This window comes from Duganella qianjiadongensis, assembly GCF_009857915.1.
GTDB lineage: Bacteria > Pseudomonadota > Gammaproteobacteria > Burkholderiales > Burkholderiaceae_D > Rugamonas > Rugamonas qianjiadongensis.
The window spans coordinates 1-57,671 of the sequence record NZ_WWCM01000016.1; the positions used below are offsets into that span (position 1 = coordinate 1).

General features: G+C 58.9%; 52 protein-coding genes, 4 tRNA genes and 1 pseudogene (1 of these 57 running past the window's edge). 12 read left to right on the forward strand and 45 right to left on the reverse strand.

The window, feature by feature from the left end:
* Positions 1-285: 285 nt before the first annotated feature.
* On the forward strand, positions 286-2,715 hold the full coding sequence (locus GTP27_RS18685) for an MBL fold metallo-hydrolase (protein WP_161040668.1): 2,430 nt from the start codon (positions 286-288) through the stop codon (positions 2,713-2,715).
* A 184-nt stretch (positions 2,716-2,899) separates the two neighbouring features.
* On the opposite strand, the gene GTP27_RS18690 is transcribed toward GTP27_RS18685, so the two are convergent.
* From GTP27_RS18690 to GTP27_RS18710, 5 genes are all read right to left on the reverse strand, one after another.
* The gene (locus GTP27_RS18690) at positions 2,900-3,328 is read right to left on the reverse strand and encodes a phage tail protein (RefSeq protein WP_229634208.1); all 429 of its coding nucleotides are present in this window, start codon (positions 3,326-3,328) and stop codon (positions 2,900-2,902) included.
* A 97-nt stretch (positions 3,329-3,425) separates the two neighbouring features.
* Entirely contained in the window at positions 3,426-4,583 is a 1,158-nt protein-coding gene (locus tag GTP27_RS24180) for a GGDEF domain-containing protein (protein ID WP_161040670.1), read from the reverse strand.
* A 161-nt stretch (positions 4,584-4,744) separates the two neighbouring features.
* Positions 4,745-5,335, reverse strand: a complete 591-nt coding sequence (locus GTP27_RS18700) for a DMP19 family protein (RefSeq protein WP_161040671.1) — start codon at positions 5,333-5,335, stop codon at positions 4,745-4,747.
* A 102-nt stretch (positions 5,336-5,437) separates the two neighbouring features.
* Complete coding sequence (locus tag GTP27_RS18705; protein WP_161040672.1) at positions 5,438-6,253, reverse strand: nucleotidyltransferase domain-containing protein; 816 nt, start codon at positions 6,251-6,253, stop codon at positions 5,438-5,440.
* Positions 6,254-6,344: 91 nt separating this feature from the next.
* Complete coding sequence (locus GTP27_RS18710; protein WP_161040673.1) at positions 6,345-6,911, reverse strand: tetratricopeptide repeat protein; 567 nt, start codon at positions 6,909-6,911, stop codon at positions 6,345-6,347.
* An 828-nt stretch (positions 6,912-7,739) separates the two neighbouring features.
* Between GTP27_RS18710 and GTP27_RS18715 the strand changes: the two genes are divergently transcribed.
* The gene (locus GTP27_RS18715; RefSeq protein ID WP_161040674.1) at positions 7,740-8,888 is read left to right on the forward strand and encodes a Fic family protein; all 1,149 of its coding nucleotides are present in this window, start codon (positions 7,740-7,742) and stop codon (positions 8,886-8,888) included.
* Positions 8,889-8,942: 54 nt separating this feature from the next.
* On the opposite strand, the gene GTP27_RS18720 is transcribed toward GTP27_RS18715, so the two are convergent.
* Both GTP27_RS18720 and GTP27_RS18725 read right to left on the reverse strand, forming a co-directional pair.
* Positions 8,943-10,043: a DUF4268 domain-containing protein gene (locus GTP27_RS18720; RefSeq protein WP_161040675.1), complete on the reverse strand. Its 1,101-nt coding sequence runs from the start codon at positions 10,041-10,043 to the stop codon at positions 8,943-8,945.
* Positions 10,044-10,357: 314 nt separating this feature from the next.
* Positions 10,358-11,419 carry a hypothetical protein gene (locus GTP27_RS18725; RefSeq protein ID WP_161040676.1) on the reverse strand — a complete coding sequence of 354 codons (1,062 nt, stop codon included), beginning with the start codon at positions 11,417-11,419 and terminating at the stop codon, positions 10,358-10,360.
* Positions 11,420-11,716: 297 nt separating this feature from the next.
* Here GTP27_RS18725 and GTP27_RS18730 point away from each other — a divergent pair.
* A protein-coding gene (locus GTP27_RS18730; protein WP_229634217.1) for an IS3 family transposase occupies positions 11,717-12,804 on the forward strand; the annotation gives its coding sequence in 2 pieces (ribosomal slippage) (positions 11,717-11,978 and positions 11,978-12,804; 1,089 coding nt in all).
* Positions 12,805-12,832: 28 nt separating this feature from the next.
* Positions 12,833-13,489, forward strand: a pseudogene (locus GTP27_RS18735) (integrase core domain-containing protein); the annotation flags it as partial.
* Positions 13,490-13,913: 424 nt separating this feature from the next.
* Here GTP27_RS18735 and GTP27_RS18740 read toward each other — a convergent pair.
* The 27 genes from GTP27_RS18740 to GTP27_RS18870 form a co-directional block, all read right to left on the reverse strand.
* Positions 13,914-13,987: transfer RNA gene (locus tag GTP27_RS18740), tRNA-Cys, on the reverse strand.
* Between the two features lie 52 nt (positions 13,988-14,039).
* Positions 14,040-14,115, reverse strand: a tRNA-Gly gene (locus GTP27_RS18745).
* 50 nt (positions 14,116-14,165) lie between these two features.
* Positions 14,166-14,241, reverse strand: a tRNA-Gly gene (locus GTP27_RS18750).
* Between the two features lie 62 nt (positions 14,242-14,303).
* Positions 14,304-14,379 (reverse strand) — tRNA-Gly (locus tag GTP27_RS18755).
* Positions 14,380-14,497: 118 nt separating this feature from the next.
* On the reverse strand, positions 14,498-15,079 hold the full coding sequence (gene pgsA, locus GTP27_RS18760; RefSeq protein WP_161040678.1) for a CDP-diacylglycerol--glycerol-3-phosphate 3-phosphatidyltransferase: 582 nt from the start codon (positions 15,077-15,079) through the stop codon (positions 14,498-14,500).
* A 100-nt stretch (positions 15,080-15,179) separates the two neighbouring features.
* Entirely contained in the window at positions 15,180-17,042 is a 1,863-nt protein-coding gene (gene uvrC / locus GTP27_RS18765) for an excinuclease ABC subunit UvrC (protein ID WP_161040679.1), read from the reverse strand.
* Positions 17,043-17,063: 21 nt separating this feature from the next.
* Positions 17,064-17,459, reverse strand: coding sequence for a holo-ACP synthase (gene acpS / locus GTP27_RS18770; RefSeq protein ID WP_161040680.1), 396 nt, complete (start codon positions 17,457-17,459; stop codon positions 17,064-17,066).
* Positions 17,456-18,217: a pyridoxine 5'-phosphate synthase gene (gene pdxJ / locus GTP27_RS18775; protein ID WP_161040681.1), complete on the reverse strand. Its 762-nt coding sequence runs from the start codon at positions 18,215-18,217 to the stop codon at positions 17,456-17,458. The genes acpS and pdxJ overlap by 4 nt, the downstream gene beginning before the upstream one ends.
* An 11-nt stretch (positions 18,218-18,228) precedes the next feature.
* Positions 18,229-19,050: a DNA repair protein RecO gene (gene recO, locus GTP27_RS18780; protein WP_161040682.1), complete on the reverse strand. Its 822-nt coding sequence runs from the start codon at positions 19,048-19,050 to the stop codon at positions 18,229-18,231.
* Between the two features lie 10 nt (positions 19,051-19,060).
* On the reverse strand, positions 19,061-19,960 hold the full coding sequence (gene era, locus GTP27_RS18785; protein WP_161040683.1) for a GTPase Era: 900 nt from the start codon (positions 19,958-19,960) through the stop codon (positions 19,061-19,063).
* 9 nt (positions 19,961-19,969) lie between these two features.
* Positions 19,970-20,776: a ribonuclease III gene (rnc, locus tag GTP27_RS18790; RefSeq protein ID WP_161040684.1), complete on the reverse strand. Its 807-nt coding sequence runs from the start codon at positions 20,774-20,776 to the stop codon at positions 19,970-19,972.
* Positions 20,777-20,817: 41 nt separating this feature from the next.
* Positions 20,818-21,189, reverse strand: a complete 372-nt coding sequence (locus tag GTP27_RS18795) for a DUF4845 domain-containing protein (protein ID WP_161040685.1) — start codon at positions 21,187-21,189, stop codon at positions 20,818-20,820.
* A 21-nt stretch (positions 21,190-21,210) separates the two neighbouring features.
* Complete coding sequence (gene lepB / locus GTP27_RS18800; protein ID WP_161040686.1) at positions 21,211-22,128, reverse strand: signal peptidase I; 918 nt, start codon at positions 22,126-22,128, stop codon at positions 21,211-21,213.
* Positions 22,125-23,918 carry a translation elongation factor 4 gene (gene lepA, locus GTP27_RS18805; RefSeq protein WP_161040687.1) on the reverse strand — a complete coding sequence of 598 codons (1,794 nt, stop codon included), beginning with the start codon at positions 23,916-23,918 and terminating at the stop codon, positions 22,125-22,127. Before lepA ends, lepB begins: the two co-directional genes overlap by 4 nt.
* A 274-nt stretch (positions 23,919-24,192) precedes the next feature.
* Entirely contained in the window at positions 24,193-24,438 is a 246-nt protein-coding gene (locus tag GTP27_RS18810) for a glutaredoxin family protein (protein WP_161040688.1), read from the reverse strand.
* Positions 24,439-24,487: 49 nt separating this feature from the next.
* The gene (locus tag GTP27_RS18815) at positions 24,488-25,993 is read right to left on the reverse strand and encodes a Do family serine endopeptidase (RefSeq protein ID WP_229634227.1); all 1,506 of its coding nucleotides are present in this window, start codon (positions 25,991-25,993) and stop codon (positions 24,488-24,490) included.
* Between the two features lie 202 nt (positions 25,994-26,195).
* Positions 26,196-26,498 carry an RseA family anti-sigma factor gene (locus tag GTP27_RS18820; protein WP_229634228.1) on the reverse strand — a complete coding sequence of 101 codons (303 nt, stop codon included), beginning with the start codon at positions 26,496-26,498 and terminating at the stop codon, positions 26,196-26,198.
* A gap of 98 nt (positions 26,499-26,596) precedes the next feature.
* Entirely contained in the window at positions 26,597-27,199 is a 603-nt protein-coding gene (rpoE, locus tag GTP27_RS18825) for an RNA polymerase sigma factor RpoE (RefSeq protein ID WP_161040690.1), read from the reverse strand.
* 82 nt (positions 27,200-27,281) lie between these two features.
* Positions 27,282-27,779, reverse strand: a complete 498-nt coding sequence (locus GTP27_RS18830) for a protein YgfX (RefSeq protein WP_161040691.1) — start codon at positions 27,777-27,779, stop codon at positions 27,282-27,284.
* A 211-nt stretch (positions 27,780-27,990) separates the two neighbouring features.
* Entirely contained in the window at positions 27,991-29,238 is a 1,248-nt protein-coding gene (gene fabF / locus GTP27_RS18835) for a beta-ketoacyl-ACP synthase II (RefSeq protein WP_161040692.1), read from the reverse strand.
* Between the two features lie 29 nt (positions 29,239-29,267).
* Complete coding sequence (acpP, locus tag GTP27_RS18840) at positions 29,268-29,507, reverse strand: acyl carrier protein (protein WP_055936274.1); 240 nt, start codon at positions 29,505-29,507, stop codon at positions 29,268-29,270.
* A 145-nt stretch (positions 29,508-29,652) separates the two neighbouring features.
* Entirely contained in the window at positions 29,653-30,399 is a 747-nt protein-coding gene (gene fabG, locus GTP27_RS18845) for a 3-oxoacyl-ACP reductase FabG (RefSeq protein ID WP_161040693.1), read from the reverse strand.
* A 45-nt stretch (positions 30,400-30,444) separates the two neighbouring features.
* Entirely contained in the window at positions 30,445-31,380 is a 936-nt protein-coding gene (fabD, locus tag GTP27_RS18850; protein ID WP_161040694.1) for an ACP S-malonyltransferase, read from the reverse strand.
* A gap of 99 nt (positions 31,381-31,479) precedes the next feature.
* The gene (locus GTP27_RS18855) at positions 31,480-32,505 is read right to left on the reverse strand and encodes a beta-ketoacyl-ACP synthase III (protein ID WP_161040695.1); all 1,026 of its coding nucleotides are present in this window, start codon (positions 32,503-32,505) and stop codon (positions 31,480-31,482) included.
* A gap of 23 nt (positions 32,506-32,528) precedes the next feature.
* Positions 32,529-33,587, reverse strand: a complete 1,059-nt coding sequence (gene plsX / locus GTP27_RS18860; protein WP_161040696.1) for a phosphate acyltransferase PlsX — start codon at positions 33,585-33,587, stop codon at positions 32,529-32,531.
* Positions 33,588-33,780: 193 nt separating this feature from the next.
* The gene (gene rpmF / locus GTP27_RS18865) at positions 33,781-33,963 is read right to left on the reverse strand and encodes a 50S ribosomal protein L32 (RefSeq protein WP_008449924.1); all 183 of its coding nucleotides are present in this window, start codon (positions 33,961-33,963) and stop codon (positions 33,781-33,783) included.
* 177 nt (positions 33,964-34,140) lie between these two features.
* Positions 34,141-34,641 carry a YceD family protein gene (locus tag GTP27_RS18870; RefSeq protein ID WP_161040697.1) on the reverse strand — a complete coding sequence of 167 codons (501 nt, stop codon included), beginning with the start codon at positions 34,639-34,641 and terminating at the stop codon, positions 34,141-34,143.
* A gap of 128 nt (positions 34,642-34,769) precedes the next feature.
* Here GTP27_RS18870 and GTP27_RS18875 point away from each other — a divergent pair, with 128 nt between their 5' ends.
* The gene (locus GTP27_RS18875) at positions 34,770-35,390 is read left to right on the forward strand and encodes a Maf-like protein (RefSeq protein WP_161040698.1); all 621 of its coding nucleotides are present in this window, start codon (positions 34,770-34,772) and stop codon (positions 35,388-35,390) included.
* Positions 35,391-35,432: 42 nt separating this feature from the next.
* Complete coding sequence (locus tag GTP27_RS18880; RefSeq protein WP_161040699.1) at positions 35,433-36,158, forward strand: SAM-dependent methyltransferase; 726 nt, start codon at positions 35,433-35,435, stop codon at positions 36,156-36,158.
* Positions 36,159-36,200: 42 nt separating this feature from the next.
* On the opposite strand, the gene GTP27_RS18885 is transcribed toward GTP27_RS18880, so the two are convergent.
* Together GTP27_RS18885 and GTP27_RS18890 are read right to left on the reverse strand one after the other, a co-directional pair.
* Positions 36,201-37,466 (reverse strand): EAL and HDOD domain-containing protein, encoded by a 1,266-nt coding sequence (locus GTP27_RS18885; RefSeq protein WP_161040700.1) that lies wholly within the window; start codon positions 37,464-37,466, stop codon positions 36,201-36,203.
* 90 nt (positions 37,467-37,556) lie between these two features.
* Positions 37,557-38,726 (reverse strand): 23S rRNA (adenine(2030)-N(6))-methyltransferase RlmJ, encoded by a 1,170-nt coding sequence (locus GTP27_RS18890; protein ID WP_161040701.1) that lies wholly within the window; start codon positions 38,724-38,726, stop codon positions 37,557-37,559.
* A gap of 206 nt (positions 38,727-38,932) precedes the next feature.
* On the opposite strand from GTP27_RS18890, the gene GTP27_RS18895 reads away from it, so the two are divergent.
* Both GTP27_RS18895 and GTP27_RS18900 read left to right on the forward strand, forming a co-directional pair.
* Entirely contained in the window at positions 38,933-39,190 is a 258-nt protein-coding gene (locus tag GTP27_RS18895; protein ID WP_161040702.1) for a hypothetical protein, read from the forward strand.
* Positions 39,187-39,411, forward strand: coding sequence for a hypothetical protein (locus tag GTP27_RS18900; RefSeq protein WP_161040703.1), 225 nt, complete (start codon positions 39,187-39,189; stop codon positions 39,409-39,411). Before GTP27_RS18895 ends, GTP27_RS18900 begins: the two co-directional genes overlap by 4 nt.
* Before the next feature lie 50 nt (positions 39,412-39,461).
* On the opposite strand, the gene aceA is transcribed toward GTP27_RS18900, so the two are convergent.
* From aceA to rraA, 3 genes are all read right to left on the reverse strand, one after another.
* Positions 39,462-40,757, reverse strand: coding sequence for an isocitrate lyase (gene aceA / locus GTP27_RS18905; protein WP_161040704.1), 1,296 nt, complete (start codon positions 40,755-40,757; stop codon positions 39,462-39,464).
* 305 nt (positions 40,758-41,062) lie between these two features.
* The gene (locus GTP27_RS18910; protein ID WP_161040705.1) at positions 41,063-41,665 is read right to left on the reverse strand and encodes a PEPxxWA-CTERM sorting domain-containing protein; all 603 of its coding nucleotides are present in this window, start codon (positions 41,663-41,665) and stop codon (positions 41,063-41,065) included.
* 47 nt (positions 41,666-41,712) lie between these two features.
* A complete protein-coding gene (gene rraA, locus GTP27_RS18915; protein WP_161040706.1) occupies positions 41,713-42,210 on the reverse strand; it encodes a ribonuclease E activity regulator RraA in 498 nt (165 codons plus the stop codon).
* A 157-nt stretch (positions 42,211-42,367) separates the two neighbouring features.
* Between rraA and GTP27_RS18920 the strand changes: the two genes are divergently transcribed.
* Complete coding sequence (locus GTP27_RS18920; protein ID WP_161040707.1) at positions 42,368-43,312, forward strand: GGDEF domain-containing protein; 945 nt, start codon at positions 42,368-42,370, stop codon at positions 43,310-43,312.
* Between the two features lie 53 nt (positions 43,313-43,365).
* Here GTP27_RS18920 and clpB read toward each other — a convergent pair whose 3' ends face one another.
* From clpB to GTP27_RS18950, 6 genes are all read right to left on the reverse strand, one after another.
* Positions 43,366-45,948, reverse strand: a complete 2,583-nt coding sequence (gene clpB, locus GTP27_RS18925; protein WP_161040708.1) for an ATP-dependent chaperone ClpB — start codon at positions 45,946-45,948, stop codon at positions 43,366-43,368.
* A gap of 119 nt (positions 45,949-46,067) precedes the next feature.
* The gene (locus GTP27_RS18930) at positions 46,068-46,544 is read right to left on the reverse strand and encodes a molybdenum cofactor biosynthesis protein MoaE (protein ID WP_161040709.1); all 477 of its coding nucleotides are present in this window, start codon (positions 46,542-46,544) and stop codon (positions 46,068-46,070) included.
* Positions 46,544-49,081, reverse strand: coding sequence for a DUF349 domain-containing protein (locus GTP27_RS18935; protein WP_161040710.1), 2,538 nt, complete (start codon positions 49,079-49,081; stop codon positions 46,544-46,546). Before GTP27_RS18935 ends, GTP27_RS18930 begins: the two co-directional genes overlap by 1 nt.
* Before the next feature lie 68 nt (positions 49,082-49,149).
* Positions 49,150-49,821, reverse strand: a complete 672-nt coding sequence (locus tag GTP27_RS18940) for a hemerythrin domain-containing protein (protein WP_161040711.1) — start codon at positions 49,819-49,821, stop codon at positions 49,150-49,152.
* Positions 49,822-49,962: 141 nt separating this feature from the next.
* Positions 49,963-52,377 carry a bifunctional acetate--CoA ligase family protein/GNAT family N-acetyltransferase gene (locus tag GTP27_RS18945; protein WP_161040712.1) on the reverse strand — a complete coding sequence of 805 codons (2,415 nt, stop codon included), beginning with the start codon at positions 52,375-52,377 and terminating at the stop codon, positions 49,963-49,965.
* A gap of 18 nt (positions 52,378-52,395) precedes the next feature.
* Positions 52,396-53,394 carry a DUF2804 domain-containing protein gene (locus tag GTP27_RS18950; protein ID WP_229634229.1) on the reverse strand — a complete coding sequence of 333 codons (999 nt, stop codon included), beginning with the start codon at positions 53,392-53,394 and terminating at the stop codon, positions 52,396-52,398.
* 216 nt (positions 53,395-53,610) lie between these two features.
* Here GTP27_RS18950 and GTP27_RS18955 point away from each other — a divergent pair, with 216 nt between their 5' ends.
* The 3 genes from GTP27_RS18955 to GTP27_RS18965 all read left to right on the forward strand — a co-directional run.
* The gene (locus GTP27_RS18955; protein ID WP_161040713.1) at positions 53,611-56,274 is read left to right on the forward strand and encodes a sensor domain-containing diguanylate cyclase; all 2,664 of its coding nucleotides are present in this window, start codon (positions 53,611-53,613) and stop codon (positions 56,272-56,274) included.
* An 86-nt stretch (positions 56,275-56,360) separates the two neighbouring features.
* The gene (locus tag GTP27_RS18960; protein WP_161040714.1) at positions 56,361-57,599 is read left to right on the forward strand and encodes an exonuclease SbcCD subunit D C-terminal domain-containing protein; all 1,239 of its coding nucleotides are present in this window, start codon (positions 56,361-56,363) and stop codon (positions 57,597-57,599) included.
* Positions 57,596-57,671, forward strand: partial view of an AAA family ATPase gene (locus GTP27_RS18965; RefSeq protein ID WP_161040715.1) — the 5' end (the start) only. Its footprint extends 3,815 nt past the window's final position; 76 of the gene's 3,891 nt are visible here — the first part of the coding sequence; it begins with the start codon at positions 57,596-57,598; its stop codon lies beyond the right edge, outside the window. Before GTP27_RS18960 ends, GTP27_RS18965 begins: the two co-directional genes overlap by 4 nt.

The following is a 57,671-nucleotide window of genomic DNA, read 5'->3' on the forward strand; positions in this document are numbered from 1 at the left end:
AAAGGAGATGGCGAGCCAGGTGTGAAAGCGATCTGGAAGGGGCTGACCAAGATACGACTCGTCGCTGAAGCGCTACGAGAAATGAACTCGGCCTACGACTGAAGCCGAGTTGTGTATAAAGGCATGACCTATCAGTGCATCACCAATATCCAGTTTTTTCAGACCAGCTGGCATTTGCCGGCGGCCCCTATCCAGGGTAAAGAAAAAATCATCCGATGTGGGTGAACAGCCAGTGGAAGAAAGTTATTGAGATAACTACCGTATAAATTTACAGTGGATTAAGAAATGCACATAGACGTCAGCGTCCCCTACATAGCACGCCCCGCACTCAACGAAATCAGCCAGCCTCAAGCGAAAGCAGACGCCCTGCTCTTATCTTGGGCCGCGCAAGGGCCAGCTTCGGCGGAACACAGCGCGGCAGAGAATATAATCGCCGCTCTCCTCAAATATAAATTTGTCAAACAGGACATCAATTCCTCCCGCAAACGAGAACGCCTGATTAGCGAGATAGAGCATGCATGCCGCGGAATTGATCACGTACCACACAATTTTGGAGAAATGGTCGCTGACTACCTTTCCGGCCCTGCCTTTAAAAACGGGAAGTCTGCCGCCGCGCAGGCTTTCCTAAGCAACCCGCATATAGATCGGATTGTGCGTCGACATTTGGCGACTTCGCAGTGCGACGCTATGGCCGTCAACGGGAAAACCGAAACCAGACATGCCCGGGAAATCGCCAGAAAAATAAAAGCCGCCTTCCGAATCGATTACTCCAACGAAATTAAACAAAGAGAGTTAAGCACACGATTCCGCTCGCTGGCACCAAGAATCGAATTAATGAGTAAGACTGCCGGAATTAGCGGAACGCGTAAGGCGGTATTGCAGCAAATGGCTGCATCTTTGGCAAATTTCGAAATCAGTGCGCAACGGATCGATTTCGCGCAAGAATTCAACCGCCAACGCTGGGCCTTGCCTGAAGCTCTGCAAATCGAAATCTCTCAAATGGTAGGCGATTTAAAAGATTTGGCGCCTATTCATGAGGGCATTATCGGACACCGTGCAACGGAGAATGTTCATTCGCTGACCGCGCTTTGGGATGCAGCCTGGCTCGGACTAGCGAAATTTAAAATGAAAGCCATCTGCGCAACCTATGGCAGCTACCTCGACATGAGGATATCCCGCTACCAGGGGAAACTTAACCGTCTCACCACTGCCAGCAGCGAGCATAAAGACTATGCGCGGGAAATTAATGAATATAAATCAAAAATTGACGGATATATAAAAAAGTACAACCAGTACAGCTACTTCAACTATGGCATAGGTAAATATGCCAAGCTGGAACGGCAGATAAATCAGCTTGCTATACAGATTCCGCAACTAACTTTAAAAGACGAAAAGAAGAAGAATTTGTTGCTGGCAAATCTGCAAGCGTTACAGGGTAAATTATCACGGCTGAATGCAAGATCGCAATATGGTGTTGCGTCTGCTCCCATTGCCTACACACAGGATCTGATCCGGTTCGTCAAGGACAACCCGGCCACCATCACCGAAACGGCCATTTTCAACATCGGACATGCGGGCAACGTAATTGCCGTGCCCGGACAAGACAATAAGCCCATCGTGATCATTACTGATCCGATGCTCGATGATGCACACAAGGCGTATCCTGCAGAAACCCAAATTCCGATCATGTCGGATGGTGAGTTATATGTCCCGCGGGCAGATTACATATTTATTTCACATAACCATATGGATCATGTGCATCCTCACAGCATAAAAATGCTGATTGAGAAGAATCCGGCTGCACACATTATCGTGCCAGCAGGTTGCACCGAAGAGTTCGTTCAATACGGTGTTAGCGCTGACCGGATAATTGCCGCCTGCCAATGGGGAATGAGCATTCCCCTTGATTCTGCCACCACGCTGCAAATTACTCCGGCAGTACATTGGTCAGGTAGTCCGCGTGAAAATGCTGGTATCAACATGAGCGGAGTAATGAGTTGCATCATCTCGTCATTCAGTTCGAAGCAGGACGTGTTTTATGCAGGCGATACCGCAAATTTTCCTTCCACTATGCAGCAGGAAATCGATAATACTTTTAACGGAGAGCATAGCAAAATTTTCCTACTGCCTTCCGGTCCGAATTATCCGAATAAGCATATGAAGTCCACGCACCAGAATACCGCAGCGCAGAGCTATTTCGGTTTGCCTTTGAATGCAGGTGCGTCCGAGATGCGCCTGGAACATTTGTCGGAGGCGCTGGATATCAATGCGTTCATTGATCAAGCCGCTGCCCAAGCGCCACTAGCACTGCCGTTTAGAACCGTACTAACCCACCACAACCAGATCCACTTCGGCGAGGATCGCTATAATGAAACACTGTACATCCACTGCAAGCAGATGATTTTGTTAAAAGACCATTTGCCGCCAACCCAGTTAAGGGAGATGGCGAAACGGGATCGTCGTAACAGTTTTATTTACACAGAAACGGCAATCCTGCTGGAGAGGATGCAGCAGCTTTATAACGCATCCGGACTAGCGACCGAGAATATTTATCTTGCGACAGCAAATCATCTGCTGAACCACATACAGAGTCCGGCCATCGGCGGCCAGATGCTGACCGGTTCCGCCGACATTTGCGCCACCAATGTCGCTGCATTAAAGAAAAATATGAATCAGGCCGCCTATGAATTCTCCCCCCGTGCCAGCACACGGTAATCTCCCCCATTGGTAAATACGCATGGCGCGATAGCCCACGCTTGATAGGCATAAAACATTAAGCACCATGTCTGCATTGGTAAACCGGCGGGATGAGGGACGCTTCAGCTAATTTGATTGCGGCTCTCCCTTGTTCCCCAGTCGCAGTCCCATAGGTTCGGGATAGCCTCGCAAGAACGGCTGCTCAGAACTCGCCGTTAGTGATGATCAACTGCTCGTAAGCGATTTCAATTGTGTCCACGGCGACCTCGTTGCCGTCGGACTTCAGGTCGGTGCCCATGATCTTGGTGGGCCAGGCATTATTCAGCTGCCACTGCATGCTCACCCTGCCCCCCTCATCGAGCAGCTTGATCAACACCGTGCAGCGCGAGATGGTATTCATCTTCATCTCGTCCATCCATTTCCAGAATTTATTGTTGTTAACAAAAATTCCCCGCTTCATGGTGACGTTGCCGTACTTGGCGATGCCGGGCATCCTAATGGTGGAGAACAAGACATTATTGCTGTGCCGGTATTCAATCACTTGCACTTCCTGGTCCATGCCCGACACTTCCTGAAACGATATCTTGGTCAGCTGAGTGCCGAAATCCACTTCAAAACGAAACTTCGGCATGGGCCATAGGTTCCCTTGTTTGCTTCCATCGTCCGACATAATTGAATCCCTCTTTACGATGAGTTGGCACTCAAAGACCTAGGCGCCGAATGATATCTTACGCATGGACACCGTCGCAATCAGCATACCGGGCTAGCTCCACCCGATTGCGGCCCAATGACTTAGCCCGGTATAGCGCGTCATCGGCACGTCCGATCAGAGTATCCGCAGTATCTCCCCTGCGCCAAATTGCAACGCCAAAGCTGGCAGTTTGAGCTGGATGTCCATTCTGTTCTGCAAGCGCCACCTTGGCGCACAAGCGCCCAGCCACGACCGCCGCCTCGGTAGCATCAGTGTTAGGCAGTAGTACACAAAATTCCTCTCCGCCATAACGGAACGCATCATCCTGTAGACGTAGACCTGTGCGCAACCTTTGTCCAAAAGCAACCAGCGCGGCATCCCCTGCAAGGTGGCCAAAACAATCATTTAGCGCTTTGAAATGATCGAGGTCGACCAGCACAACAGAAAATGGTCGGCCATCGCGAGCTGCGCTGTTCAGGGCTATCTGCAACGCATTATCAAATGCGCGGCGATTGGCCAGGCCAGTCAAGCCGTCCGTAAGCGACTGTTGAGCTATCATCGATTCAGCCTTAATTTTGCACATCTGTACGAATCCCAATTTGGTCACCACGATGTACACAAATCCGAAGATGAAAATCGCCTGATGCCATACGGGTGCCGCGCTCAGATAGTCAGTATTCATCTGGGAAAGAATTAAGGCACAAGCGCGCAAAGGCAGCACGATACCCATCAGAAAATAGGCAAGCGCAACTGTACGTTGGACCGGCTTGCTCTCGGTCTGCGAAGCTCGCCAGAGTGTCAGGGCATTGAGTAGTTCTAATGTGCCATAGACAAAACTATTAAAGATCGTGGCTAATTGATACTTTTGTCCAGCAACAGCACCTACCACGACTATGCTCCCCACCATCAGCGCCAGCCAGGGTTTGCTGTAGGGTCGGCCGACAAACTGGCGGATGGCCACGAAGTACAGCGATACCGACAACGCACCTAAACCATTGCCGAGCATGGGGCTAAGCAGGGTCGTATCGCGCCCGCCCTGAGCCAGCAGCAGATAAGCCATGCTTTGGCAGGAAACGCCGAACATCCAGGTACGCAGTCCATTTTTCCGATCAGCGTCCGTTCGTGCTATCCATAGCATGGCCGCCATAGCGCTCAGCATGCAGGTTTGCGCGATCATCAGAGTAGGAATATCCACAAAACCCAATTTTCTAGTCCTCTACCAGACTGGTACGTTGCCATTCAAACACCTGACCATACTAACAGTTCAGCCCTGACAAAGTGAATAGCTGAGCTGTCCGACACGCTGCTTCCGCACACATTCCCGCACTGAATTCCCTTTAGTGAGTTCACAATAAACTAGCCAGACAGCTGGAAGAAGCCATGCTGAAGGCCGAACTCATACCACAGCGCTGCAAGATCTTCCTCATCCGAACAGAACGCTTGGCGCAATCTATCGAGCTGCTGTTGTGCATCGGGATTCCGTTTCGCCGCCAGAAAAACTCTTCGTGCCTCAGCATCGTCAGGCAAATCGACACATCCTGTAATGATAGGATGGGCTTTGCCTAGTAGTCTAAAGCCGATCCACGCCCCCATAGCATCGAGCCCACGAAGCGCCTCGAGATAGGTATTGAACGTGTACCGGTGAAAAAACAGCTCGAAACCGCCATCATGGACTGCCTCATACAGACATCCTACCGCCCAGAATTGTCGCTCGATATCCGACAGTGTCTCGACACTATCGGGTGACCCAGCGCCTCTCTCGCTTAGTTCGCGTCTCAGGGCATGTGCATGCTGCAGCGCTACCTGTCGCTCAGCTGCACTCACTGTTGTCAGCCACGGCTCGCGGGTAGCAGGAAGCCCGAATTCACACAGCAGACATCGTAGATTCACTTGATTGGGCGGCACATCCCGCCGCTCTGCGCCACAATCACGACATTGATAAATCATCTCACTTCCAATTTGCCTTGTTAACCACCTAGAGATACACACAGACCGTCACAACGAATTCCCTGTATCCCACCACAGCAATATACGTCCCGGATGCCACAGTTATGCCATCTGTTCAGGGCATAAAGCGCTACGCCACGTCTGTTCCAGCACCTGCAGAAACAGCACATTCAGCAGCGGCAGCGCTTGCGGATTGTGGGACGGATCGGGTACGAATGACGCAAGCCGCGCAAGTTCCGCTTCAATGAAAGCATCAATGCGCGCTACCCGCCTATCCAGCCCCATTTCGGGTGCCGCGCTTTTCTTGACCAGTAAGGCCTGTATCTCGCGCACAAGTTCGGACTCGCCTTCGATCAGAGGCAATAGCTGGTCGAATTCTATCGGCGCCGCAGTACGGTATTTTTCCAGCCAGCGCACCGACAGCAACGGCCGCAGCGCATAAAAGTATTTTTTTAGCGGTATCAGATCGCCCTTCATATAATGACGGAAGGTCGTTACCGCGGCACTACGATAATGATGGATGCCGCGTTCACACGAATACACGGCAGGCAGCAACTGACGGGCTTGATCGGCAAAGCTGCCCCGCTCGCTATAGATGATCGGAGACCGTATCCATTCGACAAACGCCGGATTCGACTTCGCAAAGAGGCGCAGGGCTTTACGCAGATCCCAGCCATTGATGTCGATCTCATCCACGATAGGGTATTCGATCACATCACGCTGTTCTTCGAGTGCGATCGAAAGATACCAGTCGCGCGGACGAACGTAGATAAAGCGGACATCGTAGTCGCTATTCGGCGAAGGAAAACCCCAGGCCCTGCTACCAGATTCCACCGCAAGCAGAATCTGTATGCCATGCTCGACTTCAGCATCGTGCAGTCGTTGAAGAATCTGCTCTCGTATGTCAGTAGGAATCATCAAATTTTCGAGTTGTCCCAGTCAGGTGGTTGGGCATACCAAGCGACACATAGAACGCATCGCCGTCGAGCTTCGGAAGAAGCTAGTCGCACTACTTCTTACATTGCTCAAGCTTAGGACGCGCGCGCGCGATGGCTGGTAATACCTCCGGATTGCGCTGATCAGCTATGGTCCTCTCGAATTCCATAAATTCGGCGTGACTGAGTTCGTTTGCCAGTACATCAAAGGAGCAACTGCAAAAGCTGGCTGCGCTCGCGGCGTCTTCATTGCGCTGAATCGCGCGACTCACGCAGCCGTTGACAAACTGCTTGCGTTGCGACTGAGCAGAGGACAGGCCGACATCGCGATTACCATGATCCGTCGCGCTCGCCAGCAGGCGCTTTAGCTTGGCCAGTGCTTGCGGATCCACTTTAGACAGACCTGGGGCTAACTCTTCAGCCTTGTTGAGTGCTTGTTGCGATGCTAAAAACTTATCCTGTTTGGCGAGTAGTTCAGCCAGAACAAAATGCGCTGTGGCACTGCTTGGGTGTGCTTGCAAAACCTGATTCATCATCGTCTCGGCTTCAGCAAATTTGCCGGCCTCGACGACCAGATAGACCTCATGTATCGTCGGCTCCGCCGCAAACACGGACGTACTGAGCATCAGTACACCAGCCATTAAAACGTATCGAACGCGTGCAAAGTGCATTAACAAATGTTCCTAAAATAGATGTTTAAGCGCGATAAACCGGCAATCAAAACCAATAAATCTTTCCAGAATAACATTCATTCCAAGCGAAAAAAATCACACAATGTCACACCACCACAGCGAGCGTAGATCTAGATTATCCGCACCCTCCCTCACTAGCCGCTTTTCGAATCACCAGCCACCACCGAACACATATTCCTGCGCAGCGATAACGGCACTGGGGATGTTTTTCCGGAATTGCTTGATACCGTCATCGTCTTTGCAGAGGATGGCGTATTAACGGTGCGGGGACAGGAGCGCGATCCGGTGTCACGCAAGTTGTCGGGGATGGCATGGTGGTGTCAGATCATCAGCGCCGGCCGGCATGGCCCTTCTGATGGCGGTATTGGACCGAGGCTCATCTAGGAACGCCGCAACCCAGACGCCAATTCGTGACCAGCCCCACCACTAGCGGCGATAACGGGCAGATACATTCATTATGGCACTTGTTAAATATCCCAACGTGCGTTGGCCTTATACAGAACGATGCCCGCAATACGTTTACCACTAAAGCTTTGGCTCGCACGGATCTGCTGGTAATTCGTCCGGCATCGCTCGTTCCTCTTCACACCTTATTGTCACAGCAGCCCGTACAAGCTAAGCGCCCCCGCGTCACAACCAAACCCGACTGATGTGAAAACGATGCAAATGGCGCGAAAACATGATGTATCGCAAACGGACAATAAAGAATTCTTGAATAGGTCATCCGCAAATTAAAGAATGCTTTAATATGGGAAAGCATATTAAAGGAATCTTTAGATGACCCGTCAAACTGGCACGCTGAGCACGACCACAACGCTAGGCGAACATGTCGACGCCTTCGTTCCTCACCCACTACCACCCAGCGATCCGGTACTGGATGTCCAGTCCTATGCATCGACCAATCATAAGGCCGAACTAGCGTTAGCGCGCCTCAACGGTGTGGCCGGTCTGGTACCGTCCGAGGACTGGCTACTGTACGGAGCCATCCGCAAGGAAGCACTACTGACCTCACAGATAGAGGGTACCCAAGCCACCCTCGATGATCTGTTTGAAGGGGAAGCGGGCATGGAACTGGATAATCCCGATGACGTCGAAGAAGTCACCAACTATCTACGCGCCTTCCGTCATGTCAGAGACAACTTGCAGTCAGCGAGTGGCCTACCGGTCAGCATACGCCTCATCTGCGAAGCCCACCGCCTGCTGTTAGCTGGCGTACGTGGAGCCGGCAAGCAGCCCGGGGAACTACGCCGGTCGCAGAACTGGATAGGCGGCACCCGCCCGGGTAACGCCATCTTTGTGCCACCACCACCGGAGCGGGTCAACGCACTCCTATCAGATCTGGAACGCTTTATTCACACGGATAACGGCGAGTTGCCACCACTGGTCAAGATTGCGCTCATCCACGCCCAGTTTGAAACCATCCACCCCTTCCTTGATGGAAACGGTCGCATAGGTCGCTTGCTGATCTCAGCCTTACTAGAACACTGGCAATTGATGCAAGCACCTCTGCTCTACATTAGCGGCTACCTGAAACAGCATCAATCCGAGTACTATCGCCTGCTCTCCCATATCCGCACAGACGGCGACTGGGAAGCCTGGGTCGCATTCTTCCTCGAGGGTGTAATCAGTGCCGCGACCCACGCTGAACGCACCATCGTCGCGCTTGCGACGCTGATCGCCAGCGACCGTCGCCGCTTACTGGCGTCGCCCAAAGCCGGGGCCATCGCCTATCGCCTGTTTGAGTCATTGCCGATGATGCCGCGCTTTACAGTCGAGCAAGTCAAGCTACGACTTGAAACGACCTATCCGACCGCCAATGCCGCAGTGAAGGCGCTATCTGATCTAGGCATCGTGCATGAGATGACGGGACAGCGCAAGAACCGAAGCTTCGGGTATGCAGAGTACATAGAGTTGCTATCTGACTGACGATCAACGTCGCGTTATCGCATCGCTTCTCATTGCTAAGCAGCAGGTAACAAATTAGCCCGGAATGGAGGTAAAGAAAGGCCGCACGGCTCTTTCTAAGCGCACCATCGCATCCACCATCTCCTCGTGCAATGACTTCCAATCTTCTTTCGCAGAGCGCCATCCGCCGGGGATCAATGCACGAATACGGCAGCCACGGCTTTGAGGAAGATCCTGCCAATCTAGCGCACTGCCAAAGGCGGCCTCGATCTCTGCATCATGACTTTGAAAATGTCGAAAGACGATCAGATTTTTCTCTTTGTCGCCGACATCAATATACAGCTCGACTTGCGAATCACTACGCCTCGCCGAGTAGGTAAACGATAGGCCTGCCCTACCACTTCCTCCACTAATCCAGCCATCCGTGGTCGGCCGACGCCCTGCATGAAGAGTACTTTTCGTCTTCGCATGTTCTAACAGCTTAGCCCAGAACTGGTACATGCCATTGCTCTGTTCCGCGCGATGTTCCCGGCCAGCTTGCTCCTTTGCGCGTATTTGCGTCTGAAAATCCGAGGCCTCAGGTAGCGGAATAATTTGCTGCACGTCCAACAACAACCGCTTGTCCGGCAGACGATATGGCTTGAGTCTGATGCATCGAATATCAAGACCATGCTGGTTAAGCCACATGACCGACATCGTGACTTCCTTAGAAAAATCCGCAGACACGAGGATGATCCGAACTTCTGTGGCAAACGCATCCTCATCGGCGCTTTCCCAGCGAAGGAATGAAAGAATGATCGCTTCAGCTTGTTCTGGAGTTTGACCGGTCGGAGCAAGAAACGCTGCATGGGCCTCCACCAGTTGCCTGAAGGTCATAGTCGACAGCATGGCAGCATACCGAATCGCCTGCAATTCCATATGACCACCGTCCTCGGTACGCTTAACTTCAATTACGACAAGATTCGCATCGCGATCTATACAAAGTAGATCAATCCTGCGATTACTGTCTAGCCATTCGCCATACTCTTCCGCGATAACGTACAGGTCCGCAGAAATGACACCAATGTTTTGCCGAAGGTGGCGCTGGAGGTCCTTGCGCTCGTAGATACCTTCTGCACCGAAACTCGTCTCAACAAGTGCAGTCAATGAATTCTGAGTAATCTCGTAAATGGCCATATCATCTAATAGTTAGTAAATTTACCGGAGGCTTCCCAAGTTCTAGTACAAGCAGGGAACATAATCAATAATTAATGCATTTTCATACTGACATTAGCGGCGATAACAGCCCCGCAGTAGCGCTGCAAGCCTAGTTACCACAGGCACGCTATGCCAGAGAATCTAGCCCAAATAGACGATATAACTAAACATTGAGCCCACTAGTCAGACGCCGCTGCGCCGTGCAATACGCATAGTGGAAGACGCTATCCATTTATATCGAGCCTTACTGGAAACGGCAAAGCTTGGGACAGTGGCACGACGCTGATCTCCGGCTATTGACGGCATCGCACCGATGCCTGCGTCTCACGTACAATCTCCTCGCCTTGGCGCATACGAACGTTGGCCTCCGCTAAGTGTGCATCGTTTCGACCTTGAAAATCCTCTAGGCTGCTCCGGGCATACTCAAGGAGTTCCCGATAATGCCTCAGCGCTTCATCGGCCTCCGCGGGTTGAAGCGAAACTTTCGTAGCAAATCGTCGTCCCTTAATTGCCTCATCTAGAGCCCGAGCATGCTCTTGGGTATTGCCAATTACTGCAGGCGACTCGGACAGCAAAGTTTGAAGTGCCTTCATATTGCGCTCAAAATTCTTAACCTCGTATCCCAGCGTAGTCTTGAAGGTATATCCCATCGTTTGATGAAATGCATAGCCAACTGTCTGAAATGCTTGATAACAGGTCATCGGTCTGACCTCAGCCTCTCGTATTAGATTCCCCAGATCTTTGCTGAGCTCATTGAGCACTTTGCGCTCTCCATCCAAATCACCCTGGATATCCTTCACCTTAATCTCGATGTCCTTAGAGCGAATCGTTCGCAAGTCATGCGCAAATTTATCAGCAAGCGCATTCAAGGCACGTGCTTCAGTCTCACGAGCCTTTTGCTCGCGCTGTTGTTCCGTAAAGCGGGCTTGTAGGCCTTCCTTCCATGTCGCCAACAACTTGTTGAAACTTTCTTCTGAACCCCTGACGAAAGTGATTGTCCCTAAGGCTCCACCCTGAGTAGGAAATGACAAGATGATGCGACCGTTTTGCGTCTTGCCACTGAACACTTGCCCAGACCACCATCGATCTGCACGCAATGTGAATAGATCATCACTAATACCTCCTGATAACGCAATGGAATCCGTCTTAGTCTCTCCACTTCCGGCTGGGCTCACATCAATCAACGACGCCGTTACAGCATCACGGGTCTGAACCAGGGTCAAGAAATACAGTGCCTGCGGTCTAGAATCTCCTATGTATGTTCCCGACAAAGAAGCCGCGCTGACCGGACCAAGGATCAACAACAGCAGTCCTAATACGAAGAAGAACTGAATCCGAGTATTACCGAACTTCATGGATGCGCGCATTCTATTATCGAAAAAATATCAACCTACAACTATGGCGCATTTCTGTAACGATCGCAAGAATTAATAATGATCCACCTGAACGAATCAGTGTCCATCACAACGATGGATACTCGATGAAAAATATATGCCTGCATTGAAAGGCAATTGAAACGAAAACAGTGACCAAGAAGGACCTAAAATTTCCCGAATGATTGCAACCGACCTCACACTATAATGGTAATCCCCCCGCCAAATGATCGCCATCAGAAGTAGAATTTTCTCAATTAGCTTTTTGAAAGTTCTGCAATGAAGACTTCCCGATTTACCGACAGCCAGATCATAGCCATCCTAAAGCAAGCCGAAGCGGGCTCCCCGATCCCCGAGCTATGCCGCGAGCATGGCATGAGCACGGCGACGTTTTACAAGTGGCGCGCCAAATTCGGCGGTATGGATGCCTCCCTGATGGCCCGCATGAAGGAGCTTGAAGAGGAAAATCGCCGCCTCAAGAAGATGTATGCTGACGAGCGCATTAAGGCCGAGATCGTCGCCGAGGCTTTAGCAAAAAAGTGGTAGCGCCATCTCGTCGCCGTGAGATGGCGCGCTGGTACGTCGATGCTGGTCGCGCGACGATCCAAAACGCTTGCCTAGCTTTCGGGATCAGCCAGACCTGTTTTCGCTACCAGGCCAAGCGCAATTCTGAAAATGAAATCATCGCCGACTGGCTGGTGCGTCTGACAAATAATCAGCGCAACTGGGGCTTCGGTCTGTGCTTTCTTTACTTGCGCAACGTAAAAGGCTTCACATGGAACCACAAGCGCGTCTACCGCATCTATCGAGAGTTAGAGCTAAACCTACGCATCAAACCACGTCAGCGCCTGATACGTGAGAAGCCACTGCCACTCGTGGTACCCACTTCGATCAATCAGACCTGGTCGATGGATTTCATGCACGACCAACTCGCAGATGGACGCGGCATCCGCCTGTTCAACGTCATCGACGATTTCAACCGCGAAGGCTTGATCATTGATGTCGATTTCTCACTGCCGTCGGAACGCATCGTCCGGTCACTAGACCAACTGATCGAATGGCGCGGCAATCCCTGCGTGATCCGGTGTGACAACGGTCCAGAATATATCAGCGAGACCACTAAAACCTGGGCTGCCAAACACGATATCGAGATCGCGTTCATCCAGCCGGGCCAACCGCAGCAGAACGCCTATGTCGAGCGCTTTAACCGCACCGTACGCTATGACTGGTTAGCGCATCACCTATTCGATTTCTTGGGCCAGATCCAAGACTTTGCTACACGCTGGTTATGGACATACAATCATGAGCGGCCACACATGGCCCTTGGCGGCATCACGCCAATTCAGAAATTGGCCATTGCCGCATAGCCTCTACTTTTGGTGCGCATCATTAATGGGGGGATTACCGATCAACCACAAACGATTTTATCGGGTGATGAAGGAGCACCGCCTGTTGCTGCCGAAGGCGCCAAAACGCCGCGTCAGCAGTCGCGTTCATGATGGCGTTGTTGCGGTGGCTGAGCCGAATCAGCGCTGGTGTTCGGACGGTTTTGAGATCTCTTGTAACAACGGCGAGGTCGTGACCGGTGTGTTTATGAAGGACTGCTGTGACCGGGAAATCATCGCATGGCGCGCATGGGCCGACCGTGGTCTGCCGGGAGAGCCCGTACGCGACATGCTGGTCGAAGTAGTCGAAGCCCGCTTTGGCGGGACTGACATCGGCTCGACGAAATTGGAGTTCTTGAGCGACAATGGCGGCGCCTATCGAGCCCATGAAACGCATGCTTTGGCACGCGAGATGGGACTGGAGCAGATTCATACGCCGGTGTGCAGCCCGCAGTCGAACGGGATCGCGGAAAGCTTCGTGAACACCTTTAAACGGGACTACGTGAGCATGATGGACCGCAGCAGCGCCGAAATCGTGCTCGCCCAACTGCCAGACGCGTTTACGCATTTCAATGAGGTTCATCCGCACTCATCGTTAAAATTGAAATCACCTCGAATGTTCAGGAGGGAGCTACCGCGCCGAGCTCAGGAAAACGGCGTTAATTAAGCGATAGGATGTGTCCGGTCATACGGGGGCAAGATCACTATCGGACAGGGGAACAGCATTGGCACGGAGGTATTCAGCGATACAGCGCGTGATCAACCAGGCTTTACGTTCCGGAGGCTTGGATTGCGTCAATGATGCCGGAACGATGCCCTGGGCAAGAAGCCCTTCTAGTCGGCCGGCGTAGTCACGCGCCTGCTTTTCGTCGTCAAACGTTGCCCAGAAGGGTTTGGGGAGTAGCCGGTGCTTCACACAAATCTGTGTGGCGCCCGAAGCAAGTTTTTTGAGGTAGGCATGAGCTCACCCCGCGAGTGTGAGCTTTAATACTAACGGCAAGTTGGCCGTTGCATGGTGCGGTTAACCGCCCAACGTGAGCGGTTTACAGCCCATACTGTACAGTCTTGAAAACGCTAAGTGCTTGATTTTATGGAGGCGAGGATGGGAGTCGAACCCATCTACACGGCTTTGCAGGCCGCTGCATAACCGCTTTGCTACCTCGCCTGAGGTATTCTGACAGGAGTAACAGCGGGTTATTGACTGTTATCCGGAATTCTGGAGCGGGAGAAGAGTCTCGAACTCTCGACCTCAACCTTGGCAAGGTTGCGCTCTACCAACTGAGCTACTCCCGCGTAGGAGTTTGTACTGCGATTTTTGTTGCACCATCTGTTTCCGGAGAAACTGGAGCGGGAGAAGAGTCTCGAACTCTCGACCTCAACCTTGGCAAGGTTGCGCTCTACCAACTGAGCTACTCCCGCATTGGAGTCCAACATTCTAGCACTCAGCGTTAAAACTTGCTAGTGCTACGTTATCGATGCTTTGGAGCGGGAGAAGAGTCTCGAACTCTCGACCTCAACCTTGGCAAGGTTGCGCTCTACCAACTGAGCTACTCCCGCGTCGCCGTCATCAACAACAGGCCAGCATTATAGAGGAACTACGCTGGCTGTCAATGGCAATCTTTTGTTAAAGCAAAAATATTGAATACTGTTTAGCCCATTAAGGGCTACCCTGCCCTTACAGCTGGCCGGATTTTTCCTTGATCAGCGGCCAGGCCAGACGCAGGTAGTAGAACATCGACCATACCGTCAGCACGGCTGCCACCTCCAGCAGGCGCGCGCCCCAGAACTGGCTATCGATGGCGCCCCACAGCACGTCATGGAACAGCAGCAGCGGGATCGCCGTCATCTGCGCCGTGGTCTTGATTTTGCCGATAGAACTCACTGCCACCGATTTCGAGGCGCCGATCTGCGCCATCCATTCGCGCAGCGCCGAAATAGCAATTTCACGGCCTATGATGATGAACGACAGCACGGCATTGGCCCGATCGAGCTGCACCAGCACCAGCAAAGCGCCTGCCACCATCAGCTTGTCGGCCACCGGATCGAGGAAGGCGCCAAAGGCCGAGGTCTGGTTCCAGCGGCGCGCCAGAAAACCGTCAAACCAGTCCGTCACTGCGGCAACGATGAACACCATGGTGGCGGCAAGATTCTGGTCGGCCACCGGTAGCACCGTAGTGGGCAGATAATACACGCCGACTACCAGCGGAATCAGCGCAACGCGCAACCAGGTCAACAGGATCGGAATATTAAAAGGCATAAATAGAGGGCTATTATGAAAATATGCAATGCGGCGCTAGTCTACCCTGCTATGGCACATTAAACCAGCACACTGTAGCGGCCGCCAATAGAGCGCCGCTTCAGTGTAACTGACGGTAGATTTCCTCGGCCAGCGCCTGCGAGATGCCTTCCACCTGCTTCAGATCCTCCACACTGGCATCGACCACGCCACGCAGGCCGCCGAAGCGGGCCAGCAGGCGCTGGCGCCGTTTGGCGCCTATGCCTTCGATCTCTTCCAGACGCGAGGTCTGGCGCGTCTTGGCCCGTTTGGCCCGCATGCCGGTAATGGCAAAACGGTGCGCCTCGTCGCGGATCTGCGCCACCAGCATCAGCGCAGCCGATTCCTTGCCCAGTTCCTGCGCTGCGCGGCCATCGACGAACATCAGTGTTTCCAGCCCCACACGGCGCCCTTCTCCCTTGGCCACGCCGACGATCAGGCTGATGTCCAGCCCCAGTTCGGCAAATACCTGGCGCGCCATTTCGATCTGGCCTTTGCCGCCGTCGATCAGCACCACGTCCGGCATCACGCCGTCGCCATTGGCCACCTTTTCGTAACGCCGCATCAGCACCTGCCGCATAGCAGCGTAATCATCGCCCGGCGTAATATCGTTGATGTTGTAGCGGCGGTACTCGCCATTCTGCATCTGATGGTGATGGAATACCACGCACGAGGCTTGCGTCGCTTCGCCCTGCGTGTGCGAGATGTCGAAGCACTCGACGCGCAGCGCATCGATATCCTCCGGCTCCAGCGACAGCGCTTCCACCAGCGCGCGCGTGCGCGACTGCTGCGAGCCCTGCTCCGACAGCAAACGGGCCAGCGAAATCTCGGCGCCCTTCTGCGCCAGTTCCAGCCATTTGCGGCGCTGGTCCTGCGGCTGGAACACCAGATGGATGCGGTGGCCACACTGCTCCTGCAGCGCCAGCATCAGGGCCGGCTGATCGAATTCGATATTCAGGATCAGCGTGCCGGGTATGAATTTCTCCGTGTAGTGCTGCACCAGAAAAGCTGCCAGCACTTCCACTTCGATAGGCTGATCGGCAATTGCTGCCGCATCGCCGATATGGTTGGGGAAGTAGGCCCGGTCACCCAGATGGCGGCCGCCGCGCACCATGGCCAGATTCACGCAAGCCCGACCGCCCTGCACCAGCACGGCCAGAATATCCACATCGGCATCGCCCGTGGTCTCCATGCTCTGCTGGTGCAGCACGCGCGACAGCGACTGGATCTGGTTGCGCACGGTGGCGGCCTGCTCGAACTTCAGCTCGCCCGCGTAGGCGTGCATTTTCTTTTCCAGCTCATCCAGAATTTCCGTCTGGCGGCCACGCAGGAAGCGCGCCGCATTATCGACGTCGGCCTGATAGTCCTCTTTGCTGATCAGGTCTACACAGGGGCCGCTGCAGCGGCCTATCTGGTTGAGCAGACAGGGCCGCGTACGGTTGCTGTACACGCTGTCTTCGCAAGTCCGCAGGCGGAATACCTTCTGCAGTATCTGCATGGATTCCTTAACCGCCCACGAACTGGGGAACGGCCCGAAATACTGGTTCTTGCGGTCCACTGCACCACGGTAGTACACCATGCGCGGCGCTACGCCACCGGTGATCTTCAGATACGGGTAGGATTTATCGTCGCGGAACAGGATGTTGAAACGGGGACTGAGCGCCTTGATCAGATTGTTCTCGAGGATCAGGGCTTCCGCTTCGCTGTGCGTGACCGTGGTTTCCAGCCGCGCGATGCGCTCGACCATCATGGCAATGCGCGGACTGCTGAGGTTTTTCTGGAAATAGCTCGAGACGCGCTTTTTCAGGTCGCGCGCCTTGCCGACGTAAAGCACTTTGTCTTCCGCATCGAAATAGCGGTACACGCCCGGCAGATTGGGCAGTTTGGCGACCGTCGCCAGCACCTGTGCGCGCGCGTCCGGCGCGCCATCTTCCACTTCGCTCATTTAACACTCACCACACGCTACTCAACTGGCTTGTTCAACGATGACAAAGGCGACAGCGTATTCCTCTTCATCGCTAATCGTCACCTGTGCCGACAGCTTATGCTGTTCCATGAATTCCTGCAGCACACCGCTGCAGACGATGACCGGCTTGCCGCCGGGGGCATTGAGCATCTGTGCCGCCGTCCATGTCATCGGCATGCGCATGCCCAGCCCTATGGCCTTGGAAAACGCTTCCTTGGCGGCGAAACGGGTGGCCACAAAGCGCACTCCGCGCGCAGCGCTCTTGGCTTTACGGGCCAGATACTTTTCCATCTCCTGCGGCCCCAGTATCTTCCGCGCAAAGCGGTCGCCATTGCGCGCCAGCGCAGCTTCGATGCGCGGGATCTTGCAGATATCGGTGCCGATGCCGAAGATCATGCGCGTGCGCCCAGACGGGTAGCCAGCATGATGGCCTTCATTTCACGCACGGCGTTTTCCCAGCCCACGAACACGGCATGGCCGACGATGGCGTGGCCGATATTGAGTTCGGCGATTTCCGCAATTGCGGCGATCGCCTGTACATTGGTGTAATGCAGGCCGTGGCCGGCATTGACTTTCAGGCCTTTGGAGACGCCATACAGCGCACCGCGCTTGATGCGCTCCAGCTCCGCCGCCTGCTCCGCGCCTGCCGTGTCGGCATAACGGCCCGTGTGCAGCTCGATCACCGGCGCACCGATGGCGGCAGTAGCATCCATCTGCGCCTGGTCGGCATCGATAAACAGGCTCACACGTATGCCTTCAGCCTGCAGCTGCCTGACCGCCGCTTCCACGGCTTTGTAGTGGGTCACCACATCAAGCCCGCCCTCGGTGGTCACCTCGCTACGTTTTTCCGGCACCAGACAGACATCGGCAGGCCTGATGCGGCAGGCGAAATCGATCATTTCCTGCGTCACGGCCGCTTCCAGATTCATCCGCGTCAGCAGTTGCGGCGCCAGTGCGATCACGTCGGCATCCTTGATATGGCGGCGGTCTTCGCGCAGGTGCAGGGTAATGCAGTCGGCGCCGGCCTGCTCGGCCAGCAGCGCGGCGCGTATCGGATCGGGATAGCTGGTGCCGCGCGCATTGCGCAGCGTGGCGACGTGGTCGATGTTCACGCCGAGATCGATGATGGTGCCTACAGGTTGCAGAAAGCTCATGGTGGTTACCTTTATAACTGCAGCAGGTCGATCAGGATCTGCCGCGTGTTCAGCGGTGCGCCGCCCAGATGATGGGCCAGCAGGAACCGCATTAACTGTTTGCTCTGGGACTGCGTCGCGCCGTCCTGATAATCTTCGCGCTCCATATCGAGCAGCGTCTTGCCGGCCACGCCGGGCCACACATCGGCAGCACGCTGGGGGCGCGGGCCCCGTTCCGGATCCACCACGTACACCAGATCCTGCAGCACGGTGCTGCGGGTATCGGTGCAGCGCGTCAGATCGGCGGCCACGCCCGTCTCCTTGAGCAGCGCGCGCTCGAATTTGCGCAGTACGATGGTAGGGGGTTCATTATGCGCCAGCTGGTTGAGCGTGGCCACGTAGTGGTCGAACAGGGCCGGATGGGCGTCGTCGCGCGCCAGCAGTTTGACCAGTAATTCGTTCAGATAGAAGCCGCACAGCAGCGCGGTCTTTTCCAGCGGGAGCATGCCGCCTACCCACTCGGCATCGGTCAGCGTGCGCAGTTCCGACTTGCCTACCCAGCTGGACGACAGCGGCTGGAAAGTCTGCAGCACGCCGCGCAGCTGCGAGTGGGGGCGTTTGGCGCCCTTGGCGATCAGCGCCACGCGGCCATAGTCGCGCGTGAACAGATCGATGATCAGACTGGTTTCTTTGTAGGGATAGCTATGCAGTACAAAAGCTGGCTGGCCGGCCACCTTGGTGCCGACAGTGCGCTCGCGCGCAGGCGCACGGGCAGGCTTGCGGGCGGCGGGTAGCGCCGGCGCCGCGCTGGCGCCAGCCGCTGTGTCCCCGGCCTCAAGCGTGATGTTGGACATCGTCCCTCTGTTATTCGTAGCCGTAGGCGCGCAGCCCTGCTTCGTTATCAGCCCAGCCGGATTTGACCTTGACCCAGATTTCCAGATACACGGGACCGCCGAACAGCTTCTCCATATCCTGTCTGGCCTGCGTCGAAACTTCCTTCAGGCGTGCGCCCTTGTTCCCGATGATCATGGACTTGTGGGTGTCGCGCTCCACCAGAATAGCGGCAAACACGCGGCGCAGATCGCCCTCCTGCTCGAACTTCTCGATCATCACCGTGCTGGTATAAGGCAGCTCGTCGCCGACGAAGCGGAACAGCTTTTCGCGCACGATTTCGGAAGCGAGGAATTTCTCGCTGCGGTCGGTGATATCGTCCGGTCCGAAGATAGGATCGTTCTCGGGCAAGAAGCGTTTGATTTCCTTTTCCAGGCCGTCGAGCTGGAAGCGCAGCTTGGCCGATACCGGCACGATGGCGGCGAAATTGAATTTGGCCGCCACCTGCTGGGCGAACGGCAGCAGCACAGCCTTGTCCTTGACGCGGTCGGCCTTGTTAATCACCAGCAGCACCGGCACTTCGCTCGGCAGCAGATCGAGCACCTGCTGGTCGGCCGGGCCGAAGGTGCCCGCTTCGATCACGAACAGGATCAGGTCCGACGAGATCAGCGTGTTGGTTACCGTCTTGTTCAGATTCTTGTTCAGCGCATTGGCGTGCCGGGTCTGGAAGCCCGGCGTATCGACATAGATCAGCTGCGCATCGTCATAGGTCTGGATGCCCGTGATGCGGTGGCGCGTGGTCTGCGCCTTGCGCGAGGTGATGCTGACCTTGGCGCCGATCAGGGTGTTCATCAGGGTCGATTTGCCCACATTCGGGCGGCCCACGATGGCGATGTAGCCGCAGCGGTACGGAGCGTTGGTGTCAGTAGTCATAAAGCCTCTTTACTTGTTGGCCGCCTTGGCAGGTGTCGCAGGCGCAGGCGAGCCGGGTTCGCTCGACTGCACGGTGGCGATGCCGGCCAGCTTGAGCTGGGCAGCACGTGGCTTGGCCTTGCGGCCAGCAGCTGGCGTTTTCAGCAAAGCCTGCTCGGCCACTTCCAGCGCCAGCTTGGCGGCAGCCTGTTCACCGGCACGACGGCTGCCGCCGCGGCCAAATACCTGTATGCCCAGCTTGGGCACCAGACATTCGATTTCGAATTCCTGGCTGTGCGCGGCGCCATGGGTGGCCACCACGTTGTACAGCGGCAGGGAGATTTTTTTACTTTGCAGGAATTCCTGCAGCAGCGTCTTGGCATCCTTGCCCAGCGTCTGCGGGTCCACCGTGTCGAGGATGGGAATGTAGAAGGCACGGATCACATCGCGCGCCGGATTGAAGCCGCCGTCGAGGAAAATCGCGCCCAGCAGCGCTTCCAGCGTATCGGCCAGTATCGAAGGACGGCGGAAGCCGCCCGATTTCAGCTCGCCTTCGCCTAGGCGCAGGAACTGCGACAGTTCCAGTTTCTGGGCGATTTCGAACAGCGACTGCTGCTTGACCAGATTGGCGCGCAGGCGCGACAGGTCGCCTTCATCGATCTGCACATAGCGTTCGTACAGAATGGACGCCACCACGCAGTTCAGCACCGAGTCGCCCAGAAACTCCAGCCGCTCGTTGTGCAAACTGCTATGGCTACGGTGCGTCAAGGCTTGCTGTAACAGCCCAGCATCCTGGAACGTGTAGCCTAGACGGGTTTGCAGTAACTGGAGATTCATTATTCGATTCGTAGTTTCACTAAAACGGTTGATGGGTCGTGTCAGGGCTTGCCATGTTGGGCGGTGCTGCCCTCATATTCGAGCAGCAGGCTGGCTGGTCCCGCCAGCGGAATTTTCTTCTCGTAGGCGAAGCTGATCTCGGTTTCGCCGTTTTCACCGCGGCTGATGATCAGATCCTTGCCGCTGATGGCATTGATGTAGCCCACCGTGGCGCTGGCATCGAAGGCCTTCTGCATCTGCAGCACCGTGCCGCCGCCCGCTTTGGCGCTGACGATGGCATTCTGGATGGCACGGTATTCAGTGTAGGTCGGGATGATTTTCAGCGCCAGCACGGCGGCAAAACCCGCCACGGCCAGCAGCACGATCAGCCCGACCAGTGAAATACCCTGTTGCCGCTGCTGCGCTGTGTGCATGACCGTTCCTTTCGCCACAGTTTAGTGGATGGTGCCGATACGGCGCCAGTTACCGAGATTGAGCCAGACAAAGAATGCCTTACCGACAATATTTTTGTCCGGTACAAAGCCCCAGTAGCGGCTGTCCGCGCTATTGTCGCGGTTATCACCCATCATGAAGTAGTTACCGGCTGGCACAACGCAAGTAAAGCCTTCGTAGCGATAGGTGCAGTTCTCGCTGTACGGGAACTGTTTCACGCCTTCCAGATTCAGCGTCGGCGCCGCCTCGTTATTCAGTATGCGGTGGCTGACACCCGTCAGATTCTCCGTGTACTGCTTGTTGTACACCAGATGCTCGTCATCGAGGTAGTCGTCCAGCGCGGTGTATTTCACTTCCACGCCGTTTACGGTTAAGCGCTTGTTTTCATAGGTGATTTTATCACCGGGAACGCCGATCACACGCTTGATGTAATCCTGGCTCATATCCTGTGGATATTTGAACACCATCACATCGCCGCGCTGCGGATCATTGATCTGGATGATTTTCTGGTTAATCACGGGCAGGCGTATGCCGTAGGTGAATTTATTGACCAGAATCAGATCGCCCACCAGCAGGGTCGGCACCATCGACGAGGATGGAATCTTGAATGGCTCGTACAGGAAGGAGCGCAGGAAGAACACCAGTGCAATCACCGGGAAGAAGCTGCCCGAGTACTCTATCCACGTCGGTTGGCGCAGCAGGCCAGCTTCGATGGCGGCACGGTTGCCCAGATTGTCCACCTTGATGCCGTCGGCCGTCAGCTTGGCGTTGCGGGCATCGTAGTCGGCCAGCGCGCGATCGGCCGCAGCGCGGCGCTGCCTGGCCAGATAAAACACGTCGAGGAACCAGATGACCCCCGTCACCACCATCAGGATGAACAGGATTAAAGCGAAATTGCCCAGAATTACTTGCAGGTTCATTTCTCTTCCACTTGTAAAATTGCCAGGAAGGCTTCTTGTGGAATTTCCACCGAGCCCACTTGTTTCATACGTTTCTTACCAGCCTTCTGCTTCTCCAGCAGTTTCTTCTTACGGCTGACGTCACCGCCATAGCACTTGGCCAGCACGTTCTTGCGCAGCGCCTTGACGTTTTCGCGCGAGATCACGGTTGCGCCGATGGCCGCCTGAATCGCCACGTCGAACATCTGGCGCGGTATCAGTTCGCGCATCTTGGCCGCCACCTGACGGCCACGGTAGGCACTGTTGGAACGGTGCACGATAATGGCCAGCGCATCGACTTTCTCGCTGTTGATCAGCATGTCCACCTTGACCACGTCCGAGGAACGGTATTCCTTGAACTCGTAGTCCATCGAGGCATAACCGCGCGAGGTCGATTTGAGCTTGTCGAAGAAGTCCAGCACGATTTCGCCCATCGGCATTTCGTACACCAGCTTGACCTGACGGCCGTGGTAGCTCATGTCCATCTGCACGCCGCGCTTGCCGATACACAGGGTAATCACCGAGCCCACGTATTCCTGCGGCATGTACAGATTGACGGTCACGATAGGTTCGCGGATGTCGGCAATCTTGGACGGTTCCGGCATGCGCGAAGGATTGTCCACCTTCAGGATGCTGCCGTCGCGCATTTCCACTTCATACACCACGGTAGGCGCCGTAGTGATCAGGTCCATATCGAATTCGCGTTCCAGACGTTCCTGCACGATTTCCATGTGCAGCAGACCGAGGAAGCCGCAACGGAAACCGAAGCCCAGTGCCTGCGACACTTCGGGTTCGTACATCAGGGCGGCGTCGTTGAGCTTCAGCTTTTCCAGCGAGTCGCGCAGCGCATCGTACTGGTTGGCTTCGACGGGGAACAGACCGGCAAACACCTGCGGCTGCACTTCCTTGAAGCCGGGCAGCGGCTGCGGTGCCGGACGGCTGGCCAGCGTTACCGTGTCGCCCACTTTGGCCGCTTTCAGTTCCTTGATACCGGCGATGATGAAGCCCACCTGACCGGCCGACAGCTGCGGCAGCGACACGGAACGGGGCGCGAACACGCCGATGTCTTCCACCAGCTGCACCGAGTCGGTGGCCATCAGTTTGATCTTGTCTTTCGGACGCAGCGTGCCGTTGACCACGCGCACCAGCATCACCACGCCCACATAGGCGTCGTACCACGAATCGACGATCAGGGCCTGCAGGGGAGCGTCCGGATCGCCTTTCGGTGGCGGCACTTTGGCGATGATGGATTCCAGCACATCGTCCACACCCAGACCCGTTTTAGCCGAGCAGTGCACGGCGTCACCGGCTTCGATACCGATCACATCTTCGATTTCGGCAATCGCGCTCGGCGGATCGGCATTCGGCAGGTCGATCTTGTTCAGCACGGGCACCACTTCCACGCCCAGATCGAGCGCCGTATAGCAGTTGGCCACGGTCTGCGCTTCCACGCCCTGCGAGGCATCGACCACCAGCAGCGCGCCTTCGCAGGCCGATAGCGAACGCGATACTTCGTAGGAGAAATCGACGTGGCCGGGGGTATCGATCAGGTTCAGGTTGTACACCTTGCCATCGCGCGCCTTGTACTGCAGGGCAGCCGTCTGCGCTTTAATGGTAATGCCGCGCTCGCGCTCCAGATCCATAGAATCGAGCACCTGCGCCTCCATCTCGCGCTCGGACAGGCCGCCGCACAGTTGAATGATGCGGTCGGCCAGGGTGGATTTACCGTGGTCGATGTGGGCGATGATGGAGAAATTGCGTATGTTATTCATTAACAGAGCCAAAAAACAGTCAAAAACGGGTACTAAACGGGAACGGCAGGCGCAGGCATAAAGCTGGCGCGCAATACAAAAAAAGCGCTCCGAGCGGGGCTGTTTGCCCTGGCGAGCGCCTTGATTACAGCGAGACTCAACTCCGGACGCCCCAGCGGGACGCCTTACCCCCAGCATTTTACCGGATTTCAGAGTGGAAAGCCCTACTTTGCGCGGCTAAATGCTGCACTGCGCTCTCCGAGGCGCACAAAAAAGCGGCAAACTGCCCAAATTTTCAGCAAGCTGCCAGCAATTCGCGAACTTTAGCTTCATCGAGGAAATAGTGGCACAGCTCGGGCTGGTCCAGATCGGCGAACAAGACCGGCACCAGCTCGTCGAAGCGGGCCACCAGCGCCGCATCGTCGTCGACATCGATCACGTCCACCGTAATTGGCTGCTGCGGAGTCTGCAAGCGCATCAGGGCATCGAGCATGTCCTGGCATAAATGGCAATAACTGCGGGAATACAGGGTGAAATGCATAAATAAAACAGCGCCAGCCGACTGCACGGCAGCCGGCGCTGCGGACTCCTTATTTGACAGCGGGACGGACCGGAATGAATTGCGACTGCTCGCCCCGGCGCACCAGCAACAGCACAGGCTTTTTGCCATCGAGCTTGGCCAGCACAGCATGGAACTGGCGGCTATCGCGGATTTCCGTATTATTCACCTGCAGCAGCACATCGCCCTCTTCCAGACCGGCATCGGCTGCGGGACCGTCCACGGCGTCCACCAGCACACCGGCGGCGAGCCTCAGCTCCTTCTTCTGCTCGGCGCCAAGGTCGCTCACCCGCAGGCCCAGCAAGTGGGCCGCCGCCTTATCCGCCTGCGCATCATCTTTGCTTCGAGCTTTGCCGGCTGCCTTGACCTGCTTTTCGCCATCGAGGTCCGCCACGCTGATCGGCAATTCGATCTGCTTGCCCTGACGCCACAGCGTAATCGTCAGCTTCGCGTCCAGCGGGGTGCTGCCCACCAGCCGCGGCAGATCGGACGAGCGCTTGATGGTGGTGCCATTGAACTTGAGGATGATATCGCCCGGCTTGACGCCAGCCTTGTCCGCCGGACTTGCGCTTTCCACCTGCGATACCAGTGCGCCCTGGGCCGATTTCAGGCCCAGCGATTCAGCCACTTCCTTGCTCACTTCAGCAATCTTGACGCCCATGCGGCCCCGGGTCACCTTGCCGCTCTTCTTGATCTGCTCCGACACGCGCACCGCTTCATCGATAGGGATGGCGAAGGAAATGCCGTTGTAGCCACCCGAAAGCGTGGCGATCTGCGAATTAATGCCGATCACCTCGCCGCGCATATTGATCAGCGGGCCACCCGAGTTGCCGGGATTGACCGCCACATCGCTCTGGATCAGGGCCAGATATTCGCCTGTGTCGCGCTGCTTGGCCGAGATGATGCCTGCCGTGACGGTATTTTCCAGATTGAAGGGCGAACCGATGGCAATCACCCACTCGCCCACCCGGATCTTGTCCGAACTGCCCAGCGTCAGGAACGGCAGGTCTGTGCCGTCGATTTTCAGCACCGCCACATCGGTACTGGCGTCCGCGCCCAGCACCCTGGCCTTGAATTCGCGTTTATCCGTCAGCGTGACCAGCACTTCATCGGCGCCGTCGATCACGTGGGCATTGGTCATCACATAGCCATCGGCTGACAGGATGAAACCCGAACCCACGCCACGCGGCACCGGCTCTTCGGACGGGGTCTGACGACGCCCGCGCGGCACCGCTTTGCCACCCGGCTGCGGCAGGCTGCCGCCAAAGAAACGGCGCAGGAATTCCTGCATCTCCTCTTCGCCGATCTGGCCTTGTGCGCCCATACGGCCGCTTTTCGGACGTTCCAGCGTGCGGATATTCACCACGGCCGGACCAACCTGATCAACTAGGTCAGCGAAATTCGGCAAACCGACGACAGCGCCAGTGGCAGCTGCGGCTGCCTGCGCAGGTGCCATACCGAACACGGAGAAGCAGACACTGGCACCGATGGCCAGCGCTCCCAGCATTTTACGATCAACAGCAAGGTGTTTTTTCATGGAAGGTATCGGTCTTTAACAGGTTGCGGAACGCAGCGTACCGGCACAGGCTGAGCCCGCATACCGGATCACGTATGTTAAGCGAAAATCCGCGCTCAGGCACAGTCCTGCCTTAGCCTCCTGCCTTAGAAAGACGCGCGAACGACGCGCAAACCGATCGATTAGCCCGTGCGCCAGCGTGCAAGCAAGCTGCAGCAGCCCCTCAGGGCAAGGTTGCGCTGCTGGGCGCATCCGTGCCGCCCGCATCGGCCGCCTCACCGCCAGCCGCAGCAGTACGCCGGCCATAGGCTGGCTCGGCAGCCAGACGGCGCGCCAGCCGGCTCTGAAAGGCGCCGCCATCGATAGCCGTAGCAGCAGCCCCGGCATCGGCCTGCAGGGCCACCCGGATAAGGTGGCAGGCACGCCAGTATTGCTGTCCGTCCGGCGTGGCCAGTGCGGCCAGCGCCAGCTCGCGTTCGCTCTCATCGAGCTCGCCGTCCGCTAGCGCAGAAAGTTGTTCGTGCATCCGTGTTTGCATATCCATCGTGCCATCTGCCCCGTCTAAGCCCCTACCCCAGCCCAAAGAATTTCCCGACGCCAAATTGCAGCATCATCATTGCTGCCCTACCAGCGCTTGTCAACCGGCACATCCAGCATGGGGCGCAGTTTATTGGCAATCACTTCGCGCGCGCGGAAGATGCGGCTACGCACAGTCCCGATGGGGCAAGCCATGATGGCGGAAATCTCTTCGTAACTCAGACCTTCGATTTCGCGCAAGGCAATGGCCGTGCGCAAATCCAGCGGCAAAGCATCCATGGCGGCATTCACGGTCTGGGCAATCTGCTTGCTGGCCAACATGGACTCCGGCGTATTCATATCGCGCAATTGTTCGCTATCGGCAAAGGTCTCCGCCTGCTCGGCATCAATGTCGGTAGACGTGGGAGTGCGCCGCCCCTGCGTGGCCAGAAAATTCTTCGCCGTATTGATGCCTATGCGGTACAACCACGTATAGAAAGCTGATTCGCCGCGAAAATGCCGCAAGGCGCGATAGGCTTTAATAAAGGTCTCCTGCACCACATCCTCGGCTTCTGTCTGGTCGTGCACGATACGTGACAGCAAGCGCATCAGCCTGCGCTGGTATTTCGCCACCAGCATATCAAAGGCCTGCTTATCACCATCCCGTACCCGCTCAACCAGCTGCTCGTCACACTCGCGTTCAGTTGTCACGCCTGCATTCCTCGATGATCCGCAGCGCCGGCAACTCCACTCCCTAAGGTATAGAGTTTGCCCGCTGCAAGAAGTTCCAGCTTTATTTGCTGGCGCCCAGAGCCCGGCACGCCAGCATCAGCGCTCGCCAGTCCGCCGCCGTCACGCTGTCGGGCAGCACCGCCAGATAGCGCCCCGCCTGCCCCGGCGCACCCAGATGCAGCACCAGCAGCCAGGGCCAGATCAATGTCCCGTCCAGAAGATAGTGCGCGTGCGGCACATCCGCCGTCCGTACCGCAACGCACGCTGGCAGCGCGCGCTCCGTCTCACCGCGCACCAGCCCGCTAGCAGCGCCAGCACTGCCTTGCGGCGCCGAATACTGATATACCGACAAGCGCCACTGGCCGCCAGCCGATATATCAAGCTGCCATGTTGCGGCAGGCGTGTGGGGGCGCGCAGCGGCGGCCAGCGTCAGGCACAGCAGACTCCAGCACTGATCCTGACAGAACAGCGCCGACAGGCAGACGGCGCAGCGCATACCCGCACACAGCCAGCGCAAGCGCGGCGATGGATGCAGGACGACATACGCAGCAATCGACATGGCAGATATCCGTGCGCAGCAGAACCATAGGCCAGCGCACTCCAGCGCACAGCGGTGGAAGCGGGATTTCGTACTAAACAGGAAAACAGATGGGCGCGCCGGCAGCAAGGCCGGGCAATTCTGGCAACGAAGAATACCGCCGCCGAATTGACGCTCACCCTGTTTAGACAGGGTGAGCGTTATTTAGTTCAGACCGGAGCCGAACCGGATATTACAGTTTGCCGAACACCAGACTGCCGTTGGTGCCGCCGAAGCCGAACGAGTTCTTGACTGCATACTCGATCTTCATATCGCGCGCCACGTTGGCACAGAAGTCCAGATCGCAGGCCGGATCCTGGTTGAAGATGTTGATGGTTGGCGGCGACACCTGATGGTGTACTGCCAGTACCGTAAACACTGCTTCCAGACCGCCGGCGCCGCCCAGCAGGTGACCCGTCATCGACTTGGTCGAGTTGATCACCATATTTTTGGCGTGCGCACCAAAGGTACGCTTGATGCCTTGCACCTCGGCCAGATCGCCCAGCGGGGTCGACGTGCCGTGGGCATTCAGGTAGTTCACCTGATCCGGATTGACACCGGCGTGCGCCAGTGCAGCAATCACGGACTTGCTGCCGCCGCTACCATCTTCCAGAGGCGAAGTCATATGATAAGCATCGGCACTCATGCCGAAGCCCAGCAGCTCCGCGTAGATTTTGGCGCCGCGCGCTTTGGCGTGCTCGTACTCTTCCAGCACCATGACACCGGCGCCTTCACCCAGCACGAAACCGTCACGATCGGTATCCCATGGACGGGATGCGGTCGCTGGATCATCGTTACGGGTGGACAGAGCACGGGCCGAAGCGAAGCCGCCCAGACCCAGTGGCGATACGGTCGATTCCGCACCGCCAGCGATCATCACGTCGGCATCGCCGTATTCGATCAGGCGGGCCGCCATGCCGATGCAGTGCAGGCCGGTGGTACAGGCCGTCACGATCGACAGGTTAGGACCGCGCATGCCGTACTTGATCGACAGATTGCCCGAGATCATATTGATGATCGAAGCAGGCACGAAGAATGGCGAGATACGGCGCGGACCGCGCTTGTCGTAGTCTTCCTTGGTTTCTTCGATCAGCGGCAGGCCGCCGATACCGGAACCTATCATCACGCCGATGCGATCGGCGTTCTCTTCGGTAACGACCAGGCCGGCGTCTTGCACCGACTGCATGCCGGCTGCCATGCCGTAATGGATAAAGGTATCCATGTGGCGCGCTTCCTTAGCGGGGATGTAATCCTCGATCTGGAAGCCTTTGACTTCACCGGCGAAGTGGGTGGTGAAAGCTTGCGCATCAAACTTGGTGATGCTGGCGATCCCCGACTTACCCTCGGTGATGGCGGCCCAGGTGTCGGCAACGGTATTGCCCACCGGGGTCACGCAGCCGAGGCCGGTGACGACAACACGACGGTTTTTAGAACCTCTCAAGCGATTCTCCTAGAGTCGATCGGGCAGAATTAGGCCTTGACGTGGGCAGTAGCGTAGTCAATCGCTTGCTGCACGGTCGTGATCTTTTCTGCTTGTTCGTCAGGGATTTCCATTTCGAACTCGTCTTCCAGAGCCATTACCAGCTCTACGGTGTCCAGCGAGTCAGCGCCGAGATCGTCAACGAACGAGGACTCGGTCTTGATGTCTGCTTCAGCGACGCCCAGTTGTTCAGCGACGATTTTCTTAACGCGTTGTTCGATATCCGACATGTTATGGCTCCATTATGTTTGTTACGGAAAGCGCGCATTTTATCAGGTTTGCGCGCCTAAAAACGATTTTCGGCGTCTGCTGCTAAATCAGCCGAAAACACTGCTAAAAGACGGGAACCGGTGAACATTTCCTCACCGGAACACATCAATTCATATACATCCCGCCGTTCACGTGCAGGGTAGTACCGGTAATATAGGCTGCCTGTGGCGAGGCCAGGAAGGCCACCGCGGCAGCGATGTCTTCCGGCTTGCCCAGACGAGCCAGCGGAATCTGGGTCAGCAGGGCGGCATGCTGCTCTTCGCCCAGCGATTTGGTCATATCGGTATCGATAAAGCCCGGCGCAACGCTGTTGACCGTGATGTTGCGGCTACCGATTTCCCGCGCCAGAGCGCGCGTCATGCCTTCCACGCCAGCTTTGGCAGCAGCGTAGTTCATCTGGCCCGGATTGCCCGACGAAGCTACCACCGAGGTGATGTTGATGATGCGGCCGGTCTTGGCTTTCATCATGCCGCGCAGCACACCACGCGACATGCGGCCCACGGCGCTCAGATTGGTGGCGATCACCTGATCCCACTCTTCATCTTTCATGCGCATGGCCAGTTGATCCATGGTGATGCCGGCGTTGTTGACCAGAATACCGACGGCGCCGTAGGTTTTGCTGATCTCGTCGATCAGGCCGGTGCAGCGCTCGGCATCGGTGACATTCAGTACCACGCCTTTACCGGCTTCCGCACCGATCTCGGCCAGATAGGCGGAAATCGCTTCGGCGCCAGCTTCGCTGGTGGCCGTACCGATCACGCGGGCACCCTGACGGGCCAGTTCCACGGCAATTGCCTTGCCGATACCGCGCGATGCGCCCGTAACCAGAGCGACTTGATTTGCTAGATTCATGTGTTTCCTTTGAGGTGTAGGGAGTGTGCCTGAAGACCCGGCCGCTTATTTGAGCAGGGTCAACACGCGTTCCAGCGATGCTTGATCGGTGATGGCGTCGCCCACCAGATTGTCATCGATACGCTTGGTCAGACCCATCAGCACTTTGCCGGGACCGCATTCGATCACGTTGGTAATGCCTTCTGCCGCCACTTTCTGCATGGTCTCTACCCAGCGCACAGGCGCGGCCGCCTGACGCACCAGCGCATCCTTGATGGCGGCCGGATCGTTGAGCACGGCCACGTCGACGTTGTTGATCAGCGCGATCTGTGGCGCGGCAAACGTCAGGTCAGCCATGTAGTCGCGCAGACGGTCCGAAGCCGGTTTGAGCAGCGACGAGTGGAATGGTGCCGAGACCGGCAGTTTCAGCGCGCGTTTGGCGCCCTTGGCTTTGGCGATCACGCAGGCGCGCTCCACCGCTGCCGTTTCACCGGCGATCACAACTTGCGCTGGCGCATTGAAGTTGACCGCTTCCACCACGCCGCCTTGGGCTGCCGCTTCGCGGCAGCTCGCGCGCACATCATCGTCGCTCAGACCCAGCACCACGGCCATGGTGCCCTGCCCCACCGGCACAGCTTCCTGCATGGCTTGTGCGCGGAAGCGCACCAGCGGCACGGCATCCTTGAACTGGATCACACCGGCCGCCACCAGCGCCGAGTATTCACCGAGGCTGTGACCGGCCACCAGCGACGGCAGCGGACCACCGGCCGCCAGCCAGGCGCGGTAGACGGCCACGGCCGCCGTCAGCATCACCGGCTGGGTATTGGTGGTCAGATCGAGCTCTTCTTTCGGGCCTTCGGCCATCAGTTTGCCCAGATCGCACTGCAGTGCGTCGGACGCTTCTGCAATGGTTTGCGCGACCACCGGATTACCGGCAAAGCCTTCCATCATGGCAATCGCCTGCGAACCCTGACCAGGGAAAACAAAAGCAAATTTAGTCATTACTTCATCCATCAGATTATGTAGATCGCTACGCTAGCATGTCATCGTGACATCTGCACTACTGGCGAGTTCGTTAGAACTCTAATTCTAAATCGGGGCCTAAAGAGCAGCCTTGTTATCGCCCAGCTCCGGCAAACCGCTCATCTTAACAAGGACGGCGCCCCAAGTGAAACCACCGCCCACGCCTTCCATCATCACATTGTGACCATTTCTGATGCGGCCATCGCGTACGGCCACGTCCAGCGCCAGCGGAATCGAGGCTGCCGAGGTATTGCCATGCTGGTCTACCGTCACCACCATTTTTTCCGGCGGCAGGCCCAGTTTCTTGCCGGTGCTGCTCATGATGCGGATATTGGCTTGATGTGGCACCAGCCAGTCGATCTGGTCCTGCGTCATGCCCGCCTTGTCCAGCGTCTCATGGGCCACTTTTTCCAGCACGGAAACGGCCAGCTTGAACACTGCCGGACCGTCCATGTACAGGAAGGCGCTACCATCGACGTCACCGGCCTTCACACTGCCCGGCACGCTCAGCACATGCGACTGACGGCCATCGGCGTGCAGTTTGGTGGCCAGCACGCCCGGCTCTTCCGACGCCGTCATGACGATGGCGCCGGCGCCATCGCCGAACAGCACGCAGGTGGTGCGGTCTTCGAAATTGAGGATGCGCGAAAATACTTCCGCCCCGATCACCAGCACATTCTTATGCACGCCGGCACGGATGAAAGCGTCTGCCGTCGACACGGCATATACAAAGCCCGAACATACGGCTTGCACATCCACGGCCGCGCCGTTATTGGTAATGCCCAGTTTCTGCTGCACGATGCAAGCCGTGCTGGGGAAGCTGCCAAAGCAATCGGGGGTCGAACTGGCCAGAATGATCAGATCGATATCGTTGGGTTGCAGCTTGGCCATTTCCAGCGCGCGCTGTGCGGCAATCACGCCCAGATCGGAAGATTTCTGCTCGGCTTCGGCGAAATGACGCGCCGAAATGCCGCTACGGGTGACGATCCACTCGTCCGAAGTTTCTATGCCTTGGGCTGCGAGCTGATCCGCCAGTTCCTGGTTGGTCACGCGCTTTGCTGGCAGATAACTGCCAGTGCCGATAATTTTGCTATACAAAGTCATGCCCTCTCGTCGTCCACTACTGATTATTTTGAGGCCGGGGCTTCCGGCGCTTCGGCGTTGCGCGGCATCAGCTCGGAAATCAAAGTCGAGATATGCGGCAACACATCATTTTTTGCAGCATCATACGCGCGCTTGATCGCCCATTCAAACGAATATGCATCGGCGCCGCCGTGGCTCTTGAAGACCAGGCCACGCAGACCGAGCAGGCTGGCGCCGTTATAGCGCGATGGCGACAGACGTTTCTTGACGTTGTTGAGCGCACCACGGCCGATCAGCGCGCCCAGCATGGTCAGCGGGTTGCGGGTGAATTCCGATTTAACCGTATCAGCAAAGAAGCGTGCCACACCTTCCACTGCTTTCAATGTGACGTTACCCACAAAACCGTCACACACGACGATATCGGTGGTGCCTTTGAAGATGTCGTTGCCTTCCACATTGCCGTAGAAGTTGAGCGCGCCGCGCTCGTGGTCGGCCTGCAGCAGCTTGCTGGTGGCCTTGACCACGTCGTTGCCCTTGATGTCTTCCGTCCCCACATTGAGCAGGCCCAGAGTAGGACGGGGTATATTTTCCATGGCCGACACCATGACCGAACCCATGATGGCGAACTGGTGCAGGTGGTGCGGCTCGCAATCGACGTTGGCGCCCAGATCCAGCATATAGGTGGGGCCGCCCTTGGAATTGGGCATGATGCTGCAGATGGCCGGACGGTCCACGCCCGTCATGGTTTTGAGCACATAGCGGGCCACTGCCATCAGTGCGCCGGTATTGCCGGCCGAAACGCAAGCCTGGGTCTTGCCGTCCTTGACCTGCTCGATCGCCACGCGCATCGAGGAGTCTTTTTTACGGCGCAGCGCCACTTCCAGCGGATCATCCATGGTCACCTGCTCGGAGGCGTGCACGATACTCAGACGCGGGTGGGCTTCTGCATGATGTTTTTTAAGTTCTGCGCGCAATACGTCTTCCAGACCGACCAGTACCAGTTCGGCGTCGGCATGTTGCTTGAGGAAGGAAATTACCGCGGGAATGGTGACCGATGGACCATGGTCTCCGCCCATGCAGTCGATAGAGATTTTGATTGTCATTTGGGTTGATTCAGTACCACGCTCCAGCCCGGATAGGACCAGTGGCGGCCGGCGGCGGACCATACAGCGGTCGGTCTACGCGATTCAAAATGACGGTGTGCAAAGAGGATTGCAGCCGATGATAAAGAAAAAGCGATGCTGCGCGCCTTATACACGTAGCACCGCCTATTTCAGAGTCCAGCAAAAGCGTCGATTACTCGTCGTTTTTGGTTTTCAGGACTTTACGACCACGGTAGAAGCCGTTAGGGCTGATGTGGTGACGCAGGTGGGTTTCACCGGTGGTAGGCTCGATACCCAGTTGTGGAGCAACCAGGAAATCGTGCGAACGGTGCATACCGCGCTTCGATGGGGACTTCTTGTTCTGTTGAACTGCCATGTTAATGACTCCTAATACTAAGTTCTAAAATTTTAACACATTCGACCAGCAAATACATGCGAATCGAGTATCCTACCAGCAAAATTACTTGCAGGCATTAGTGTATTGCTTTACTACGGTTCACTGCTAACTTGCCATACTCGATTACTACACGCGTTTGACACGTTCTTTACAACACTACTTATTCGGGGTCAGGCCCTTGAGGGCTTCGAAAGGCGACAATTTCGCGCTTTTTGCCTTGTCCAGCAGAGCGGTATCGGGGCAGACTTCGTGTTTCGGCGTATGCGGCAGGGCCAGCAACGCTTCGTCTTCCACCATATCCATCAGCTCCATGCTGCGGCTACCGACGATCACATCGATCGTCTCGTCATTCACCATTTCTTCGATTTCATCCGCCTGCTCATCATCTTTACCGAGCATCAACAGCGTGGACGAATCGATGCTGTGCGCGTAAGGCGTCAGGCAGCGCTGGCAAACCAGTTGCACGGTACCGGCAACGGACAGCGTCATCTGCGGAAAGCCCAACTTGCTGGTGCTTCCTACGGCACTCCAGGTAATCGTGCCGGACGGGTCCGCACATTCCTTGGCCAAACGGGTCATTTCGGCAACAGGCGTCACGCCTTGCTGGCTGCCGTTGCTCCGACAAAAATCAAAGGCGTCGATCACAATAGCATTCATTACAGAAAATTTCCCCGGAAAACCTGCGATAATAGCAGGGTTTTCAGTCGTTCGTCAAAGGATATGCGTCATTCTCCCTCATTTCAGGCACTTACGCTACCGGCGACAGAGCATATAACATTCCCCTCATGACCACAAGTTTACCCTGCACACCCCCGCAACCGCGTCTGATCCTGGCTTCGAGTTCCGCCTACCGCAAGGAATTACTGTCGCGCCTGCAACTGCCGTTCGACGTGGCCGTGCCCGACATCGATGAAACCCCGCTGGCCGGCGAAGGCCCTGCCGCAACGGCCTTGCGGCTGGCGCGCGAGAAAGCCGCCGCCGTGGCGGCCCGCCTGCCCGGCTGTCTGGTGATCGGCTCCGATCAGGTCGCCACGCTGGACGGCGCCCAGATCGGCAAGCCCGGCGACCACGCGCGCGCTTTGGCACAATTACAACAGATGCGCGGCCGCACCGTGGTCTTCCATACGGCACTCTGTCTGTGGGACGGCCGCGACGGCAGCCACCAGCTAGCCGAAGTCCGCGCCCACGTCACCTTCCGCGACTTGCCCGACGCCGAGCTCGACGCCTATCTGCGCATCGAGCAGCCGTATGACTGCGCCGGCAGCGCCAAGAACGAAGGGCTGGGCATCGCCATCCTCGAGCGCATCGAAAGTGACGACCCCACTGCCCTGACCGGCCTGCCCCTGATCGCCCTGACCGGCATGCTGCGCAACACCGGCGTGGCCTTTTTTAATACCGCCAGCTGATGGCACTGCCGTCGCTGCCTCCAATCTACCCAAGACATCACCATGACCGGCACCCTCTTTCTCATTCCTAACACGCTAGGCGACACGGAAACTCTCGCTTCCGTCCTGCCCGAGCAGGTGCAGGAACTGACCGCGCGGCTCGACTACTTTGTGGCGGAAAACGCCAAGACCGCGCGCGCCTTCCTCAAACTGATTAATGCACGCCACCCGCTAGCCCAGCCGCTGCAGGAAATCCGCATCGCCGAACTCAACGTCAACACGCCGGCCAGTGCACTGGCCGGCCTGCTGCAGCCTTTGCTCGATGGTCAGGATGGCGGGCTGGTTTCGGAAGCCGGCGTACCGGCCGTGGCCGACCCCGGTGCCGATCTGGTGCGCCTGGCCCATCAGCACGGCATCCCTGTGCGGCCGCTGGTGGGCCCGTCCTCGCTGCTGCTGGCCGTGATGGCTAGCGGTCTGAACGGCCAGAGCTTTGCCTTCAACGGCTATCTGCCGACCGACGCCGCCCAGCGCGCCAGCCGCATCAGGGAGCTGGAACAGCGGTCGCGCAAGGAAAAACAGACCCAGCTCTTCATCGAAACGCCGTATCGCAACGGCGCCATGCTGGAAGCGCTGAGCGCCGCCTGCGCGCCCTCCACGCTGATCTGCGTCGCGACCGACCTCAGCCTGCCTAGCGAAGCTATCCGCACCATGACGGCAGCCAGATGGAAGAGCGCGCCCGTGCCGGACTTCCACAAGAAGCCCACTGTGTTCCTGCTGCTGGGCCAGTAAGCGGGCGCTCCTGCCAGCGCCATGGCTACCTTGCCGCGCGGCTCAGATGCCGCGCGTATAGTCACTCACCCATTCGATGGCGGCCAGCTGTATCGCATACAGCTCGGCTGGCGTGAGCTGCAGTGCCAGCAGGCGCTGGGCCAGATGCTGGCCATCGCGCCCCTGCTCTATCTGCTCGATCAGGCTCAGCATATTTCCGTAGTCGCCAGCACGGTAGAGCAGCGCCGTGCGCACTTCTTCCAGCACATGCACGCTGTCGAGCACCTCGCTCATGTGCATGGAGAATAGCGTATCCATCAGCGACATCACGCCCACCGTAAATCCGACGTCGGCATACACGCGCTGGTCCGGCCGCAGATGCGCCATCATCAGCTCCAGCGTCTTGCCGCGCGTGGTGGCCAGCTGCAGCAGCGGCGAGGTAAACTCCGGCGCCGCACCGTTCTTCACATACAGCAATATCTGCAGCCAGCGCCTGAGCTGGCGCCGCCCCAGCACCATCAGGGCGTGTCCAACCGAATTGACGCGGCAGCGCGCGCCCACGGCCGGCGTATTGACCAGCCGCAGCAGATTCAAGGTAATCAGGGCATCATGCTTGACGCTGCGCTCGATTTCGTCGCTGGCGGCGTCGGCATTGAGCAGATCCAGCAGGTGCAGCACACTGCGCTGCGAGGGAGAAATCTTCTTCCCGCTCAGAATCATGGGACGGGCAAAATAATAGCCCTGGAAATATTCGAAACCGAGATCCATGCACTGCTGGAATTCGTCCATGGTTTCGACTTTTTCCGCCAGCAGCTTCTGGCGCGGATTCTTGAACTGGCGCGCCAGTGCAGGCAGCTGTTCCAGCCCCATTTCGTGGATATCGATCTTGATGACTTCGCACAGGGGCTGCAACTGCATCACATCCTCGGTCTGGGCAACCACGTCATCGAGGGCGAAACGGAAACCGGCGCGTTTCAGTTCGCGTATACGGTCCAGCAGCTCCGGCGTGGCTTTGACGGTTTCGAGAATTTCGAGTATGACCTTGTCGGGCGGCAGAAAGCGGATAAAGTCGCTCATCAGCCCCACCGCGTCGACGTTGACGAAGGCCATCTGGTCGCCCACCACCTGTCCCATGCCCAGTTCGGAAGCATGGGCAATCACGCTGGCCGTGGCGGCCGTATCGTCGCTGATACAGGCATCGTTGCGCACCCGGCCATCGCGGAACAGCAGTTCATAGGCCACCAGCCGCTGGCCCCGGTTCAGTATGGGCTGACGCGCGAGGAAGAAATGATCGAACGGTCTGGCTGCTTGCGGCGGCGCTAACATCATGGGTACACCCCATCAGGTAATCAGCCGCAACCCGGCGACGCGGGGCTGCGGCTGATTACCAGACTATACCCATCATATCTTGCTGACAACTTATTTCTGACGATTAACAGGACGACGAGGTCCATTGTTGCGTCCATCCGTCGCACCGCCACTGCGCGGCGCCACCGGCGTAGGCCGGCGTGCCTTGGCGGCCAGTCCTTCCCGGCTCGCAGCACCACGTGCCTGGTCCGGGCCTGCAGCCCGTGCCGTGCCGGCCGCCGGTGCACGCGCCGCGCTGCCGGCTGTACCTCGTGGCGCACTGCGCGGCGCAGCGCCGCGCTGCGCAGCAGCCGCGTTGCGCGGTGAGGCCGTGCCACCATTACCGCGCAGCGGCGTCGGCGTACCCGATTCCAGCGTGAAGCGGGCACCACTGTCCACGCCCAGCGCCTTGACCAGATACGGCATCACCTGCTTGAGCATGGGTTCCAGCGTGTACGGCGGGTTGAGGATAAACATGCCGCTGCTGTGCAGGCCGAAACCGTCCGGCGTGGGACTGCGCGTGGTCAGCACGACGTTCAGCCATTCGCTGCACTGCAATTGCTTGAGTTTGTCGGCAAACTGGCGCGATTCCATGCGCTGCAGCAGCGGATACCAGACCGCATAGGTGCCGCTAGGGAAGCGGGTAAGCGCTTCGGCCAGCGCGTCCTTGACCTTTTTATAGTCCTGCTTGTCTTCATACGGCGGGTCGATCAACACCAGCGCACGGCGCGACGGCGGCGGCAGCAAGGCCTTGAGCGACTGGAAGCCGTCGCTACGGTCCACCAGCACGCGCTTGCCGCGCACGGTAGGACGGATGCCCTGCTCGGCCGCATGCTCTTCCAGCTTGCGGAAATTATCAGCCAGCAGTTTGGCGTCGGCCGGATGCAGCTCGAACAGGCGCAAACGGTCCTGCTCGCGCGCTACCTGCTCGGCGATATACGGCGAGCCCGGGTAGTAGCGCATCTTGCCGCTAGGGTTCATGGCGCGGATCAGATCGACGTATTCCTTGAGCTGGGGCGGCATATCGTCGCGCTCCCACAGCGGACCTATACCGGTTTCGTATTCCGCGTTTTTGGCGGCAAAAGTACCGTCCAGCGCATACACGCCGGCACCGGAGTGGGTGTCGATATAGGTATAGGCCGTCTCTTTCTGGTTCAGATACTGCAGCAACTGGATGGTGATGAAGTGCTTGAGCACATCGGCGTGATTACCCGCGTGAAAAGCGTGACGGTAACTAAACATAGGAAATACTTTCTTAAGCGAACCATGCGCAAGCTTGCGCAAACAAGCGGCATTATCGCCTAGAACGCCCGCACCGCCAAAAAACCGCCCTGCTTGCGCAGCAGATGGGGGGACATATCGAATGCATCAAAGTGCAGCGCCCGAGCCTGCCTAAGATGGAACTGCCGCGCCGCATCCGCGCGTGGCGCTCACCTTCGGAGGAGATTATGGCTTTCAATAATGTAGGCCCGCTGACCTTTCTGGCGCCCGGTCAGACGGCGTTCTGGAACTATAGCTATCCCAGCGATCACGGCACCCAGTTTGCCTCGGCCGATGTGAAAGCGCCCAATCAGGGCGCCATCCACATGGCCGACCAGCAGAGCAAGCGCAAAGAGAACAATGGCAATGCCACCTACTTTGTGCAGATCCACAACAAGGGCGTCGGCGGCGCCTTCCACAACCTGCAAGGCGGAGGCATGTCATGAAAATGACCATCATTACTGACGATCAGGACAACATCCTCGCTGCCGTACAGGGCCACTCGCTGAGCGACCGTCAGGGGCAGATCGAAGCGACCGTATCGTTTGCGCCTGGCCATCGCACCCACATGCTGGAAGTGGACGATGATCTGGCCACCATCGACGATCTGGACAGCTTCCAGGAAAGACTGAAACAGCACCTGTGCCAGCATCTGGGCAAACCTTGATGTGCTAAAGCAAAGGCCGCGGCGATGGTCTGCGCTGCGGCCATTTCCGCTCAGGCCACTTTGGGTTCGAAGAACTGTTCATCCTCGGTCGAACCATGCAGTGCCGTGGTCGACGACAGGCCGCTCTGTATGCACTGCGTCACTTCGTCGAAATAGCCCGTGCCCACTTCACGCTGATGCTTCACGGCAGTAAAGCCCCGTTCCGCTGCCGCAAATTCCGCTTCCTGCAATTCCACGAAAGCCGTCATGTGGCGCCGCGCATAGCCGTGCGCCAGATGGAACATGCTGTAGTTAAGCGCATGGAAACCGGCCAGTGTGATGAACTGGAATTTATAGCCCATGGCCGCCAGCTCGCGCTGGAAGCGGGCTATGGTGGCATCGTCCAGATTCTTTTTCCAGTTGAACGACGGCGAGCAGTTATATGCGAGCAGCTTGCCGGGGAAGCGCGCGTGCACGGCTTCGGCAAAGCGCTTGGCATAGGCCAGATCGGGCCGCCCAGTTTCGCACCACACCAGATCGGCATACGGCGCGTAGGCCAGCGCCCGTGCCACGGCCTGATCCAGCCCTTTGCGCACCTTGTAAAAACCTTCCACCGTGCGCTCGCCCGTACAGAACGGCCTGTCGTGGTCGTCGATATCGGAAATCAGCAGGTCGGCTCCCTCGGCATCGGTGCGCGCAATCAGCAGCGTGCTGGTACCCATCACATCGGCCGCCAGCCTAGCCGCCGTCAGCTTCTCGATGGCTTCGCGCGTCGGCACCAGCACTTTGCCGCCCATGTGGCCGCACTTCTTGGCCGACGCCAGCTGGTCTTCGAAATGCACGCCGGCAGCACCCGCTTCTATCATGGCCTTCATCAGTTCGAAGGCATTCAGCACCCCGCCGAAACCGGCCTCCGCATCGGCCACGATGGGCGCAAAGTAATCGATCTCGTCGCGCCCTTCCGACCACTGGATCTGATCGGCCCGCTGCAGGGTATTGTTGATGCGCCGCACCGCCATGGGGACGGAATTAACCGGATACAGCGACTGGTCCGGATACATTTCCCCAGCTTCATTGGCGTCGCCCGCCACCTGCCAGCCCGACAGATAGATGGCTTTCAGGCCTGCTTTTACCTGCTGCAAGGCCTGATTGCCGGTCAGCGCGCCCAGTGCATTGACGTGCGTTTCCTTATTCAGCAACTGCCACAGCTTGTCTGCGCCGCGCTGCGCCAGCGTATGGCTGATAGGCAGCGAGCCGCGCAAGCGCACGACATCGGCAGCGCTATAGGTACGCCGCACGCCAGCCCAGCGCGGGTTGCACTCCCAATCCTGCTGAAGCTCGGCAATTTGCTGTTCACGAGTGGCCATGTTGTAGTTCTCCTGCATAAATTAAAATCCGCTGCCTCCATGATAGACCTTTTGTGCCCTGCACAATCAGTCTTATATAAGACACATGATCAGTTTTAAATTATTACAAATCAGTGACTTAAACAGGTATTTTCATGATGCGGAAGGCAATTTCTCCAAATGGAAGAATGAACGCAGGAGTTCGCCACATGCATGCCGTAATGTGAAATGAAGATTTCGCCAGATGAAAAAAAACACCCCGGAGACATCGTCTTTCCGGGGTGCTTGGAGCGCGTACTACGCTGCCCGCTTGAACATGCGCGGCCCTACCGTTGCCGACGGCGCGCGGCCATACCCAGCAGGCCCAGACCACCTAGCAGCATGGCATAAGTGGCAGGCTCAGGCACCGCAGTCACGGTGAAGTTGTTCGCGCCGATGTAGGCCCCCGACATCACGAAGTAGCTGATATTTGCCGTGCTCTCACGGAAACCATAGAACACGCCCTGATTGACACTGCTCGATGACAGCGTGAAATTGAGCACCGTCGATTCGATCAGCGTATGGTTGGCATCGTAGGCAGCGATCGTGGCATCACCGAGGTTGGGCGCATAGTTAAAGAGTGCGCCCACCGCCCACACAGGTGTAGTGAATGCCAGTTGCATGCTGCTGACGCTATCGTTGGGCGATGCCAGAGGCATGCCTAGCCACTTGCCATTGTCATTGAATCCGAACTGTTGCGTATAGCCCAGCACGGAATTGGGTCCGCTACTGCTCCACTCTATGCCATCGGCCAGCGCTTGCGGGCTAATACCGTAAGTATTCAACTCCGGCATCACCAGTACAGTACCTCCTGGCAAAGCCGAAACCACGGCTGCGTGGGCCGACAGGCTTGCTGCGGCACAGGCTGCCGCCAGAATGAGTTTTCGCATGGCAATTCCCATCTATCAACTTTGTTTGCTAATTTACATCTACAAGCTTAGCACGGCAGCGCCTGTTCCGCCACCAGAACTCCGTCCGCATCCGCATAAATCCACGCACCGGGGCGCACCGCGACGCCCTGAATCTGCACCTGTATCTGGCGATCGCCTTCGCCTTTCTTGCTGCTCTTACGGGGATGGGCTGCCAGCGCCCGCACGCCGATCTGGCAGGCGTTGATTTCGTCTGTGTCGCGAATACAACCATCGACCACAATACCGGCCCAGCCATTGTTCTGCGCCAGCAGGCCCAGTTGCCCGCCCACCAGTGCACGGCGCAGGCTGGCGCCACCATCGATCACCAGCACCTGCCCCTGACCGGGGGTTTCCAGCACGGCCCGCACCAGCGCATTATCCTCATGTACGCGCAAGGTGTAGGCGGGACCGGCAAAGCTGCGCAGCTGGCCATAGGCCTGGAATACGGGCGGCAGCACCGCAAGGCGGCCGTCGTCGAGCAGCTCGGGATGGTCGTCGCACATATCGGTGGTGGCAAATTTCATTATCTGTCCTGATCTGGTGGTTAAGTGAGCGTTAATTCTATGTCTAACAGGGTGTAAGGCACAGTAAAGTGTGGCGAAATTTCAATCTAGTCATAATTTCTTTTGTCCTGTACAAAAATACGCTACAGTTAATCTTTCCCTAACCCGGTATGCGTGTATGGCAGACGTATCCCTATTTTCCCACGAGCAAATCGTTGGCATGCTGGCGGCGCTGCCGGATCCGGCATTCATTTTTACCCGCAGCGGGCGCTATGCCGCCCTGTTCGGCGGCGCCGACAACCGCTACTACCACGACGGCAGTTCGCTGGTCGGTAAAACCATCGCCGATGTGCTCAGCGACGAGCGCGCCGAGTGGTTTGTCCAGCAGATAGGCATCGCGCTGGAGCGGCCCGGCATGCATGTGGTGGAGTACCCGCTGAGCGGACGCGATGTGCGCGGACTGGGTAACGAAGGCCCGCCCGACGTGATCTGGTTCGAAGGCCGGGTGCGGGCCCTTGGCTATCAGGTGCAGGGCGAAGATGCCGTGCTGTGGATCGCCAGCAATATTACCGCCAGTAAGCGGCTAGAAAAGCAGCTGCGCATGTTCAGCGAAACGGACTCGCTGACAGGGCTGGCCAACCGGCGCAAGCTGATGCAGATGCTCAACGAACATTACGAACTGCATGTGCGCTATGGCACGACCTGCGCCGTGCTAATTTTCGACATCGACGAATTCAAGGGCATCAACGACCGCTACGGCCACCTGTGCGGCGACCGCGCCCTGCAGAGTACCGCTGAGGTCTGCCGCGCCGTATTGCGCAGCACCGATTTTCCCGCCCGGCTGGGCGGTGACGAATTCGTCGTGCTGATGCCGCACACCAGCAGCGCGCTGGCCCAGCCCATCGCCGAACGCCTGCGCCAGCGCGTCGCGGAAGAACTGCGCCTGCTGGAATCGCTGGGCGATGGTGCCACCATCAGCGGCGGTCTGAGCGAGATGCTGGCGGGCGACCACTCCTTCGAAGATGTGCTCAAACGCGCCGATGCGGCGCTCTATAACGCAAAACGGCAGGGACGCAACCGCATCGCCTGCCATCTTCCCGCGCTGCGGGAAAGCGCGCTCTAACTGCCGCGCTAGCGCACTGCCGCACTACCAGTCTCGGCAGTGCGGCAGTGCGTTTAGCTGAAACTCAGCTCGCCATCGCGTACATCCACGTGGATGGTGTCTTTGGGGCCAAAGCGGCCTTGCAGTATCAGCTTGGAGAGCGGATTTTCGATCTGCTGCTGGATCGCCCGTTTCAGCGGCCGCGCACCATATACGGGATCGTAACCGGCTTCGGCGATTTTCTGCAGAGCCTGATCCGTCACGACCAGCGTCATTTCCATGCGCGCCAGACGCTGTTCCAGTATCGCCAGCTGTATCTTGGCGATGGCGCCGATGTTCTTCTCGTCGAGGCCATGGAACACCACGATTTCATCGATACGGTTGATGAACTCGGGACGGAAGTGGCTGCGTACCTCGGCCATCACGGCCAGTTTCACCACGCCCGGATCGGCATCCTCCATCGCCTGCATCTTGTGCGAGCCCAGATTCGAAGTCATGATGATGACGGTGTTCTTGAAGTCCACCGTGCGCCCCTGCCCGTCCGTCATGCGGCCATCATCGAGCGCCTGCAGCAGCACGTTGAACACGTCGGGGTGAGCTTTCTCCACCTCGTCCAGCAGAATCACGCTGTAAGGCTTGCGCCGCACGGCTTCGGTCAGATAACCGCCTTCGTCATAGCCTACATAACCGGGCGGCGCGCCGATCAGACGGGCTACCGAATGCTTCTCCATGAATTCGCTCATGTCGATGCGGATCAGCGCATCTTCCGTATCGAACAGGAAGCCGGCCAGCGCCTTGGTCAGTTCGGTTTTACCTACCCCCGTCGGGCCAAGGAACATGAAGGAACCGTATGGACGGTTAGGATCGGACAGACCGGCACGCGAACGGCGGATCGCGTCCGACACGGCGGCGATGGCCTCATCCTGCCCCACCACGCGTTCGTGCAGTTTGGCTTCGATGTGCAGCAGCTTGTCACGCTCGCCCTGCATCATGCGCGAGACGGGTATGCCGGTGGCACGCGACACCACCTCGGCGATTTCTTCTGCGCCCACTTCGGTGCGCAGCAGCTTGGGCTGGCTGGTACCGGTCTGGCTGGCCGAGGCCGATTCCGCCTGTTTCAGCTGGGCTTCCAGTTCCGGCAGACGGCCATACTGCAGCTCCGAGACGCGCTGCCAGTTGCTGTCGCGCGTAGCCTGTTCCATCTGCAGCTTGATGCGCTCGATTTCTTCCTTGATGTGGGTGCTGCCCTGCACGACCGACTTCTCGGCCTTGAGGATTTCTTCGTAGTCGTTCAATTCGCGCTGCAGACGGCCGATTTCTTCCTCGATCAGTTCCAGACGGCGGCGCGAGCCTTCGTCCTTCTCCTTCTTCACCGCCTCCTTCTCGATCTTCAGCTGGATCAGACGGCGTTCCAGCTTATCCATCACCTCGGGCTTGGAATCGATCTCGATCTTGATCTTGGAGGCGGCTTCGTCGATCAGGTCGATCGCCTTATCGGGCAGGAAGCGGTCGGTGATATAGCGGTGCGACAGTTCCGCCGCCGCGATGATGGCGGCATCCGAAATCGCTACCTTGTGGTGCAGCTCATATTTGTCCTGCAGGCCGCGCAGTATCGCAATGGTGGCTTCCACCGAAGGCTCGTCCACCAGTATCTTCTGGAAGCGGCGCTCCAGCGCAGCGTCCTTCTCGATGTATTTGCGGTATTCATCGAGCGTGGTAGCGCCCACGCAGTGCAGCTCGCCACGGGCCAGCGCAGGTTTCAGCATATTGCCGGCGTCCATGGCCCCTTCGGCCTTGCCGGCGCCCACCATGGTGTGCATCTCGTCGATGAACACGATGGTCTGGCCTTCGTCCATGGCCAGCTCTTTCAGCACGGCTTTCAGACGTTCCTCGAATTCGCCGCGGAACTTGGCCCCCGCCACCAGCGCCGCCATGTCGAGCGAGAGTACGCGCTTGCCTTTGAGCGAATCAGGCACCTCGTTGTTGACGATACGCTGGGCCAGACCTTCCACGATGGCGGTCTTGCCCACGCCCGGTTCGCCGATCAGCACCGGATTGTTCTTGGAGCGGCGCTGCAGCACCTGTATGGCGCGGCGGATTTCGTCATCGCGCCCGATCACGGGATCGAGCTTGCCGGCGCGGGCCCGTTCGGTCAGGTCCAGCGTGTATTTTTTCAGCGCCTCGCGCTGGCCTTCGGCATCCTGATTATCCACTTTGGCACCGCCGCGCACGGCCTCGATAGCGGCCTCCAGTGCCTTGCGGGTCAGGCCGTTTTCGCGCGCCAGCTTGCCGGCATCGGATTTGTCGTCCGTCAGCGCCAGCAGCACCATCTCGCTGGAGATGAACTGGTCGTTGCGCTTCTGCGCTTCCTTGTCGGACAGATTGAGTACCGCGATCAGTTCGCGGCTGGCCTGTACGTCGCCATTGGTGCCGGAGACTTTAGGCAGGCGTTCGAGCGAACTGCCCAGCGCCTTGATCAGGCCACCGAGATTGACCCCGGCGCGCTGCAGCAGCGAACGGGCGCTGCCATCGTTCTGGTTCAGCAGCGCGGTCAGCAGGTGGACCGGCTCGATATACTGGTTGTCATTGCCCACCGCCAGACTTTGCGAGTCCGACAGGGCTTCCTGTAACTTGGTCGTGAGTTTGTCCTGACGCATGGTGTTGCTCCCATCAATTTAACTTATCACCCAGATAGGGTTGATCAATTACATTTCAAGGATTCACCGATTTATTTCATAATTCCATGACCTAGATCAAGTCTACCCATTTTGACAACTTATCTAGCCCATTTCTCCAGTGCCACGTCATCGCTGACGCGGGCATCGACCCAGCGCCCGCCCTCCGGCGTCTGCTCTTTCTTCCAGAACGGCGCTTCCGTTTTCAGATAGTCGATGATGAATTCGCAGGCGGCAAAGGCCTCGCCACGGTGCGCCGCGGTCACGGCCACCAGCACGATCTGCTCCATCGGTTTGAGCGGTCCCACCCGGTGTATCACCAGCGCGCCGAAGATATCCCAGCGCGCCCTGGCCTGCTCGATGATGCGCTGGATGGACTGCTCCGTCATGCCCGGATAGTGTTCCAGTTCCATTTCCGCCACGCTGGCGCCCTCGTTCAGGTCGCGCACCGTGCCGACAAAGCTGACGATGGCGCCCACGCCCGGCTGGGCGGCGCGCAGCTGCGCCAGTTCCGTACTCAGATCGAAATCCTGCTGCTGCACCCGCACGGCGCTGCCTTCCTGTCCAATGGCGGCCATCAGCGCTCGCCTCCGCCGATGCGGCGGAACAGCGCCTCGATGCGGCTCACCGTACGCTCATCGGCCAGCGCCGGCATGGCGCACAGCTGCAGATAGGCGGCGGTGGCGCTTTGCGGCTTCTGGCCCGATTTCAGCGACGACTGCAGCACCTCCACCTGCATCTTCAGGCGCTCGCGGGCAAACTCGCTGCCGCTATCCACCCCTGCCACGATTTCCAGCCGCAGTACTTCGTCGCGCAGGCGGCGACGGTTGGCTTCCAGCTGGGCCAGATAGGCACCGGCATCGCCGCCGAGCAGCGCCAGCGCCGCATTGAAGCGGCCAACCAGCGCTTTTTCGTATTCGCCGCCCAGCTTGGGCACGGCGCTCCAGCGCTCCTGCCATTGCGCCGCGCTGGCCCCGTCGGCTGCCGCTACGCCTTGCGCCAGACTGGTCTCCAGCGACTGGCACAGCCGCAGCTTGTCGCGCAGGGCATTCGCCTGTGCCGCGCCGCTACGGCGGCGGATAGCGTCGGCCTGCGCCTGCACCTGTGCCTGTGCAGCCTGATAGCGCTGGCTGATGCGCGCTTCCGCAGCACGCGGCACAATGCCCGCATGCTGCCAGGCGCTGGCCGTCTCGCGCAGCAGCGCGGCAATGGCGGCCAGCTGGGCCTTTTCGTCGCCACTGAAAGTGGCCGTTTCCAGTTGCGCGCACAGTGCTTCGCGCGCATGCAGGTGGGCTTTGCGTTCGTGGTCGGCCGCATGTGCCACTTCCTTGCGCTTGTTGTAGACGGCATCGCAGGCGGCACGGAAGCGCTGCCACAGCGCCTGTTCCGCCTTGCGTTCCAGCGGCAGCGCCTTGGCCTGTTCCTGCCAGCGTTCCTGCAGGCGCTTGAGCAGATCGAGCACATGGCGCTCGCCCGGCTGCAGCTGCTCGGCTTCCTGTATCAGCTGTTCGCGCCGCGTCACTTCGATCTTGCGCTGCTGCGTCAGCGGCGCCAGCAGCTGGCCCAGCGCCTTGTCGAACGCCTGTTCCAGCTTGCGCTTTTCCTTGCGCTCCATGGCGCCCAGCCGGGTCCACATCTGGCGCAAACGCTGTCCTGCTGCCGCCACATTCTTCAGATCGACGCCTTCCGCCGCAGCCTGCGCCAGGGCGCGGGTTTCTTCGATCAGGGCTTGCGCCTTGCTTGCATTAGCATGACGTTCATCGGCCAGCTGCTTGAAGTGGGCCGCTGCCGGGGCATAGGCCGTGGTGCAGGCGCGGTCGAAGCGCTCCCACAGACTGCGCGGTGCATGGCCGGAGACGGCATCGAGCGCTTTCCAGCGTTCGCGCATGCTGCCCACCTTCTTGGCCAGTTCGCTCATCGCCAGCCCCAGCGCAGGCAGTTCTTCCACCACTTTCACCAGCTCTTCGCGCGAGACGTTGCCGCTCCAGCGTGCCCAGTCGCTCAGCCGCTTCAATTCGGCGCGCAGGTGATTAAGGCGCTCCGTCACGGCAGGCGAGAGGCGGCTCTTGTGCTCCTTGAGCCATTTGTCATGCTCTGCAGCGGCATGCAGCAAACCCTGCTCCAGCGCCTGTTCCAGCGCATCGAGGGTGCTGAGGAATTGCGGATCGGTGGCCGCCGGCTTGGCAGCACGGCTGGCGCCAGCAGCGCCGGACTTGCCAGCCGGCGCCGGCTGGCTGGACACCTGCGCAACGTTTGCTGCCCCGGCCGCGGGCGCGGCACTGGCCGCATCATCGTGCGCGCCCACGCCATCGGCCACAGTGCCCGTCTGCGCCGCAGCAGTGGCACCCGGCACCGTTCCGGCGCTAACAGGCGCTGCCACCGGCGCGGCACTCGCGCTGGCTGCCATGGCCGCACGGGCCTGCTGCAAGGCCGCCGCGTAATCACTCAGCAGATGGCGCGGCAAGGCCGCATGTTCGGGCGCCTGTTCGCAACGCTGATAATCCGCAGTGTGGCTGGCGATGGCCGCTTCCAGCACGGCCTGATCCGGCCCGGCCTGCAGCAACTGGCGCAAAGCGGCCAGCGCATCGATAGTCTGGCGCTGCAACTGCATCTGCGCCTGCAGCCGCGCATCGAGTGCAGCGCGCTGGCTGGCGTAACTGTCCGCCTGCGCGGCATCGGCGCTGGTGATGCGCCACTGCCGATCCAGTTCGGCCACCTGATTGGGGGTGAGTTTTTCGTCGGCCAGCAAACGCGCGGCCAGTTCCAGACAGGCTGCCGCCTTGCGCTGTTCGGCCTCGTGGTAGCGGATCGCATCGAGCCGGCCCTGCATCAGCTTGGCCACGCGCCGGTCGGTATTGCGCATGGCCTGCAGCACCTGTTCCAGCTGCGGCAGGCTGCGCACATGTTCGGCCGCCTGCAGACGCACGCCGGCAAATTCGCTTTGCAGTATCAGCGCCACGGCCGCCGCTTCATCTCCGGCCAGTGCCGCAGCCTGGCGGGTCTGCTGTTCGCGTCGTTCGGCCGACGCGGCTGCGGCAGTGCTGGGCGCAGTCTCCGTCGCGGCAGGTGCTACGCCGGCGTTCTCGCCGTTGCGCTTGAAGATGAATTCGAACATGATGCGCTATGAAGTATCTAAAACCACCATCATAGCAAAGCAGAGAAAATTTGCCTGTTACTGAGCGCTTATTTCGCTGCCGGCACTTCCCGTTCGGCGCGTGGCCGCAGACGAGGCGCGGCGGGAATGGCGCCATCATGCGCACTATGCAGGTCTATCATCGGTAATACCTGCAGGCGCGGCATGTTGATCGGCGCAGTCTCGGCCAGCGGCGCAGGCGGCGCCGAACGCTTGAGCTCCTCCACTCGCTTGTCATGCAGCATCAATTGATTCGCCAGAGAAAACCACGCATCGCCAGCGATGCTGTTGCGCGCCATCGCAAACAGTTCATGCTCTTCCTTTTCCAGCTTTTGCAGCATGGCATTGCAGAATGCTTCGATGTGATCGCTGATGCGCTGCACCTGCCCTTCGCCCGCATCGGCCAGCACTTCGGCCTGCTCCTGCAGCGCGCGGATAGCCGCCAGCGCCGACTGGTTAAGCCGGCTCAGTTCTTCGATCAGCTGGTCGGCGCGCTCGGTAGCAGCACGCAAGGCAGGAATCAGATACATTTCGGTCTTGCGCCACTGGCAAGCCTGATACAGGGTGCTCAGGCTGTTGCAGGCATATTCGAGCTGAGCCAGATTGACGCTATTCTGCTGCTTGAGCGTGGTGCGCACATATTGCTGGAAACCCAATAGATTAAGACGAACACTGGCTTGTTCGACCGAAAGAGCGACTAGGGCATATGTGGCGGTTAACATTCTGACTCCCAAAGCTGTGGTGTAGCCAGACCGGATGGCTGGCAAAAGCGGAAGTAAAAGTGTAAATAAAGCCGACAACCACGCTTTGACTTAAAACAAAACGGCGCGCTTCCCCAATATAGCGCAAACAGGGGGGAAACGCTATCGTAATGGCAACTGCAACCGTACCAGCCCTGCCTCCGGGTGTGGCAGCACGCTGCCGCCGAAATGGCGCACCAGTTTCTGCACACCGAGATTTTCGGCCAGCGCATCGCCCACAATCTGCGCCGTGCCATGGCTGCGGAAGTAATCGACCAGCTTCTGGAACAGGATATAGCCCAGCCCCTGCCCCTTCAGATCGGAGCGGATGATGATGGCAAATTCGGCCGCCTGATTGTCGGCATCGGCGATGGCACGCACCACACCCAGCGTCTCCGGCTGGCCGTCCGCCCCCGTGCGGGTGGCAATAAAGGCCATGGCGCGGTCGTAATCGATCTGGGTCAGGCGCGCCAGCTGGCCGGGCGGCAGCTCGCGCATGGCGGTAAAGAAGCGCAGCCGCACGTCGTCCGGATCGAGCGCAGCGAAAAACACCTGATGCTGGGGCGCGTCTTCGGGCCGGATGGGGCGCAGCAGGATTTTGCCGCCGCCCCAGGCTAGTTCCTGCTCCAGTTCCTGCGGATAGGGCCGGATCGCCATGGCGCGATGGCCGCGCGCGGGGCCCAGCGCGATCTGCGCGCCCAGCGCCACCACGCTGCCGTCCAGCACCAGCAGCGGGTTCAGGTCCAGCGCGGCCAGCTGTGGCAGATCGGCCACCATATCGGCCACCTGCACCAGCGTGCGGCACAAAGCATCGGCATCGGCAGCCGTCTGCGCCTGCTGCAGCAGGCGCGCTACCCGGGTGCGGCTCACCATATCGCGCGCCAGCACCATATTTAAAGGCGGCAGGCCCGCGGCGCGGTCAGCCGCCACTTGCGCCGCCAGCCCGCCCTGGCCGAAATACAGCACCGGCCCGAACACCGCATCGGTGCTGATTTCGATGCGCGCTGCCGCCAGCGTGGTGCCAGCCTCCGCAGCCTGCTGCGGCGTGGCCAGCGCTATGCCATAGCTGGCCAGCAGACTGCGCAAATCGCTATCGGACAGGCTGGTCTGGCCACCTTCCTGCGCGGCCGCCACCAGTGCCTGTGCCGCCGCCCGCTCCGGCGCCGAAGTGGCCGCCAGCTGGGCCGGCACCTCCATCAGCAAATCCTGATTGCGCCGGTACTGGGCGATCTGCAGGAAACCATGCACGGCCTTTTCCGGCGTGTCGTAGGTCGGCAGACCGGCTTCGGCAAACACCTGCCGCGCAGCCGCCACGGCGCTGCCACCGAGCCAGCAACTGAGCACATTTTTACTGGCGCCGCGCAGCAGCGGAGCGATCGCCGTGGCGATCTGCTGGCTATCCACCATGGCCGTGGGCGCGTGCAGAAACAGCAGCGCATCGGCACTGGTTTCGTGCAGCAGTGCTTCCACTGCCGCCTGATAATGGGCTACCGGCACATCAGCCAGCAGCGCCACGGGGTTGCTGGGCTGGGCGCAGGTACGCTTGAGCAGCAGCTGCGATTCGGCCGACAGCGGCGCCAGCTGGGCGCCACCGGCCAGCAGCGCATCGGCGGCGATCAGGCCCAGCCCCACGCCATTACTGAGCACCGCCAGCCGTTCGCCCCGCTGGGGGCGCTGGCGCGCCAGCGTTTCCACGGCGTCGAACAGGTCTTCGATGGAGCTTACCCTTAGCATGCCGGCGCGCCGGATCGCCGCATCGAACACCAGATCGGCGCCGGGCCGGGCATCGCGCCCCACTTTCAGCACGATCACCGGCTTGCCGCGTGCGGCCAGCCGGCCGGCCGACATGAATTTACGCGCACAGCAGACCTGTTCGATACACAGCAATATCGCCTCGGTGGCGCTATCGGCCGCCAGATAGTCGAGCACATCGCCGAAATCCACATCAGCAGTTTCGCCCATGGTGAGGAAGCGGGAAAAGCCGATGCCGTGCAGGCTGGCCCAGTCCAGCATGGCCGTGCCCAGCGCGCCGGACTGCGCCACAAACGCCAGCTTGCCGGGTGTGGCCGGAATATGGGTAAAGCTGGCATTTAGTCCCAGCGCAGGGGTCTGCAGGCCCACGCTGCCCGGCCCGAGGATGCGTACCTGATGGCGCTTGGCGGCAGCCAGCATGGCCTGCTGCAGACTGCGCCCGCCGCTATGGATCTGATCCAGTCCGGCCGTCATGACGATGGCAGCGCGCGTGCCGCGCGCGCCCAGTTCCGCAATCAAGCCGGGTATCGTCGCTGGCGGCGTGCACAGTATGGCCAGTTCTGGCGCGGCCGGCAATGCCGCCACCCGCGCATAGCACGGCAGCCCCTGCAGATTCTGGTGGCGCGGATTGAGCGGCCAGATAGCGCGACCACTCCCGCCCTGCGCAGCATGGGCCTGCAGCAGATTGGCCAGCACCCGTGTGCCGATACGGTGCGGCTTGTCGGAAGCACCGATCACTGCCACCGAACGTGGCTGGAACATGCGGTCGAGATATTTGATGCTCATGGCGCCAGTGCTCCTGCCTTACCAGCGCGACGCGTGGTCTTCCGTGACACCGGCCAGCCGCTGCACGCTGCGCTTCGGCTGCCCGGGCGCAGTGCGCACCCAGCCGCTGAAAGTGCCGATAGGCTGCACATAGCGGCTGGCCGCCACCAGCAGATTCTTGTCGCCGCGCCGCTCGCCTTCGGGCGTGAAAATCAGCTCCAGCAGTCCGTCATCGGTACTGATCTGCCACGGTGCCCGGCTGTCGTTGCGGTCATAGGCGAACTGCGCCGCGCCCAGCGGATACAGCTGGCCATCGAGCCAGAGGGCATTTTCCTGCGCGCCGAAGTAACCTGCTTGCAGATTAAAACCAACATCGAGATCATGCGCCGATGCCCAGCGCCATGCCGTGTTACGCGCCAGCAAACCATTCGAGTAGTCGAAACTGGCCACGCCGCCGTCCAGCGTCAGGCTCTGCCCGCCCGCGCGCAACTGGCCGCGCAGCGGCATGCCGCCCGACTTCTGGGTAGCATGTACGGCACCGTTAGCCACCGGCCCCGCTGCCAGCAGCAATGGCGCGGTCGCCGGGCCGAAACTGGCGTCGATGGCAAACTCGCCACAGCGCAGCGTCAGGCTGCTGGCACCGTCGGCGCCGGTATTGATGTGGATCTGTTTGCCCAGCAGGCGGAACTGGCTCGCACCTGCCATCCGGTGCGGCAGGCTGGCCGTGCAGCCGGGCAGGCCATCCTGCGAGAATTCGGCCAGCATGCGGCCGCTGTGGCGCTCGAAAGCGTAGGCAAAAGCCGTGTTGGTCCAGCCCACATCGACAATGGCGACGGCGCAAAATACCTGTTCCGTGTACAGTGCCACATAATGCCAGCGCTTATGGTGGAAGCGCCGCCACAGCCGGCTGCGCGCATAGGGCGGCGCCAGCTGGCGCCAGTCGATAGCACCGGCCGGACCGGCGAAGCGGCCGAAAATCGGCTGGCCATCGAGGCCGGGCAAGCGCGCCGGTGCGGCAGACAGTGTCATGTGCTTCATACGGCCAGATCCTGAAAGTTGAGGGTAAGACATTCGCCGGCTGAGTAACCCCGGACCCGGGAGGCGACTCTCCAGCAGCTATTCTAATAAGAAAATCAATATTGCCTGTGCGCGCGCGACAGTTTTTTTTACATTTGCGAGCACAAACGAGACATTTCCATGCAGAATTAGATGGATGGCATTCCGAGGCAAATTAGTGGACAATACCGGCCCTTGATGAATACCCCTGCCCCTCCCACCTCCCGCAGCACCATACGCCGGCTGTATCGCCTGATACTGCTACCGGCATTCGCCGTTGCCTTGCTGGCCGGGATGTGGGCGGCGGTGCTGTATCAGGTGGAACAGGAACGGGTTTCCGCCCATTACGAAGCAGTGTTGCACAGCCAGTCACTGGCCCGTACCTTGGCCGAACACACCAATCACCTGTTGCGCCAGAGCGACCACGCCACCCAGCTGTTCAAGCTGAAATTCGAGGAAACCGGCGGCAAGCTGCGTCTGACCGAGTTCAGCCGTCCGAACGGCCTGCTGGACTCGCTACTGCCCTCCAAGCTCGATCTGCCGCTGGCACTGGTGGACGCCGACGGCCGCCTGATCGACAGCCGGTCCGGCTATTTCGCGCCCCAGCTGGGCCAGCAGCCGTTCTTCCTGCACCACGCCCACAACAGCTCCGACACCGCGCTGATTACTACACCGATAGTCGAGCCCCGCACCAAGAAATGGCAGATCCAGATCTCGCGCCGGCTTAACGGTCACGATGGCCAGTTTGCCGGCGTGGTCGTGATGATGATCGATCCTGCCACCTTTGTGGAAGACTACGACCGCCTGAATCTGGACCCGGGCGGCAGCGTCATGCTGATCAGCCGCGAAAACGGCATCGCCACGGCGCGGGTGGATGAACAGCTGATTATCAGCGATGCCATCGATTTCACTGCCGCACAGAGCGGCGGGCGCATCGGCACGCTGGACGAAATGCTGCTGGCGCGCCCCTTCGATGCAGTGGAACGGATCTACGGCTATGCCGAAATGCCGCGCTATCTGCTGCTGGCCGTGGCCGGCAATCCCCTGCAAACGGAAATGGCGAGCTTCGAGCTGCGCCGCGAACGCTATCTGGTGGCAGTCAGTCTGGCCTCGCTGGTGGTGCTGCTGTTCGTCGGCCTGCTGATCCAGCAGGCGCGCCGCCTGCGCCGCAGCACGCTGATGGTCAGCGAAGCGCAAGAGATGCTGCGCGCCGCCGCCGATGCCAGCATGGACTGCGTCTATCTGCTCAAAGCCTGCCGCCTGCGCAGTGCCGACAATGCCATTGCCGATTTCACGCTGGTGGGCCTGAACGACCGCGGCGCCGCGCTGCTGGGCATGACGGCCGATCAGGCGCGCGGCAAGCGTCTGCAGGAGCTGATGCCGGAGCTGCATACCCACGGCTTCATCGAAAAATATAAAACCGTGCTGCAGACAGGCCATCCGCTGGACGAAGAATTCGAAGTCGACTTCCTGCCCAGCGGCGAGCATTACTGGTTCCATCATCAGATCGTCCCCATCAAGGAAGGCGTGGCCGTCACCACCCGCGACATCACTCCGCGCAAAAAAAGCGAGCTGGCGATCCGCAAGAGCCAGGCCGAGCTGGCCGCTGTCAACGATGTGTCGCCACTGGGGTTGATGCGGGCCGACGCGCATGGCCAGTGCACCTATGTGAACCGCACTTTCGAATTCGTCACCGGCCTGATGCGCTCGGAAGCGCTGGGCGAGAACTGGCTGCGCGCCATCCACCCGGGCGACCGCGCCAACCTGCAGAACGCTCTCAAGCAGATGGCCGTTACCCGCCTGCCGTATCAGGACACGCTGCGCTGCGTGCATCCCGATGGCACCATCGTGTGGGTGATGTTCAAGATCGCAGCCATGATCGTCGACAAGCAGATCTACGGTTATGTGGGCACGGTAGACGATATTACCCACGTGCGCAAATCCGTCATGGCGCTGCGCGAAAGCGAGGCGCGCCTGCGCACCATCGCCGATTCCCTGCCGGCCATGGTGGCCTACATCGACAGCGAAGAGATTTTCCGCTTCCATAACATCGCCTACGAACGCGAATTCAACCGCACCGGCACCAGCGTGCTGGGCAAGAGCGTGGTCGAGACTGTGGGCGAAGCGCGCTACAGCTATCTGTCGCCGTATATCAAACGGGCGCTGGCCGGCGAAACCCTGACCTTCGAAGAAGAAGACAACAGCGACACCACCTTGCGTACTTTCGAGGTGGTGTACATACCGCAGATCGACGAGGATGGCGACACCGTGATCGGCTTCCACGTCATGCGGCAGGATATCACCGCACAGAAACGCGAAAAGCAGCGCCTGCTGCGGCTATCCCAGATCGATGCGCTGACCGGGCTGACCAACCGCGCCGGTTTCCTGCAGAAACTCAGCGACAGCATGCACGCCAGCGCCCAGAACGGCCACCTGATGGCCGTGATGTATATGGATATCGACCGCTTCAAGCCGGTCAACGACACCTATGGCCACAGCATAGGCGACGCCCTGCTGCGCGCCTTCTCCACCCGTCTGACCCACACCATGCGGGCCAGCGACACCATTGCCCGTCTGGGCGGCGACGAGTTCACCATCATCATGGAACGCATCAACCGCAGCGAAGACGCGACCGCGCTGGCCGCCAAGATCGTCACTGCCATGCAGGCACCGTTCGATCTGGACGGCACCATCGTCTCGATTTCGGCCAGTATCGGCCTGACCTTCTACCGTAACGAAGACATCACGCCGGCCGAGCTGCTGCATCAGGCCGACCTGCTGCTGTATCAGGCCAAACAGAATGGCCGCAACACCTTCCGTGCCGGCCCGCCGCACGACGCAGCCAGCGGCTACGCGGCCTGAAGCCTGCCGATTCATTTTTATCAACCTCGCCAGCGGCAACTTGCGCTATATTGTGCCCTTCCCGGCTGTCCTGAATTTCTAACTCCATGCGTCTGCTGCACACCTCCGACTGGCATCTGGGCCAGACCCTGCATCACTACGAGCGCCACTACGAACACCAGCAGTTTCTCGACTGGCTGCTGGACACACTGGAACAGCAGCAGGCCGACGCCCTGCTGGTCGCCGGCGATATCTTCGACAACGCCAATCCATCGGCCGCCTCGCAGCGCCAGTTCTACCAGTTCCTGCGCGCCGCGCGCGAACGGGTGCCGCACCTGAACCTGATCGTCATCGCCGGCAATCACGATTCGCCGGGCCGGCTGGAAGCCCCTGCGCCCCTGCTGGAAACCCACGGCACGCGCGTGATCGGCCATGTGCCGCGCATGGCCGACGGCAGCATCGACATCGGCGCCATGGTCCTGCCGCTGACAGGACGCAGCGGCGCAATCGAAGCATGGTGCCTGGCCGTGCCCTTCCTGCGTCCGGCCGATGTGCCGCGCCTGCCCCAGAGCGAAAACCAGCACAGCGGCGCCGATCCCTATCTGGCCGGCATCGCCCTGCTCTACCGCCAGGCACTGGAACACGCGCTGGCCTGCCGCAGCGGCGCACAGCCCATCTTCGCCATGGGCCACTGCCACATGGTCGACGGCCAGATGTCGGAAGACTCGGAACGGCGCATCGTCATCGGCGGCACGGAAATGCTGCCGGCCGGGATATTCGGTGCCGACATCAGCTACGCGGCGCTGGGCCATCTGCATCTGGCCCAGAGCGTGGGCAAGCAGCGCCATATCCGCTATTGCGGCAGTCCGCTGCCGCTCTCGTTTGCGGAAATCAGCTACCCGCATCAGGTGCTGCAGATCGACATCGAAGGCACCGAACTGGGCGAGATCACCCCCCTGCCCGTGCCGCGCGCAGTCGAACTGCTGCGCATTCCGGCCCGTCCGGCGCCACTGGCACAGGTACTGCAACAGCTGGCCGAACTCGAAACGCAAGCCCTGCCTGCCGAGCGCCAGCCCCTGCTCGAAGTGCGGGTGCTGCTGGACGCACCGGAACCGGGCCTGCGCGCCAGGATCGAAGCGGCACTGGACGGCAAAGCCGTGCGGCTGGCAAAAATCGAAACCACCAGCGCGGCGCGCGGCGCGCAAGCCGGCGCCGCAGCACTGACGCTGGACCAGCTGGAACGCCTGCAGCCCGATGAAATCTTCCGCCAGCTGTACCGCCAGCGCTACGATCAGGATGCGCCGCCCGACCAGCTCAGTGCTTTCGCGGAGTTGCTGCTGCCATGAGAATTCTGCGCATAGCCGGTAAAAATCTGGCCTCGCTGGCCGAAGAGTTCAGCGTCGACTTCCAGCAGCCGC

Bases quoted from the DNA above. Each gene is read 5' to 3' on its own strand.
- GTP27_RS18685 (WP_161040668.1), top strand. From the start codon at position 286: ATGCACATAGACGTCAGCGTCCCCTACATAGCACGCCCCGCACTCAAC.
- GTP27_RS18690 (WP_229634208.1), bottom strand. From the start codon at position 3,328: ATGCCGAAGTTTCGTTTTGAAGTGGATTTCGGCACTCAGCTGACCAAG.
- GTP27_RS18700 (WP_161040671.1), bottom strand. From the start codon at position 5,335: ATGATTTATCAATGTCGTGATTGTGGCGCAGAGCGGCGGGATGTGCCG.
- GTP27_RS18705 (WP_161040672.1), bottom strand. From the start codon at position 6,253: ATGATTCCTACTGACATACGAGAGCAGATTCTTCAACGACTGCACGAT.
- GTP27_RS18710 (WP_161040673.1), bottom strand. From the start codon at position 6,911: ATGGCTGGTGTACTGATGCTCAGTACGTCCGTGTTTGCGGCGGAGCCG.
- GTP27_RS18715 (WP_161040674.1), top strand. From the start codon at position 7,740: ATGACCCGTCAAACTGGCACGCTGAGCACGACCACAACGCTAGGCGAA.
- GTP27_RS18720 (WP_161040675.1), bottom strand. From the start codon at position 10,043: ATGGCCATTTACGAGATTACTCAGAATTCATTGACTGCACTTGTTGAG.
- GTP27_RS18725 (WP_161040676.1), bottom strand. From the start codon at position 11,419: ATGAAGTTCGGTAATACTCGGATTCAGTTCTTCTTCGTATTAGGACTG.
- pgsA (WP_161040678.1), bottom strand. From the start codon at position 15,079: ATGCCTTTTAATATTCCGATCCTGTTGACCTGGTTGCGCGTTGCGCTG.
- uvrC (WP_161040679.1), bottom strand. From the start codon at position 17,042: ATGAGCGAAGTGGAAGATGGCGCGCCGGACGCGCGCGCACAGGTGCTG.
- acpS (WP_161040680.1), bottom strand. From the start codon at position 17,459: ATGATCTTCGGCATCGGCACCGATATCTGCAAGATCCCGCGCATCGAA.
- pdxJ (WP_161040681.1), bottom strand. From the start codon at position 18,217: ATGAGCTTTCTGCAACCTGTAGGCACCATCATCGATCTCGGCGTGAAC.
- recO (WP_161040682.1), bottom strand. From the start codon at position 19,050: ATGTCCAACATCACGCTTGAGGCCGGGGACACAGCGGCTGGCGCCAGC.
- era (WP_161040683.1), bottom strand. From the start codon at position 19,960: ATGACTACTGACACCAACGCTCCGTACCGCTGCGGCTACATCGCCATC.
- rnc (WP_161040684.1), bottom strand. From the start codon at position 20,776: ATGAATCTCCAGTTACTGCAAACCCGTCTAGGCTACACGTTCCAGGAT.
- GTP27_RS18795 (WP_161040685.1), bottom strand. From the start codon at position 21,189: ATGCACACAGCGCAGCAGCGGCAACAGGGTATTTCACTGGTCGGGCTG.
- lepB (WP_161040686.1), bottom strand. From the start codon at position 22,128: ATGAACCTGCAAGTAATTCTGGGCAATTTCGCTTTAATCCTGTTCATC.
- lepA (WP_161040687.1), bottom strand. From the start codon at position 23,918: ATGAATAACATACGCAATTTCTCCATCATCGCCCACATCGACCACGGT.
- GTP27_RS18810 (WP_161040688.1), bottom strand. From the start codon at position 24,438: ATGCATTTCACCCTGTATTCCCGCAGTTATTGCCATTTATGCCAGGAC.
- GTP27_RS18815 (WP_229634227.1), bottom strand. From the start codon at position 25,993: ATGAAAAAACACCTTGCTGTTGATCGTAAAATGCTGGGAGCGCTGGCC.
- GTP27_RS18820 (WP_229634228.1), bottom strand. From the start codon at position 26,498: ATGCACGAACAACTTTCTGCGCTAGCGGACGGCGAGCTCGATGAGAGC.
- GTP27_RS18830 (WP_161040691.1), bottom strand. From the start codon at position 27,779: ATGTCGATTGCTGCGTATGTCGTCCTGCATCCATCGCCGCGCTTGCGC.
- acpP (WP_055936274.1), bottom strand. From the start codon at position 29,507: ATGTCGGATATCGAACAACGCGTTAAGAAAATCGTCGCTGAACAACTG.
- fabG (WP_161040693.1), bottom strand. From the start codon at position 30,399: ATGAATCTAGCAAATCAAGTCGCTCTGGTTACGGGCGCATCGCGCGGT.
- fabD (WP_161040694.1), bottom strand. From the start codon at position 31,380: ATGACTAAATTTGCTTTTGTTTTCCCTGGTCAGGGTTCGCAGGCGATT.
- GTP27_RS18855 (WP_161040695.1), bottom strand. From the start codon at position 32,505: ATGACTTTGTATAGCAAAATTATCGGCACTGGCAGTTATCTGCCAGCA.
- plsX (WP_161040696.1), bottom strand. From the start codon at position 33,587: ATGACAATCAAAATCTCTATCGACTGCATGGGCGGAGACCATGGTCCA.
- rpmF (WP_008449924.1), bottom strand. From the start codon at position 33,963: ATGGCAGTTCAACAGAACAAGAAGTCCCCATCGAAGCGCGGTATGCAC.
- GTP27_RS18870 (WP_161040697.1), bottom strand. From the start codon at position 34,641: ATGAATGCTATTGTGATCGACGCCTTTGATTTTTGTCGGAGCAACGGC.
- GTP27_RS18875 (WP_161040698.1), top strand. From the start codon at position 34,770: ATGACCACAAGTTTACCCTGCACACCCCCGCAACCGCGTCTGATCCTG.
- GTP27_RS18880 (WP_161040699.1), top strand. From the start codon at position 35,433: ATGACCGGCACCCTCTTTCTCATTCCTAACACGCTAGGCGACACGGAA.
- GTP27_RS18885 (WP_161040700.1), bottom strand. From the start codon at position 37,466: ATGATGTTAGCGCCGCCGCAAGCAGCCAGACCGTTCGATCATTTCTTC.
- GTP27_RS18890 (WP_161040701.1), bottom strand. From the start codon at position 38,726: ATGTTTAGTTACCGTCACGCTTTTCACGCGGGTAATCACGCCGATGTG.
- GTP27_RS18895 (WP_161040702.1), top strand. From the start codon at position 38,933: ATGGCTTTCAATAATGTAGGCCCGCTGACCTTTCTGGCGCCCGGTCAG.
- GTP27_RS18900 (WP_161040703.1), top strand. From the start codon at position 39,187: ATGAAAATGACCATCATTACTGACGATCAGGACAACATCCTCGCTGCC.
- aceA (WP_161040704.1), bottom strand. From the start codon at position 40,757: ATGGCCACTCGTGAACAGCAAATTGCCGAGCTTCAGCAGGATTGGGAG.
- GTP27_RS18910 (WP_161040705.1), bottom strand. From the start codon at position 41,665: ATGCGAAAACTCATTCTGGCGGCAGCCTGTGCCGCAGCAAGCCTGTCG.
- rraA (WP_161040706.1), bottom strand. From the start codon at position 42,210: ATGAAATTTGCCACCACCGATATGTGCGACGACCATCCCGAGCTGCTC.
- GTP27_RS18920 (WP_161040707.1), top strand. From the start codon at position 42,368: ATGGCAGACGTATCCCTATTTTCCCACGAGCAAATCGTTGGCATGCTG.
- clpB (WP_161040708.1), bottom strand. From the start codon at position 45,948: ATGCGTCAGGACAAACTCACGACCAAGTTACAGGAAGCCCTGTCGGAC.
- GTP27_RS18930 (WP_161040709.1), bottom strand. From the start codon at position 46,544: ATGGCCGCCATTGGACAGGAAGGCAGCGCCGTGCGGGTGCAGCAGCAG.
- GTP27_RS18935 (WP_161040710.1), bottom strand. From the start codon at position 49,081: ATGTTCGAATTCATCTTCAAGCGCAACGGCGAGAACGCCGGCGTAGCA.
- GTP27_RS18940 (WP_161040711.1), bottom strand. From the start codon at position 49,821: ATGTTAACCGCCACATATGCCCTAGTCGCTCTTTCGGTCGAACAAGCC.
- GTP27_RS18945 (WP_161040712.1), bottom strand. From the start codon at position 52,377: ATGAGCATCAAATATCTCGACCGCATGTTCCAGCCACGTTCGGTGGCA.
- GTP27_RS18950 (WP_229634229.1), bottom strand. From the start codon at position 53,394: ATGAAGCACATGACACTGTCTGCCGCACCGGCGCGCTTGCCCGGCCTC.
- GTP27_RS18955 (WP_161040713.1), top strand. From the start codon at position 53,611: ATGAATACCCCTGCCCCTCCCACCTCCCGCAGCACCATACGCCGGCTG.
- GTP27_RS18960 (WP_161040714.1), top strand. From the start codon at position 56,361: ATGCGTCTGCTGCACACCTCCGACTGGCATCTGGGCCAGACCCTGCAT.